General features: G+C 67.6%; 51 protein-coding genes (1 of these 51 only partly in view). 26 read left to right on the top strand and 25 right to left on the bottom strand.

Annotated features, from left to right (window positions below; genetic code table 11):
* On the bottom strand, positions 1–598 hold the 5' portion of the coding sequence (locus ACFQ27_RS10320; RefSeq protein WP_377353522.1) for a hypothetical protein. It extends 206 nt beyond the left edge of the window; 598 of the gene's 804 nt are visible here — the first part of the coding sequence; it begins with the start codon at positions 596–598; the stop codon falls past the left edge of the window.
* A 9-nt stretch (positions 599–607) separates the two neighbouring features.
* The gene (locus ACFQ27_RS10315; RefSeq protein ID WP_377353521.1) at positions 608–2,578 is read right to left on the bottom strand and encodes a pyrroloquinoline quinone-dependent dehydrogenase; all 1,971 of its coding nucleotides are present in this window, start codon (positions 2,576–2,578) and stop codon (positions 608–610) included.
* Positions 2,579–2,898: 320 nt separating this feature from the next.
* Here ACFQ27_RS10315 and ACFQ27_RS10310 point away from each other — a divergent pair, with 320 nt between their 5' ends.
* The 5 genes from ACFQ27_RS10310 (at position 2,899) to ACFQ27_RS10290 (ending at position 9,421) form a co-directional block, all read left to right on the top strand.
* A complete protein-coding gene (locus ACFQ27_RS10310) occupies positions 2,899–4,494 on the top strand; it encodes a methyl-accepting chemotaxis protein (RefSeq protein WP_374347945.1) in 1,596 nt (531 codons plus the stop codon).
* A gap of 317 nt (positions 4,495–4,811) precedes the next feature.
* Complete coding sequence (locus ACFQ27_RS10305; protein ID WP_377353520.1) at positions 4,812–6,665, top strand: phosphoenolpyruvate carboxykinase (GTP); 1,854 nt, start codon at positions 4,812–4,814, stop codon at positions 6,663–6,665.
* 69 nt (positions 6,666–6,734) lie between these two features.
* A complete protein-coding gene (locus ACFQ27_RS10300) occupies positions 6,735–8,024 on the top strand; it encodes a nucleotide sugar dehydrogenase (protein ID WP_374347949.1) in 1,290 nt (429 codons plus the stop codon).
* A gap of 5 nt (positions 8,025–8,029) precedes the next feature.
* Positions 8,030–8,908, top strand: coding sequence for a hypothetical protein (locus ACFQ27_RS10295; protein ID WP_377353519.1), 879 nt, complete (start codon positions 8,030–8,032; stop codon positions 8,906–8,908).
* A 90-nt stretch (positions 8,909–8,998) separates the two neighbouring features.
* Positions 8,999–9,421, top strand: coding sequence for a hypothetical protein (locus tag ACFQ27_RS10290; RefSeq protein WP_374347954.1), 423 nt, complete (start codon positions 8,999–9,001; stop codon positions 9,419–9,421).
* Between the two features lie 185 nt (positions 9,422–9,606).
* Here the strand turns inward: ACFQ27_RS10290 and ACFQ27_RS10285 are convergent, their stop codons facing one another.
* Both ACFQ27_RS10285 and ACFQ27_RS10280 read right to left on the bottom strand, forming a co-directional pair.
* Complete coding sequence (locus ACFQ27_RS10285) at positions 9,607–10,374, bottom strand: SDR family oxidoreductase (protein ID WP_377353518.1); 768 nt, start codon at positions 10,372–10,374, stop codon at positions 9,607–9,609.
* A gap of 107 nt (positions 10,375–10,481) precedes the next feature.
* Positions 10,482–11,699: a M20 metallopeptidase family protein gene (locus ACFQ27_RS10280; protein ID WP_377353517.1), complete on the bottom strand. Its 1,218-nt coding sequence runs from the start codon at positions 11,697–11,699 to the stop codon at positions 10,482–10,484.
* A 202-nt stretch (positions 11,700–11,901) separates the two neighbouring features.
* On the opposite strand from ACFQ27_RS10280, the gene ACFQ27_RS10275 reads away from it, so the two are divergent.
* The gene (locus ACFQ27_RS10275; protein ID WP_377353516.1) at positions 11,902–12,885 is read left to right on the top strand and encodes a class 1 fructose-bisphosphatase; all 984 of its coding nucleotides are present in this window, start codon (positions 11,902–11,904) and stop codon (positions 12,883–12,885) included.
* Between the two features lie 4 nt (positions 12,886–12,889).
* On the opposite strand, the gene ACFQ27_RS10270 is transcribed toward ACFQ27_RS10275, so the two are convergent.
* The 4 genes from ACFQ27_RS10270 to ACFQ27_RS10255 form a co-directional block, all read right to left on the bottom strand.
* A complete protein-coding gene (locus ACFQ27_RS10270) occupies positions 12,890–13,906 on the bottom strand; it encodes an NAD-dependent epimerase (protein ID WP_377353515.1) in 1,017 nt (338 codons plus the stop codon).
* Between the two features lie 29 nt (positions 13,907–13,935).
* Positions 13,936–15,867 carry a polysaccharide biosynthesis protein gene (locus tag ACFQ27_RS10265; protein WP_374347963.1) on the bottom strand — a complete coding sequence of 644 codons (1,932 nt, stop codon included), beginning with the start codon at positions 15,865–15,867 and terminating at the stop codon, positions 13,936–13,938.
* A 233-nt stretch (positions 15,868–16,100) separates the two neighbouring features.
* Positions 16,101–16,787, bottom strand: a complete 687-nt coding sequence (locus tag ACFQ27_RS10260) for a TorF family putative porin (protein ID WP_374347966.1) — start codon at positions 16,785–16,787, stop codon at positions 16,101–16,103.
* 233 nt (positions 16,788–17,020) lie between these two features.
* Positions 17,021–17,824, bottom strand: coding sequence for an SDR family NAD(P)-dependent oxidoreductase (locus tag ACFQ27_RS10255; RefSeq protein WP_374347968.1), 804 nt, complete (start codon positions 17,822–17,824; stop codon positions 17,021–17,023).
* Positions 17,825–17,938: 114 nt separating this feature from the next.
* On the opposite strand from ACFQ27_RS10255, the gene queF reads away from it, so the two are divergent.
* Complete coding sequence (queF, locus tag ACFQ27_RS10250; RefSeq protein WP_377353514.1) at positions 17,939–18,394, top strand: preQ(1) synthase; 456 nt, start codon at positions 17,939–17,941, stop codon at positions 18,392–18,394.
* A gap of 5 nt (positions 18,395–18,399) precedes the next feature.
* On the opposite strand, the gene ACFQ27_RS10245 is transcribed toward queF, so the two are convergent.
* A complete protein-coding gene (locus tag ACFQ27_RS10245) occupies positions 18,400–18,801 on the bottom strand; it encodes an RrF2 family transcriptional regulator (protein WP_377353513.1) in 402 nt (133 codons plus the stop codon).
* A 144-nt stretch (positions 18,802–18,945) separates the two neighbouring features.
* Here ACFQ27_RS10245 and ACFQ27_RS10240 point away from each other — a divergent pair, with 144 nt between their 5' ends.
* Together ACFQ27_RS10240 and ACFQ27_RS10235 are read left to right on the top strand one after the other, a co-directional pair.
* Complete coding sequence (locus ACFQ27_RS10240; RefSeq protein WP_377353512.1) at positions 18,946–19,671, top strand: alternative oxidase; 726 nt, start codon at positions 18,946–18,948, stop codon at positions 19,669–19,671.
* 10 nt (positions 19,672–19,681) lie between these two features.
* Complete coding sequence (locus tag ACFQ27_RS10235; protein ID WP_374347977.1) at positions 19,682–20,122, top strand: group III truncated hemoglobin; 441 nt, start codon at positions 19,682–19,684, stop codon at positions 20,120–20,122.
* Positions 20,123–20,317: 195 nt separating this feature from the next.
* On the opposite strand, the gene ACFQ27_RS10230 is transcribed toward ACFQ27_RS10235, so the two are convergent.
* A complete protein-coding gene (locus tag ACFQ27_RS10230; RefSeq protein WP_377353511.1) occupies positions 20,318–20,929 on the bottom strand; it encodes a nitroreductase family protein in 612 nt (203 codons plus the stop codon).
* Between the two features lie 80 nt (positions 20,930–21,009).
* On the opposite strand from ACFQ27_RS10230, the gene ACFQ27_RS10225 reads away from it, so the two are divergent.
* Both ACFQ27_RS10225 and cysE read left to right on the top strand, forming a co-directional pair.
* Positions 21,010–21,624, top strand: a complete 615-nt coding sequence (locus ACFQ27_RS10225) for an NUDIX domain-containing protein (protein WP_377353510.1) — start codon at positions 21,010–21,012, stop codon at positions 21,622–21,624.
* 29 nt (positions 21,625–21,653) lie between these two features.
* The gene (gene cysE / locus ACFQ27_RS10220) at positions 21,654–22,484 is read left to right on the top strand and encodes a serine O-acetyltransferase (protein ID WP_374347985.1); all 831 of its coding nucleotides are present in this window, start codon (positions 21,654–21,656) and stop codon (positions 22,482–22,484) included.
* 18 nt (positions 22,485–22,502) lie between these two features.
* Here the strand turns inward: cysE and ACFQ27_RS10215 are convergent, their stop codons facing one another.
* From ACFQ27_RS10215 to ACFQ27_RS10205, 3 genes are all read right to left on the bottom strand, one after another.
* Positions 22,503–23,027 (bottom strand): glycine cleavage system protein R, encoded by a 525-nt coding sequence (locus ACFQ27_RS10215; protein WP_377353509.1) that lies wholly within the window; start codon positions 23,025–23,027, stop codon positions 22,503–22,505.
* A 125-nt stretch (positions 23,028–23,152) separates the two neighbouring features.
* On the bottom strand, positions 23,153–25,300 hold the full coding sequence (locus ACFQ27_RS10210) for a TonB-dependent receptor (protein WP_377353508.1): 2,148 nt from the start codon (positions 25,298–25,300) through the stop codon (positions 23,153–23,155).
* A gap of 197 nt (positions 25,301–25,497) precedes the next feature.
* Positions 25,498–25,953, bottom strand: coding sequence for a MarR family winged helix-turn-helix transcriptional regulator (locus tag ACFQ27_RS10205; protein ID WP_374347993.1), 456 nt, complete (start codon positions 25,951–25,953; stop codon positions 25,498–25,500).
* A gap of 173 nt (positions 25,954–26,126) precedes the next feature.
* Between ACFQ27_RS10205 and ACFQ27_RS10200 the strand changes: the two genes are divergently transcribed.
* Positions 26,127–26,648, top strand: coding sequence for a VOC family protein (locus ACFQ27_RS10200; protein ID WP_374347994.1), 522 nt, complete (start codon positions 26,127–26,129; stop codon positions 26,646–26,648).
* A gap of 3 nt (positions 26,649–26,651) precedes the next feature.
* Positions 26,652–27,290, top strand: coding sequence for a carboxymuconolactone decarboxylase family protein (locus ACFQ27_RS10195; protein WP_377353507.1), 639 nt, complete (start codon positions 26,652–26,654; stop codon positions 27,288–27,290).
* Between the two features lie 13 nt (positions 27,291–27,303).
* On the opposite strand, the gene ACFQ27_RS10190 is transcribed toward ACFQ27_RS10195, so the two are convergent.
* Positions 27,304–28,842 (bottom strand): long-chain-fatty-acid--CoA ligase, encoded by a 1,539-nt coding sequence (locus ACFQ27_RS10190; protein WP_377353506.1) that lies wholly within the window; start codon positions 28,840–28,842, stop codon positions 27,304–27,306.
* A gap of 222 nt (positions 28,843–29,064) precedes the next feature.
* Here ACFQ27_RS10190 and ACFQ27_RS10185 point away from each other — a divergent pair, with 222 nt between their 5' ends.
* Complete coding sequence (locus tag ACFQ27_RS10185; protein ID WP_374348002.1) at positions 29,065–29,271, top strand: DUF3126 family protein; 207 nt, start codon at positions 29,065–29,067, stop codon at positions 29,269–29,271.
* A 103-nt stretch (positions 29,272–29,374) separates the two neighbouring features.
* Entirely contained in the window at positions 29,375–30,907 is a 1,533-nt protein-coding gene (locus ACFQ27_RS10180) for a DHA2 family efflux MFS transporter permease subunit (protein ID WP_374348004.1), read from the top strand.
* Between the two features lie 3 nt (positions 30,908–30,910).
* On the opposite strand, the gene ACFQ27_RS10175 is transcribed toward ACFQ27_RS10180, so the two are convergent.
* Complete coding sequence (locus tag ACFQ27_RS10175; protein ID WP_377353505.1) at positions 30,911–32,488, bottom strand: globin-coupled sensor protein; 1,578 nt, start codon at positions 32,486–32,488, stop codon at positions 30,911–30,913.
* 197 nt (positions 32,489–32,685) lie between these two features.
* Complete coding sequence (locus tag ACFQ27_RS10170) at positions 32,686–33,477, bottom strand: PhoH family protein (protein ID WP_374348009.1); 792 nt, start codon at positions 33,475–33,477, stop codon at positions 32,686–32,688.
* A 312-nt stretch (positions 33,478–33,789) separates the two neighbouring features.
* On the opposite strand from ACFQ27_RS10170, the gene ACFQ27_RS10165 reads away from it, so the two are divergent.
* The 7 genes from ACFQ27_RS10165 to ACFQ27_RS10135 all read left to right on the top strand — a co-directional run bounded on the left by ACFQ27_RS10165 (position 33,790) and on the right by ACFQ27_RS10135 (position 41,867).
* Complete coding sequence (locus ACFQ27_RS10165) at positions 33,790–34,317, top strand: gamma carbonic anhydrase family protein (RefSeq protein ID WP_377353504.1); 528 nt, start codon at positions 33,790–33,792, stop codon at positions 34,315–34,317.
* Positions 34,317–34,634, top strand: a complete 318-nt coding sequence (locus tag ACFQ27_RS10160) for a MazG nucleotide pyrophosphohydrolase domain-containing protein (RefSeq protein WP_377353503.1) — start codon at positions 34,317–34,319, stop codon at positions 34,632–34,634. Before ACFQ27_RS10165 ends, ACFQ27_RS10160 begins: the two co-directional genes overlap by 1 nt.
* 53 nt (positions 34,635–34,687) lie before the next feature.
* A complete protein-coding gene (locus ACFQ27_RS10155; RefSeq protein WP_374348014.1) occupies positions 34,688–35,470 on the top strand; it encodes an enoyl-CoA hydratase-related protein in 783 nt (260 codons plus the stop codon).
* Between the two features lie 102 nt (positions 35,471–35,572).
* Positions 35,573–37,603 (top strand): oxidoreductase, encoded by a 2,031-nt coding sequence (locus tag ACFQ27_RS10150; RefSeq protein ID WP_377353502.1) that lies wholly within the window; start codon positions 35,573–35,575, stop codon positions 37,601–37,603.
* A 251-nt stretch (positions 37,604–37,854) separates the two neighbouring features.
* Positions 37,855–39,504, top strand: a complete 1,650-nt coding sequence (locus tag ACFQ27_RS10145) for a choline dehydrogenase (protein ID WP_377353501.1) — start codon at positions 37,855–37,857, stop codon at positions 39,502–39,504.
* Between the two features lie 21 nt (positions 39,505–39,525).
* A complete protein-coding gene (locus ACFQ27_RS10140) occupies positions 39,526–40,482 on the top strand; it encodes an aldo/keto reductase (RefSeq protein ID WP_377353500.1) in 957 nt (318 codons plus the stop codon).
* Positions 40,483–40,745: 263 nt separating this feature from the next.
* Positions 40,746–41,867 (top strand): pentapeptide repeat-containing protein, encoded by a 1,122-nt coding sequence (locus ACFQ27_RS10135; RefSeq protein WP_377353499.1) that lies wholly within the window; start codon positions 40,746–40,748, stop codon positions 41,865–41,867.
* Between the two features lie 6 nt (positions 41,868–41,873).
* Here the strand turns inward: ACFQ27_RS10135 and ACFQ27_RS10130 are convergent, their stop codons facing one another.
* The 4 genes from ACFQ27_RS10130 to ACFQ27_RS10115 are packed head-to-tail and all read right to left on the bottom strand — an operon-like array spanning position 41,874 to position 44,868.
* Positions 41,874–42,578, bottom strand: coding sequence for a hypothetical protein (locus ACFQ27_RS10130; protein WP_377353498.1), 705 nt, complete (start codon positions 42,576–42,578; stop codon positions 41,874–41,876).
* A gap of 27 nt (positions 42,579–42,605) precedes the next feature.
* Complete coding sequence (locus ACFQ27_RS10125) at positions 42,606–43,367, bottom strand: sulfotransferase-like domain-containing protein (RefSeq protein ID WP_377353497.1); 762 nt, start codon at positions 43,365–43,367, stop codon at positions 42,606–42,608.
* Complete coding sequence (locus ACFQ27_RS10120) at positions 43,364–44,275, bottom strand: aminotransferase class IV (protein ID WP_374348783.1); 912 nt, start codon at positions 44,273–44,275, stop codon at positions 43,364–43,366. Before ACFQ27_RS10120 ends, ACFQ27_RS10125 begins: the two co-directional genes overlap by 4 nt.
* A 47-nt stretch (positions 44,276–44,322) precedes the next feature.
* Entirely contained in the window at positions 44,323–44,868 is a 546-nt protein-coding gene (locus tag ACFQ27_RS10115) for a PAS domain-containing protein (RefSeq protein ID WP_374348786.1), read from the bottom strand.
* A 183-nt stretch (positions 44,869–45,051) separates the two neighbouring features.
* Here ACFQ27_RS10115 and ACFQ27_RS10110 point away from each other — a divergent pair, with 183 nt between their 5' ends.
* Together ACFQ27_RS10110 and ACFQ27_RS10105 are read left to right on the top strand one after the other, a co-directional pair.
* Positions 45,052–45,966 carry a hypothetical protein gene (locus ACFQ27_RS10110; protein ID WP_374348789.1) on the top strand — a complete coding sequence of 305 codons (915 nt, stop codon included), beginning with the start codon at positions 45,052–45,054 and terminating at the stop codon, positions 45,964–45,966.
* Positions 45,967–46,015: 49 nt separating this feature from the next.
* Positions 46,016–46,930, top strand: a complete 915-nt coding sequence (locus ACFQ27_RS10105; protein ID WP_377353496.1) for a hypothetical protein — start codon at positions 46,016–46,018, stop codon at positions 46,928–46,930.
* Positions 46,931–46,940: 10 nt separating this feature from the next.
* Here ACFQ27_RS10105 and ACFQ27_RS10100 read toward each other — a convergent pair whose 3' ends face one another.
* From ACFQ27_RS10100 to hfaA, 4 genes are all read right to left on the bottom strand, one after another.
* The gene (locus ACFQ27_RS10100) at positions 46,941–49,931 is read right to left on the bottom strand and encodes a M16 family metallopeptidase (protein ID WP_377353495.1); all 2,991 of its coding nucleotides are present in this window, start codon (positions 49,929–49,931) and stop codon (positions 46,941–46,943) included.
* A gap of 89 nt (positions 49,932–50,020) precedes the next feature.
* Positions 50,021–51,253 carry a holdfast anchor protein HfaD gene (hfaD, locus tag ACFQ27_RS10095; RefSeq protein WP_377353494.1) on the bottom strand — a complete coding sequence of 411 codons (1,233 nt, stop codon included), beginning with the start codon at positions 51,251–51,253 and terminating at the stop codon, positions 50,021–50,023.
* Entirely contained in the window at positions 51,183–52,169 is a 987-nt protein-coding gene (hfaB, locus tag ACFQ27_RS10090; RefSeq protein ID WP_374348798.1) for a holdfast anchoring protein HfaB, read from the bottom strand. Before hfaB ends, hfaD begins: the two co-directional genes overlap by 71 nt.
* Before the next feature lie 10 nt (positions 52,170–52,179).
* Entirely contained in the window at positions 52,180–52,620 is a 441-nt protein-coding gene (hfaA, locus tag ACFQ27_RS10085) for a holdfast anchoring protein HfaA (protein ID WP_374348800.1), read from the bottom strand.
* A 167-nt stretch (positions 52,621–52,787) separates the two neighbouring features.
* Here hfaA and ACFQ27_RS10080 point away from each other — a divergent pair, with 167 nt between their 5' ends.
* Both ACFQ27_RS10080 and ACFQ27_RS10075 read left to right on the top strand, forming a co-directional pair.
* On the top strand, positions 52,788–53,423 hold the full coding sequence (locus ACFQ27_RS10080) for a rhomboid family intramembrane serine protease (protein ID WP_377353493.1): 636 nt from the start codon (positions 52,788–52,790) through the stop codon (positions 53,421–53,423).
* Between the two features lie 57 nt (positions 53,424–53,480).
* Positions 53,481–53,906 (top strand): CBS domain-containing protein, encoded by a 426-nt coding sequence (locus tag ACFQ27_RS10075; protein WP_374348806.1) that lies wholly within the window; start codon positions 53,481–53,483, stop codon positions 53,904–53,906.
* 9 nt (positions 53,907–53,915) lie between these two features.
* Here ACFQ27_RS10075 and ACFQ27_RS10070 read toward each other — a convergent pair whose 3' ends face one another.
* On the bottom strand, positions 53,916–54,347 hold the full coding sequence (locus ACFQ27_RS10070) for an RrF2 family transcriptional regulator (RefSeq protein WP_374348808.1): 432 nt from the start codon (positions 54,345–54,347) through the stop codon (positions 53,916–53,918).
* Positions 54,348–54,837 lie beyond the last annotated feature (490 nt).

Raw genomic sequence — 54,837 nt, 5'->3', positions numbered from 1 at the left:
TATAGAGGGCGTAGCGCTTCACGCCCGGGCGGGCGGCGGCCATCTTGGCGTAGGTGGTCTCATACCAGGCGTCGCCGTCGGCGGCGCTGACGCCGGCTGGATAGCGGAAGAAGACCACCCAGCGCAGATAGGGCGTCTCCTTGGGCGGCGTGTCCTTGGACACAAACACCGTTTGCGGGTTCACCGGAATGCTGGCGGTGGTCGAGGTGAAGGGCGGATTGGCCCAGCCGCCGGGCGGTGGGGTGAAGGAGTTCAGGCCGCCATAGATGTTGTTCGGCCGCGTCTCCTGGAAGTCGGCCAGGCTGTCGAACTGGATCTCGGTCATCCGTCCGTAGAGCAGGGGGTAGGCCGCCTTGGCCTCTTCCGGCGGCAGGTAGGACCGGAAGGAGATGTAGTTGCGCTGCCAGGCCTTGTAGGCGCGGCGCACCTGCGGGGCGTGGAAGGTCATGTACCAGCGGTCCAGCACCAGCTGGTCGGTTCCCGGCTTCAGGTCGACCAGGATGTAGTGCTTCATCGCGCCTACGGCGAAGGCGGGCGTTGCGGCGGCGAGGGTGGCGGCCGCGGTCAGGCCGAGGGCGAGGCGTCGGGTCAGGGACATGGCGGATCCTCAGGCGGGCAGGGCGAGGGCGACGAGGCGGTGCGGCTGTCGGCGGAAGCCCATGCCGCAGACGATGAACTGGCGGCCGCCCTTTTCATAGGTCATGGGCGGCCCCAGGGTGTGGCCGGGCAGCTCGATCTCGGCGACGATCTCGCCGGTCGCCTTGTCATAGGCGCGCAGCACCTTCTTGGCGTAGCGCGGGTCGTGCGGACCCTCGCCCACGAACAGCAGGGTCTTGGTCACCAGCGGGCCGGTGCGCCCGGTGGAGCCGACCCAGCCGAGATTGAACGGCTTCATCGCCGGGCTGTCGGTGGCCCCAGGGCCATTGGGCCGCATCCACAGATGCTCCCCGGTGTTCAGGTCGATGGCGGTGATGCGGCCATAGGGCGGCTTGAGCAGCGGCAGGCCACGCGGGCCGGTGACCACCCGCGAGCTGCCGGCGATCTCTTCGGTCTCATTGGCGCCGGCCACCCGCTTGCCGGTCTCATCCAACGCCATGGAGGCGATGGACGAGGTGGAGGGCACGAACAGCACGCCCGTCTCCGGATCGACGCCCGCGCCGCCCCAGTTGGCGCCGCCGACCCAGGCCGGGGTCTGGATCGTCGGCTTGGTCCCGAACGGCGTGAAGATCGGACCCCACTTGTAGTTGGCCAGGATCGCCTCGGCTTCCGCCCGGATTTCCGGGGTGAAGTCCACCAGCAGGTCGGCGCTCATCCCCGGATGCTCGAAGGGGCGGGGCAGGGTGGGGAAGGGCTGGGTGGGGGAGGTCCTCTCGCCTTTCAGCTCGCTCTGTGGGACGGGGCGCTCCTCGATCGGCCAGACGGGCTGGCCGGTCAGGCGGTCGAAGACGAAGGTGAAGCCGGATTTGGTGACCTGGGCCACGGCCTTGATGCGTCGGCCGCCGACCGTGATGTCCACGAGGTTCGGTGCGCAGGGCAGGTCGTAGTCCCAGATGTCGTGGTGCACGAACTGGAAGTGCCAGCGGCGCAGGCCGGTGCTCGCGTCCACGCAGATCAGCGCATTGCCGAACAGATTGTCGCCCGGACGGTCTCCGCCATAGAAGTTGTTCGTCGGGCAGGTGCCGGGCAGATAGACGAGGCCGGTCTCGTCATCGGCGGTGAAGGGCGCCCAGACGTTGGCGTTGCCGTTGCGGTCGGCCGAGCCGCCCTCCCAGGTGTCGTAGCCGTAGTCGCCTTTGCGCGGCACGGTGCGGAAGGTCCACTTCAGCGCGCCGGTGCGGACATCAAAGCCGCGCACGTCGCCGGGCGGCATCTCAGCGATCACAGGGCGGTCGTGGATGTACTGGCCCACGATGACCACGTCCCTGCAGATGACCGGCGCTGAGGTCGTGCCAAAGAGGTCGACCGGATCGCGGGCCAGGGGGCGGCTCAGGCCGATGGTCCCAAGGTCCACCTCGCCGTTCTGGCCGAAGCTGGGCACGGGCTTGCCCGTAGCGGCGTCGAGGGCGATCAGCCGATTGTCGCCGGTGGCGATGATCACCCGGGCGTCGTCGCCCTCGCGCCAGTAGGCGACGCCGCGGTGGATCAGGCCCTTGCTTGTGAAGGCGCCGTGCTTCCAGGTCCCCGGATCATAGAGCCACAGGGTCGCGCCAGTGACGGGATCGATCGCGGCCACCTGGCAGAAGGCCGTGGAGACGAACAGCTTGCCGTCGACCATGATCGGGGTGGCCTGGAATTCGCCCAGCGGCAGGCCGGGATTGGCGGCGCGCACCGCGTCATCGGGCGAGGCCCAGGTCCAGGCGACCTGCAGATCCTTGGCGTTGCCGCGGTGGATGCGATCCAGGGGCGAATACTTGGTCCCCCGATTGTCGCCGCCATAGACCGGCCATTCACCGGCCTTGCGAGGCGCGCCTCCGCCACCGGTCGCGAGACTGGCGCAGCCGGGCAGGAGGAAAAGGCTGGCCCCGGCCAGAAGCAGTCTGCGGCGGTGCGGCCCTTGCGGCGCGGCGGTCGAACGCATGACGATCCCCCCTTGAGACGTTTGTTCAGGATAGGTCGCAGGCTGGGGGCTCGCGCGCAACAAGATTGTCAGACATTTTTGATGTCCAGGCCGACATATCCTTTCGCAAGCGCGACAATTGTAGACATTGCGCCCTGCTTTTCCAGCTTAACCGCACAACTCGCGCGGGCGGCTCGCATCTCGGCGACAATCCCTTGTGCGGCAAGGGGTCGCGGCGGGTTTCCCTAGGGTAGGTAAACGCTCGTTAAGGCTTCTCGCGCAATCCCTGGTTTGAGGACGCGCTATCTTGAGCCGGCGACGGCCAAACCTGTGGGTGAGTTATGTTCAAGACCATTGCTGAACAGCGGGCGTTCGGTCACCGGCTCATAGGCGGTGTCCTGTGGGGGCTCGTCCTTGCGGTCACCGGCGCCGCCCTGCTTCTGAAGGGACCCTGGCTGGCCTTGGGGCTCGGCGCCGCGGCCCTGGCCGGCGGCGCGACCCTGGCGGGCGCCTCTGACAAGGACGGCGCGGGCGGCCGCATGGCCATCGCCGCGGCGCTCATGGGCCTCGTGTCCCTGCTGGTGGCGGCCTTCAAGGGGCACCCCTGGCAGATCGACCTGCACATGGCCTATTTCGCCGCCCTTGCGGCCCTGGTGATCTATTGTGACTGGCGCGCCATCCTGGCCGGCGCCGCCGTCGTGGCCGTTCACCACCTGACCCTCAGCTTCCTGTTGCCCGCCGCGGTGTTCCCCGGCTCGGCCGGCCTTGGCCGGGTCATGGTCCACGCCGTGATCCTGATCGCGGAGGCGGCCATCCTCATGTGGGTCTGCCAAAGCATCGTCGGCATGTTCGCGGTCTCCAGCGAGGCGGTGTCCCGCGCCGAAGCGTCACTGGACACGGCCCAGAAGGCCATGGCCGAGGCCGAGGCCGCCCATCTCGCCGAGGAGCAGGCCTCCCAGGACCGCGCGCGACTGCAAGCCTCCGTGGATCACGAACGGGCCCAGGTCACCGAAAGCCTGGCCGATGGCCTGGCCCGCCTGGCCGACGGCGACCTGTCGTTCCGCCTGAACAACGCCTTCGCGCCCCAGTTCGAGAAGCTGCGCCACGACTACAACGCCGCGATCTCGCGGCTCGAGCAGACCATCGCCGCCATCAAGGCCTCGACCACCGGCATGCACTCCAGCGTGCGCGAGCTCGACCAGGCGGCCGCCTCGCTGTCCCGGCGCACCGAGAGCCAGGCCGCGAGCCTGGAGGAGACCGCCGCGGCGCTCGACGAGATCACCGAGACCATCAGCCGCTCGGCCGGCAACGCCAAGCGCGCCGCCCAGGTGGTCTCCACCGCCAAGACCGGCGCTCACGAAAGCAACCAGGTTGTCTCCGACGCGGTCGCCGCCGTGGGCGAGATCGAGGCCTCGTCGGCCCAGATTGGCCAGATCATCGGGGTGATCGACGAGATCGCCTTCCAGACCAACCTCCTGGCCCTGAACGCGGGCGTGGAAGCGGCCCGGGCCGGCGACGCCGGCAAGGGCTTCGCCGTCGTGGCCTCGGAAGTCCGGGCGCTTGCTCAGCGCTCCGCAGAAGCCGCCAAGGAGATCAAGTCGCTGATCGAGGCTTCCAGCGAGCAGGTCGGCGCCGGCGTGCGGCTGGTCGGCCTGACCGGCGAGGCCCTGCAGCGGATCGCCACCCAGGTGAACGAGATCGACGGCCTGGTGGGCGAGATCGCGTCCTCGGCTCAGGAGCAGGCCTCGGGCCTGGCCCAGATCAATTCGGCGATCAACCAGATGGACCAGGCGACCCAGCAGAACGCCGCCATGGTCGAAGAGTCCACGGCCGCGACCCGTGCTGTCGCCCACGAGGCCCAGGCCCTGGCGGAGGCGACGGAACGCTTCCGGCTCAGCGCTGGCGCTGGCCGGCCCGCCTTGAAGATGGCGTCCTGAGTTCAGGTTGCGGCGCACAGTTTTAGTGCGCCGCAACATCAGTCCAAGGCCGCCGCAGCCTGAAGTTTGTTGAACAAGGTTCCGCCTAAGCTTCCAGGGCGCCGTAGGGTGAATGTAGATTCGGATGTAACGATCTGAATTCACCATAATCTGCCGCTAGTGCGGGCCGTTGCTGCAGCTTTCCGGAGAATCTTGGGTTAGGTAACCGGTTTCCTAACGAATTTTTCCTTGTGCGGTCTCGCCATTTTGCCGGCGGGTGACTATGGCGTTGCCCATCCGGGTCCGGCCCTGTCCGGCGTCACCAAGGAGTAGCGAGTTTGTCCCAGGCCACGTCGATTCCGGGCCTTGCCCCTGCGCCGACCAAGCACGCCAAGCTGGTCCAGTGGGTCCAAGACATTGCGACCCTGACGCAGCCCGACCGGGTTCACTGGTGCGACGGATCGGACGCCGAGTGGGAGGCCCTGACCGCTGAGCTGGTCAAGAGCGGCACCCTGAAGCCGCTCAATCCGGAAAAGCGCCCCAACTCGTTCCTCGCCGCCTCCGATCCGCGCGATGTGGCCCGAGTAGAAAGCCGCACCTTCATCTGCTCCCAGGACCCGGCTGACGCGGGTCCGACCAACAACTGGCTCGAACCCGGCGAAATGCGCGCCGACCTGCAGGACCTGTTCAAGGGCTGCATGAAGGGCCGCACCATGTACGTGGTGCCCTTCAGCATGGGCCCGCTGGGCTCCAAGATCAGCCAGCTGGGCGTCGAGATCACCGACAGCGCCTATGTCGCCATCTCGATGCGGGTGATGACCCGCATGGGCAAGGGCGCCCTGGACGAGATCGGCGAAGACGGCTTCTTCGTCCCCTGCGTCCACTCGGTCGGCATGCCCCTGGCCACGGGCCAGCAGGACGTTCCGTGGCCGTGCAACGAGATCAAGTACATCGTCCACTTCCCTGAGACCCGCGAGATCTGGTCTTACGGCTCGGGCTACGGCGGCAACGCCCTGCTGGGTAAGAAGTGCTTCGCCCTCCGTATCGCCTCGGTCATGGCCCGCGACGAGGGCTGGTTCGCCGAGCACATGCTGATCCTGAAGCTGACCTCGCCGGAAGGCGCCGTCCGCTACGTGGCCGCGGCCTTCCCGAGCGCCTGCGGCAAGACCAACATGGCCATGCTCCAGCCCACCCTGCCGGGCTGGAAGGCCGAGACCATCGGCGACGACATCTGCTGGATGCGCTTCGGCGACGATGGCCAGCTCTACGCCATCAATCCGGAAGCCGGATTCTTCGGCGTGGCGCCCGGCACTGGCATCGAGACCAACAAGAACGCGGTCGACGCCCTGCACGGCAACAGCGTCTTCACCAATGTGGCCCTGACCCCGGACGGCGACGTGTGGTGGGAGGGCCTGACCAAGGACCCGCCGCCGAACCTCACCGACTGGAAGGGCCGTCCCTGGACGCCGGATAGCGACGAGCCCGCCGCCCACCCGAACGCGCGCTTCACTGTGCCGGCCGCCCAATGCCCGGTCATCGCGCCGGAATGGGAAGACCCCAAGGGCGTGCCGATCTCCGCCATCCTGTTCGGCGGCCGCCGCGCCAGCGCGGTGCCGCTGGTCACCGAGGCCTTCGACTGGGCCCACGGCGTGTTCCTGGCCTCCAACGTGGCCTCGGAAGGCACCGCCGCGGCTGAGAACAAGATCGGCGAGCTGCGCCGCGACCCGTTCGCCATGCTGCCCTTCTGCGGCTACAACATGGGCGACTATTTCGGCCACTGGCTGAAGATGGGCGAGACCGCCGACGCCTCGAAGCTGCCGCGCATCTATTTCGTCAACTGGTTCCGCAAGGACGAGAACGGCAAGTTCGTCTGGCCGGGCTATGGCGAGAACAGCCGCGTGCTGAAGTGGATCTTCGAGCGCCTGGACGGCAAGGCCGAGGCCAAGGACACCCCGATTGGCCGCCTCCCCACGGACGCCGCCCTCGACGTCTCGGGCCTGACCCTCACGCCGGCCCAGTTGGACTTCCTGCTGACCGTCGACCCGACGGTCTGGAAGGAAGAGGCTTCGTTGATCCCGGCGGCCTATGAGAAGTTCGGCGACCATCTGCCCAAGGCCCTCTGGGCCCAGTACGAGGCCCTGGTCAGCCGCCTCGACAAGGCGGCGAAGCCCGCGATGGCGCCGGCCGAGTAGCGGTCTGCGGCCAAAATAGTCTAGTCACAGGACGTGCGCGGTTCCTCGCGCGCGTCCTGCGAGCCCGCGATGTTGTTGAACCCCTTCACCCAGACACCCGCCAAGGTCGCCGTAATCGGCCTGGGCTATGTCGGCCTGCCGCTCGCCGTGGCTCTGGCCGAGGTCTACGACGTGGTGGGCTTCGATATCAGCGAGGCGCGCATCGCCGAGCTCCAGGCCGGCCATGACCGCACCCTGGAGGTCGACGAAGCCGAGCTGAAGGTCGCCCAGCGCCTCACCCTGTCGCGCGACGAAGCCGACCTGAAGGCCTGCAACGTCTTCATCGTCACGGTGCCGACCCCCATCGACGCCCACAATCGTCCCGACCTCGGCGCGCTGCTCAGCGCCAGCCGCACGGTGGGCCGCGCGATCAGTCCCGGCGCCGTGGTGGTCTATGAATCCACCGTCTATCCGGGCGCCACCGAAGAGGATTGCGTGCCGGTGGTGGAGCAGGTCTCGGGCCTCGCCTTCAACCGCGACTTCTACGCCGGCTACAGCCCCGAGCGGGCCAATCCCGGCGACCGAGCGCACCGGCTCTCCAGCATCATCAAGGTGACCGCGGGCTCGACGCCGGAGGCGGCGGCCTTTGTCGACGCCCTCTATGGCGCGGTCGTGAAGGCCGGCACCCACCTGGCCAGCTCCATCCGGGTGGCCGAGGCCGCCAAGGTGATCGAGAACACCCAGCGCGACCTGAACATCGCCCTGATCAACGAATTCTCGATGATTTTCAATCGCCTGGGTGTGGATACTCAGGAGGTCCTGGCCGCCGCCGGCACCAAGTGGAACTTCCTGAAGTTCCAGCCCGGCCTGGTGGGCGGCCACTGTATCGGGGTCGATCCCTACTACCTGACCTTCAAGGCCGAGGCGGTGGGGCATCATCCGCAGGTGATCCTGGCGGGCCGCCGGATCAATGACGGCATGGGCGCCTATGTGGCCGAGGCCATGATCAAGGCCCTGATCCGCCGCGACGTGAAGGTCCGCGGCGCCCGCGTCCTGGTCATGGGGCTGACCTTCAAGGAAAACTGCCCCGACCTGCGCAACACCCGGGTGATCGACATTGTCCGCGAACTGGCGGGCTATGAGATCGCCGTGGATGTCCATGACCCCTGGGTCGATCTCGACGAAGCCGAGGCGGAGTATGGGGTCAGGCCCATCGCTCACCCGGACAAGGGCGCCTATGACGGGGTCATCGTCGCCGTCGCGCACGGCGCCTTTCACGCCATGGGCCTGGACGCCATCAAGGCCTTAGGCAAACCTGGCGTTGTGGTGCAGGATCTGAAGGCGATGTTCCCGAAGGACGAGACCGACTTCCGACTCTGACGCGTATGGATGGGGCAGGGGACATCGACACCGGGTTCAGCCCGCAGGCCATCGCCGCCCTGCAGGCGCATCCACGGTTGACGGAGGCTTGCAATCACCTGGCCCGGGCGAGCCTCGCCCACCATGCCGCCATGGACTCGGTCGGTCGGCTCTTGCTGGACGACCTGGGGCGGAGTTCGCTCTATCTGGCCGCGATCGTCCTGGACAAGAGCCCCGATGGGCTCACCGCCACCAATCTGATCGCGGCGACCCAAGCCAACCGGACCAGCAGCACGGGCCGCGTGACCGAGTTCCTGCGCTTGGCCCAGGACGCCGGTGACCTGGTGGTGCCCAGCGGCGCCGAGCGGTGGACCCGGCGCCGTCTGATCTTAAAGCCGCGCTTTCTTGAGCGCATGCGCCGCAACATGTCGATCCAGATCGAAGGCGCGCGGATCATTGATCCCGCCCTGCCGCCACCGTCAGTTCTGGCGGATGACGCGGCGCTGGCGCAGTTCTGCTTCTGGCTGGGCGCCTTGAGCACCATGCACCGGGACATGGTCGCCGGCCCCTGGACGCCCATCGAGATCTTCCTGTCACGCAAATCCGGCGGCCGCATCCTCGCCCGCCTGATCGCCGACCAGGCTCCTGGGCGCGCGCGGCTGATGGAGGCGGTCACCATCTCCCGGTCCGGGCTCGCCCGGGAATTCGGGGTCAGCCGGGCGCACATCAACAAGATGCTGGCGGACGCCCAGGCCGCCGGCGCCCTGACCTTGTCCGGATCCGACAACGTGGTCTTCACGGAGGCCTTCTCGGACAACGCCACGCAGACATTCGCCCTGGTCATCCAGTTCATGCGCGCCTCCCTGAGGGCCGCCTTTCCCGGGCGCGCCCACGCGGCCCTGTAGATTTTTGGCGAGCTTGGGGCGGGCGACCTTCGGGGCTAGCTAGCTGTAGGCTCGCGACAACGCTGGGCCGCAAAACATCAGGAGAGACATATGAAGATCACCTCCGTGCTCGCGGCGGCCGCCATTCTGTGCGCCGTATCTCCCGTCGCCGCCCAGGCCGCTGACAGCCCCCAGGCGTTATGCCCCAACGGCCAGCTGGTCATCATCCGGACCAGCCAGATCAAGCCCGAGGGCTCCAAGGCCGGCTTCGACAAGGCGGTGGCCGACAACCAGGCCTGGTACGTCGCCCACGGTCAGACCAAGAACAAGCAGGTCGGGGGCAGGGTGCTGACCCGCGACAAGGCGACCGGCTGGTCGGTCTCGCCCGACATGGTGGCCACCGTGCACGTCAATCCGCCCGGTCCGGAAGCTGGGCCCGCCGACGCTGCCTGGAACGCGTTCGTGGCCGAGTACCAGGCCAACACCAACATGGTCAGCCAGACCATGATCTGCCTGGACAAGCCGCTCCAGTAGACGGGGCATGACGATCCGGTCTCAGACCCACCTGTTCCTGTTCATGCCGGCGCCGATATGTCGCCGCCCAGGTCGCCAGCATGCTGTTCCTGATGCTGGCCGTCTGGATGTCGAAGCCCGCGCCGGTGAGTGGCGCGGTCCAGCAGCCTCAGGCGGTCTGATCGCCGCCTGAGGCCTCGCTGGGATCAGACCTCGGCCGAACCGCCGTCGCAGGGCACCACCGCGCCGGTGGTGTAGGCGCTGGCGCGGCTGGCCAGGAAGATCGCAACGCCGGCGATGTCTTCGGGCGTGCCGATCCGGCCGCGGGGATTGGACTTGGCGATCGCGTCGCCGGCTCGGGCCAGGGTCGCGGCCATCATGTGGCTCTGGAAGGGGCCGGGCGCGATGGCGTTGACCAGGATGTCGTCGGCCGCCAGCCGCTTGGCCATGTGCCGCGTCAGCATGATGCAGCCGGCCTTCGAGGTCGAATAGGCGTAGGTCTCAAGCGCCGGCGGCTCGATGCCGTTGACCGAGGCGATGTTGATCACCCGCGACGGATGCTCATGGGTAGCGGCCGCGCGCAGTTGCGGCAGCAGCTTCTGGGTCAGGAAGAAGATCGACTTGGTGTTCAGGTCCATCGTCTTGTCCCAGCCGTCTTCCGGGTACTCGTCGATGGGCGCGCCCCAGGTGGCGCCGGCGTTGTTGACCAGGATGTCGAGCTTGGATTCCCGCTCGGCCACCGCCTTGGCCAGGCCCTCGATGCCGTCCATGTTCGACAGGTCGAAGGGCAGGGAGATGCAGGTCCCGTACTGCGACAGCTCCTCGGCCAGGCCGTCGCAGACCGAGGCCTTGCGCGACGAGATATAGACCTTGGCGCCGTTCTCGACATAACCGCGGGCGATCATCTCGCCGATGCCGCGGCTGCCCCCGGTGACCACCGCCACCTTGCCTTCGATGTTGAACAGGTTCTTCAAAATATCGTCTCCTGAAATGGCGCGAGGTCCCGGCCTGCGCGCGGCCACACCCTAGCTGCCCCTGCGTCACGACGCAGCGGAAATTCGAGAGTTCGGTACGGAAGGCGTCAATCGGCGGGGTCGAACCCGCCGGACAGGAAGGCCTCGGCGATGGCGCAGTGCATGGCCACGCCGCGCGCCATCACCCGTTCGTCCAGCACCATGCGGTTGGAGTGCAGGGCGCAGCAGGACCGCCAGTCGCCGCCTTCCGGGGTTGCGCCCAGGAAGGCCATGGCCCCTGGAACCTTCTGCAGGACATAGGCGAAGTCCTCCGCGCCCATGGCCGGCGAAGGCATGGTGCGCCAAGCGCCTTCGCCGAACAGGGCCTCGGCGGTGCGCTCGAACAGGGCGGTGGCCTCCGAGGCGCAATGGGTCACCGGGAAGCCGGGGATCACCTCGACCTCAGCCTCGGCGGTGTGAGCCTGGGCGATGTGCGGGGCCAGCCGCTTCAGCCCCTCATGCGCCAGCTCGCGAGATCGCTCCGAGAACGAGCGGATGGTGCCTTCGATCACCGCCACCTCGGGAATGACGTTGTTGGTGGTGCCCGCCTGGATGCGGCCCACCGTGATCACCACCGGATCGAAGGCCGGGATACGGCGGGTGACCATCGATTGGATCGCGGTGACGATCTCGCAGGCGACAGGAATCGGGTCGATGGCGTCCTGCGGTTGGGAGGCGTGGCCGCCCCGGCCCTTCACGGTGATTTCGAAACGGTCGGCGGCGGCCAGTAGCGGCCCGGCGCGGCCGGCGAAGACGCCGGTCGGGATGTTCGGCGAGATGTGCAGGGCGAAGGCGGCGTCGGGCAGGGGATTGATCAGGCCGTCGTCCAGCATCCAGCGGGCGCCGTGGTAGCCTTCCTCGCCCGGCTGAAACATGAACATCACCGTGCCGGCCAGCTGGTCGCGCTTGGCGCACAGCGCCCGGGCGGCCCCGGCCAGCATGGCGACATGGGTGTCATGGCCGCAGGCGTGCATGGCGCCGGGCGTGCGGGACGAGAAGTCGAGGCCGGTGTCCTCGTCCAGCGGCAGGGCGTCCATATCGCCGCGCAGCAGCACCGTGCGGCCATTGGCCGGGCCGCGGAGCACGGCTACGAATCCCGTGGTGGACGGCCCTTCATAGATCTCCAGCGGCAGGCCTTCGAGCGCGGCCTTGGCCTTGGCGGTGGTCTTGGGCAGGTGCAGGCCCAGCTCCGGCTCCTCGTGGATCGAGCGGCGCAGGGTGATCATCTCCTGAAGGAGGTCATCTCCGGCTTCGACCCAGAATCGCGAGGGGGTGAAGGTGTTCATGCCGGGGCTCCAAGGACGTGCGCTTTGCCACACCATAGGCGGTGGACGGCCGCGAACAAGCCGTGCCCTGAGACACGCAAGAGGGTTTGCATGAAGCTCCTCCCTCGTGCCATTTCACACCCATCTGAACCGCTGCGGCGCGCCCTTGGCCAGCCCAGGATCACCCGCTGAACGCGCCGGCTTCGCCGGCCATGAGAGCCCGATGTCCGCCAAAGACCTTTCCGCCTTTCTCGCCAACGCCCAGACGGCCTCCGGCCCGGCGCCCGTCGCCCTGCAGGGGCTGATCGCCCAGGTCGCTGAGGTCTGCGCGTCCATCGCCACCCTGGTGGCCGGCGGCGCGCTCAGCGGGGCGCTCGGCTCGCGCGGCACCGAGAATGTGCAGGGCGAGGTCCAGAAGGAGCTGGACGTCATTTCCAACGACCTGCTGCTCAACGGCCTTCACGGCTCGCCGAACCTGTCGGGCATGGCGTCTGAAGAGATGGACGACATCCATCCGACGGCGGAGCAGGGCCCCTACCTGCTGCTGTTCGATCCGCTCGACGGGTCCAGCAACATCGACGTCAATGTCTCTATCGGCACCATCTTCTCGGTGCTGCCGGCCAAGGGCGGTGCGCCCAAGACCGAGCACTTCCTGCAGCCGGGCTCGGCCCAGGTGGCGGCCGGCTATGTGGTCTATGGCCCGCAAACGACCCTGGTCCTGACCCTGGGCGCCGGCGTCTTCGTCTTCACCCTGGATCCGGCCAGCAAGGCCTGGCTCCAGGTCGCCGAAAATGTGCGCATTGCGGCGGACACCAAGGAGTTCGCCATCAACATGTCGAACATGCGCCACTGGGCCCAGCCGGTCCGCGCCTATATCGACGACTGCCTGGCTGGCAAGGAAGGCCCGCGGGGCAAGGATTTCAATATGCGCTGGGTCGCCTCCATGGTGGCTGACGTCCATCGCATCGTAAGCCGCGGCGGCGTCTTCATGTACCCTTGGGACAAGCGCGAGCCGGGTAAGCCGGGCAAGCTGCGGCTGATGTACGAGGGCAATCCCATGAGCTTCGTCGTCGAGCAGGCCGGCGGCCGCTCCATCGCCGGCGATGCCGGCCGGATGCTGGATGTCCAGCCCACCCAGCTGCATCAGCGCGTGGCCGTCATCCTCGGCTCGGCCAACGAGGTGACGGCGATCGAGGGCTACGCCTGATCGATCAGCGCGCCTTGTAGTAGTCGAGATACCAGTCGACGAACTTGCCGACACCGACCTCGACAGGTGTGGTGGGGGCGTAGTCCAGGGCCGCGCGCGTGGCCTCGACATCGGCTTCGGTGCGGGCGACGTCGCCGGGCTGCATGGGCATGAGGTTCAGCTTGGCCTTTCGGCCGAGCTTCTCTTCCAGAACCTCGATGTAGCGCATCAGCTCGACACGCTGGCTGTTGCCGAGGTTCAGCACCCGCCAGGGGGCGACACCGCTGGTGGCGGGGTCAGGAGCTTGCGGGTTCCAGGCGGGATTGACGGCCGCCGGGCGGTCGAGGGCGGCCATGACGCCCAGGACGATATCCTCCACGAAGGTGAAGTCCCGCTGCATCTTGCCCTGACCATACACGTCGATGGCCTGGTCCTTCAGAATTGCGTCGGTGAACTTGAACAGCGCCATGTCCGGGCGGCCCCAGGGGCCGTAGACGGTAAAGAAGCGCAGGCCCGTGCAGGGAAAGCCGAACAGGTGGGCATAGGAATGCGCCATCGCCTCATTGGCCAGCTTGGTGGCGGCGTAGAGGGTGATGGGGTGGTTGGCCCCGTCATGGACGGAAAACGGCAGCTTGCCATTGGCGCCGTAGACCGAGCTGGTTGAGGCGTAGACCAGATGGGCCGGTTGAACGGCGCGGCAGCCTTCCAGGATGTTGAGGAAGCCGACGAGGTTGGAGTCCACATAGGTGCGGGGCTGCTCAAGGCTGTAGCGGACCCCGGCCTGGGCGGCCAGGTTGACCACGCCGTCGGGCTTGGTCTCAGCGAACAGGGCGGCGACCGCGGCCTGATCCTCGAGGTTGATCTTGGCATGGCGATAGCCGTCGCGGGCCTCGAGCCTGGCCAGCCGGTCGGCCTTCAGCTTCGGGTCGTAGTAGGCGTTGAGGTTGTCCAGCCCGATCACCTCGTCGCCGCGGTCGAGCAGCTTGTGCGACAGGTGCGAGCCGATGAAGCCGGCCGAGCCGGTGACGAGAATGCGAGCCATGGCGTCTTATGCCCGGCTGAGCGCCGGGATCAACCGCCAGCGACCACGCGCAGGCTTGGAGCCGGACCGGGCCGCTCGCCGCGGATCTGGGCGACCAGCTCGAACAGGGCCCGGCGCACGTCCTCGATGTCGCCGGTTTCCGCCAAACGCTGCAGGTCGCGCAGGTGGTTCGCGGTGACCCGCAGGGCGGAGGAGGACACGACCTCCATCACCTTGGGCGCGCAGGGAATGGACCGCTCGGTCTCGTCCAGCAGGGCCTCGGTGAGCTTTTCGCCCGGGCGCAGGCCGGTGATTTCGATCTCGATGTCCTTGCCCAAGGTGCGCCCGGACAGGGCGATCATCTGGCGCGCCAGGTCCATGATCCGAACGGGTTCACCCATCTCCAGCAGGAACAGGCGGGCGTTGTTGGAGTCTACGTCCTCGGCGCAGGCCGCCGTGGCGTGCAGCACGAGCTGCGCCGCCTCGGGGATGGTCATGAAGAACCGGCTCATCTCTTCGTGGGTGACGGTGACCGGGCCGCCGCGTTCGATCTGCGACCGGAAGATCGGCACCACCGAGCCGGCCGAGCCCAGCACATTGCCGAACCGCACGGCGGAGAAGCGGGCGCCCTGGCCGAATTGCTGGGCCTGGATCACAGCCTCGGCCAGGCGCTTGGTGGCGCCCATGACGTTGGACGGATCCACCGCCTTGTCGGTGGAGATCAGCACCATCTGGGCGGCGCCGCAGGCCCGGGCGGCCTCGGCCACGTTCCAGGTCCCGACGACGTTGGTCAGGATCCCCTCGCACGGGTGACGCTCGACCATCGACACGTGTTTGAGCGCCGCGGCGTGGAACACCAGGTCCGGCTTTTCCGCCAGGAAGCATCCTCGGACGCGGTCGGCGTTGCGGACGTCCACCAGGGCGGCGTGGCGCGACTGGTTCGGATAGACCTCGCCCATCTCCCGGTCGATTTCGAACAGGGAGGTCTCGGAGAAGTCCAGCAGGGTGATGTGGGCCGCCTGGAAGGCCGCCACCTGGCGGCAGAGCTCCGCGCCGATGGAGCCCCCGGCGCCGGTGATCAACACGCGACGGCCGCGGATCAAGGCGCCGACGGCGGCGCGGTCGAGTTCGATGGGCTCGCGGGCCAGCAGTTCCTCGACGCTGATTTCGCGCATCGGCAGCAGGGACACGCCGTCGTGCTGCGACAGTTCAACGATAGAGGGCAGGCGCAGCAGGCGGATGCCGTCGTTCTTCAAACGGCCGAGCAGGTCGGCGGTCAGGCCCTTCAGGCGGCCCGGCTCGTCGAGGAACAGGATGGCGCGCGGATAGCGGTTCCAGCGGCGCAGGTCGGCCAGGGCGGCGTCCAGGTTCTGGATGCACTCGATCACGCAGACGCTGCGGACCTGCTGGCCGATGTCGCGGCTGTCCGGGCTGACGATGCCCACCGGGGTCCAGGCATGGTCGTGGCGGCGGGCCACGTCGCGCAGATAGGTGTCGGCCAGGGCGGTCGGCCCGATCAGCAGCAGGGACGGGGCCTGGGCGGCGCGGTCCCGCACCGGCTTCATCGGCGCGAAGCTGTCCAAGGCGTGCTCATGCAGGGCGCGGCGGGCGATGCGCGCGCCCATGGAGCCGACCATCTGCAGGATCGGCGCTAGCGCGAGGACCGAGCGGGCCAGGCCGCTGGCGCGGTCGATGACGAAGACGGCCAGCAGGAAGACGCCGGCGGTCAGCATGGCGGTGCGCGCCAGCACCAGGGTGTCCGGCACCGAGACATAGCGCCAGGGCGACAGCTCGCGCCGGAACATGGTCGAGAACACGGCCGCAAGCGTGGCGTAGATCGCGGTCAGCTGAGCGAGGTTCAGCCCCGACAGCCCGCTGGAATCCAGACCAAGCGCACGGGTGGCGGACAGGAGGTAGGCGATGAGAAACGCGCCGGCGGCGATCAGCGTATCCGCAATGACCGTCTGCGCACGGTTGGTCATCTGCTCCATAGATACGCGCTCCGATGTGCACGGACCCAACGCGCCGCAACGGCGCGAGGCGTCCAATGAAACCCCGTGTCCTTGAGCGGACGCGGTTTGCTTCCTTCCCGACCCTGGGGGCGCCGGAACGCATGAAGCCGGTGGACCCTAGTCCAGGCGGCGCGTCCTGAAAACAGAAAAGCCGCCTCCCAAGGCGGAAGGCGGCTTTCCGAAAGACGAATAACTAAAAGATCTTAGTAGGTCGCCTTCAGGGCGAGCGCGACGCGACCGTCATAGATCTTGCCGAAGCCATGTTCGTCGGTGTCGAAGTAGCGCAGGTCCAGACCGATGTGGTCGGTCAGCGCATAGCCGACGCCCAGGTTCCAGGTGTTGTAGTCGCCGTTGTAGTCGACATCCTGGTGGCCGATGGCGCCCGACAGGGTCCACTTGTCGTCGACCGGCACGGAGCCGTTCAGTTCGACATAGGTGGCCACGCCGGTCTCACCGAAGAACTCCGGCGAGTAGTAGACGGCGCCGCCGATGGAGCCCTTGCCGACCGGAACCGAGCCGGCGACCTTGATTTCGTAGAAGTCCTGATCCGGACCCGACGGGGAGTTGGTGTAGCCGTAGCGCAGGACGCCCAGGTCCATGGCCACCGGGCCGACCTGCGGCTTGTAGCCGACGTACAGGTCGTACTCCATGTTGGTGCCGTTATTGAAGTCGACGTTCGACAGCCAGGTACCAGCGTAGAACGAGCCGGCGGTCAGGTCGGCGCCGCCGAACACCTGGGCTTGGCCGTCCGTCTGGCTCACGCCGCGGAACACGTAGTCGGTGGAAGCGCCGAGGTTGAACGACACCGAGGGCGCGTCGGCGGCGAGGGCGGCGCCGCCCATGGCGACCGTGGCGGTCGCGGCGAGCAGAGCAATCTTGAGAGCATTCATCGTTTTATCCCCTTGTCTCGACCGGGCAGGCTCCGCCCGATCTGTAAAAGCATCGTCATTTGACCCAGAGTCGGGCAACGCATGGACGCTGCGCGCCCGGCGACAGGCCTAGGCTGGCACTATTTTGAGCGCCTCATGCTGTGGGCGCCCAAAATTCGCGCAACTGACCTCGGGTGAACCTGAGCCGTACGCCCTTCGCAAATGTGTCGTGCGGCCTAAACGCGACGTTAAATTTAACGCATGCCCAGCGGCGCGTAGCCGAGGTGTGTCCCGGCGTCCACAATCAGGGTCTCGCCCGTGACATGGCGCGAGGCCGGGGAGGCCAGGAACACGGCCGAGGCGGCGATATCCTCGGCGGTGGAGGCGGCCTTGAGCGGGGTGGAGGCGATGGTGGCCTCGCGCATACGGTCGATGCGCTCCTGGGGCATGCCCTTGCCGAACCACGGGGTGTCGATGAAGCCCGGGCAGATGGCGTTGACCCGGATCCGCGGCGCGAGCCCGCGGGCGAGGGAGATGGTCATGGTGGTCAAGGCGCCCTTCGAGGCCGCATAGGGGACCGAGGAGCCCACGCCCATGACGCCGGCGATGGAAGAGGTGTTGACCACCGCGCCCGGACGCGGGCCGGCCTCCAGCAGGGCGCGGGCGGCGCGGATCATCTGGAAGGCGCCGACGACATTGACGGCATAGAGGTTCTGGAAATCCTCGGCGGAGACCGCGTCCAGGTCGCCATGGTTCGGGGCGAACTTGGTGACGCCGGCGTTGTTGAACAGGGCGTCGATCCGTCCGAACGGCTCGGCCGCGGCGGCGATCTTGCGGCAGTCGTCGTCATTGGCCACGTCGCCCTGCACCAGGACCGCCTTGGCGCCCTTGGCCTCGACGAGGGCGGCGGTCTCCTGGGCCTCTTCGGCGCTGCGCGCGTAGTTGATGATCACGGCCGCGGCGCCCTGGTCCGCCACCTCGACGGCGATGGCCCGGCCAAGCCCGGTGGAGGCGCCGGTCACCAGCACCACAAAATCCTCGAACTGCCCCTTGGCCATGGTCTCGTCTCCCTGATCTGTTCTTACCTATCGCACTAAGCCTTTCGGCGACGCGCCGAAAGCCCTGTCGCGGGGCGCGGTTGCCGCTCCTGGGCGCGGGCGGTAAACGGCGGCATGCAAGACACCCATCTCACCCAGCTCGGCCGCGAGGTTCGCGGCTTCGACAGCCCCGAGGTCGCCGTCCTCGAACGGGTTCCGAACCCGCAGAAGGATGTGCTGTACCTGGCCCGGTTCACGGCTCCGGAGTTCACCTCCTTGTGCCCGGTCACCGGCCAGCCGGACTTCGCGCATCTGGTGATCGACTATGCGCCGGGCGACTGGCTGATCGAATCCAAGTCGCTGAAGCTCTATCTGGGCGCCTTTCGCAACCACGGGGCCTTCCACGAGGACTGCACCGTGGCGATCGGCCGGCGCATCGTCGAGACCGCCCAGCCGCGCTGGCTGAGGATCGGCGGCTACTGGTATCCGCGCGGCGGCATCCCCATCGACGTGTTCTGGCAGACGGGCGCTGTTCCGGAAGGCCTGTGGGTTCCCGATCAGGGCGTCCCCACCTATCGCGGCCGCGGCTGAGCCGCTTAGGCGGTAGGGTTGGGCAGGCGGATCAGGTCGGCCAGGGTCTGGCGGCTTAGATCGTCATAGAAGGCTTGGGTCGCGCGGTTGAGCAGGCCTGAGAGCGTGCAGCGCCTCGCCAGGATGCAGGACGAGCAGTCCACAGGGCAGTCATCGCCCTCCAGCTTACGCACCACCTCACCCAGATTGATGGCCTCCGGGCTGGCGGACAAGGACAGTCCGCCGCCGCGTCCGCGTGCGGTTGAAAGATAGCCCAGCTGGCCCAGGCGGTGCGCCACCTTGACCAGATGATGTTCCGAGATGCTGTGCGCCGCGGCGATCTCGGGCACCGAGCATCGCCGGCCGGGGGTCTCGGCGACATAGATCAGGACGCGCAGGGCGTAATCGGTCAGCCGGCGAAGCTTCATCGCCGCCACCCTCAAGGCCCGACCGGTCTTGGGACATGATCTGGATCAAGGTGCGGCCGGGACCCCGTCGATAAAGCTGCATATGCGTTACAGCTTTAGAACCCGAGCCCGTGGCCCGGGGGGCTGACGCAGGAGTTCAGGACGATGTCCGCCGCTGCTTACGACGCCGCCAACCCCCAAGCCCAAGGTCCCGCCACCGCGCTCGGCGTGCACTTCCCCGCGACCAACGGCTCTGACCGTTTCGCCCTTGGCGTCACCAAGTTCCTGCGCCTGTTCGCCGACACCTTCTTCGCCAAGCGCTACGGCCACCGCGCGGTGGTGCTGGAGACCGTCGCGGCGGTGCCGGGCATGGTCGGGGCGACCTTGAACCACCTGAAGTGCCTGCGCCGGATGGAGGATGACCGCGGCTGGATCCGCACCTTGATGGACGAGGCCGAGAACGAGCGGATGCACCTGATGACCTTCATCGAGGTCTGCAAGCCGACCGCCTTCGAACGCTTCATGGTGATCGCCGCCCAGTGGCTGTTCTACGTCTTCTTCTTCGGGCTCTACTTGCTGGCGCCCAAGACCGCGCACCGGCTGGTGGGCTATTTCGAGGAGGAGGCGGTGATCAGCTACACCCACTACCTCGCTGAAATCGACGAGGGCCGGTCCGAGAACGTGCCGGCGCCGCAGATCGCCATCCGCTACTGGAACCTGCCGGCGACCGCGACCCTGCGCGACGTGGTGCTGGTGGTGCGCGCCGACGAGGCCCATCACCGCGACGTCAATCACGGCTTCGCCAACGCTCTGGCCGGCCTGCCGCAAGGCCCCATCGCCGCCTGCCCGACCCATGTGGAGCTGGTCCCGAACTGGAAGGCGGCGGCCTGAGGGCGGCGTGATGACCACACCCGTATCTGATCGACGCCAGCGCCTGGCGCCAGGCGCGAGCGTCGGGGTCACCGAAGCCATGTGCCGCCAGGTGGTGGACGCCTTCTACGCCCGGGTCCGCGCGGACCCTGAACTTGGCCCGATCTTCAATGGCGCCATCGGGGATCACTGGGACGCTCACCTGGCCAAGCTCGCGGACTTCTGGTCCTCGGTCCTGCTGATGACCGGACGGTTCAAGGGCACGCCCATGACGGTTCACGTCGCCCTGCCGCGGGCCGAACCCGAACATTTCCAGATCTGGCTCGGCCTGTTCCGGCAGACGGTGACGGAGATCTGCCCGCCGCCCGCGGCGGCTCTGTTCGTCGAGAAGGCGGAGATGATCGCCCGGAGCCTGCAGTTCGGCATAGCCGCCAGCCGCGGCGAACTGCCGGGCGGGCGACGCGCCGGCTAGGTCCGTGGCCAAGCTTGTGGTGGCCGTGGGGGGGGGGGGGGAAGAGACCTGCGCCCGAGAGTCGCGCCTGCGGAGGTGTCGACTAGCCGACCTCTATGAAATGGGCTAAGGTCTCAAGGCCCAACTCTCCTCGGGCGTGTCACTATTAGGCCGGGCGGCGGCGACGCTGTCCGGCCTTCGTGTGTCTGGCGCCGCTCAAGGCGTCCAGTCGGAGACTAGCGGGGCCAGGGCAGGGCGCTCCCGCTCCAACGGGGCCTCGCGCGCCGTTCCCAGGAAAATGTAGCCGGCGACCCGCTCCTGCGGCGACAGGCCGAGCAGGGCGCAGGCCTCCGGATCATAGGCGTACCAGTCGGTGATCCAGTTGGCGCCATAGCCCAGGGCCTGGGCCGCGTAGAGCAGGGTGGTGCACACCGCGCCGGCTGACAGCAGCTGTTCCCACTCAGGAATCTCGCCCGCCACCGGGCTCGCCACCACGGCTACACCCAGGGGAGGGCTCTTCAGCTTGCCCAGCTTGGCCGCCGCGCGGGTGTCGCCGCGGGCTTGGGCCAGGGCCTCCAGCCGCGCCGCAAGGGCGGCCTTGGGGCCGCTTTCCAGCACCACGAAACGCCAGGGGGCCAGCTTGCCGTGGTCCGGAACCCGGGCGGCGAGCGCCAACAGCGCCTCAAGGGTCGCCCGGTCGGGCGCCGGCTCAACGAGGGTCAGGGCCGAGGCCGAGCGGCGCCGGGCGAGAAAGGCCAGAACCTCCGGCCACGCCGCGATCTCCAACGGCTCACCAAAGGCGGGCGCAGGCGGCAGGTTGGGAATCATGGCGGCGTCTCGCTATCAGGACTGGTGCGCTGTTCTCTTGGGGCCCGGCCGCGGCTTCCGCAAGGCGAAGGGATTTGCAGATGTCGACAAAACCGGCCTGGCTCACCCGGCATGGCCAGCCCTGGACGCGGGGGGAGCCTCGCGCGATCTACGACAATCCCTGGATCTCGGTGACCGAGTTCGACGCCGTGGCGCCGACCGGGCGGCCCGCCCTCTATGGGCTTGTGGGCTTCAAGAACCGGGCGATGGCGATCCTGCCGCTGCATGAGGATGGAACCACGGTGCTGGTGGGCCAGAACCGGCTGCCCTTCGGCGACTACAGCTGGGAGATCCCGGAAGGCGGCTGCCCGCTGGACGAGGACCTGCTGGTCGGCGCCCAGCGCGAACTGCTGGAGGAAACCGGGCTGGCCGCCGCCGACTGGCAGGAGATCCTGCGGGTCCAGCTGTCCAATTCCGTCACCGACGAACTGGCCATCGGCTATCTCGCCACCGGGCTCAGCCAGGTAGAGGAGGCGCCGGAGGGCGATGGGACCGAGGACATCGCCCGTGTCCGGGTTCCGTTTCGCGAGGCGCTGGACGCCGCCATGGCCGGTTGGATTTCTGACATGCTGACGGTGGCGATGCTGCTCAAGGCCTACCATATGGCCAGGGAAGGCGGTTTGCCGCGCAACCTGGCCAAGGCCATGCTAGGGTAGGAGGGATTGTGATGGGACGGGAGGAGCTCGTGAGCCAGCGCCTGGAAGTCATCGACCCGAGCACGCCGCCGCCGGTTTGGGCGGCTCTGCGCAATGAGGCCGAGCGCGCCGCCAAGACCGAGCCCGGTCTCGGCTCCCTGTTGAACGCTGTCGTCCTGGCGCACGAGCATCTGGGCGCGGCCCTGTCCTATCAGCTGGCGCGCAAGCTGGGCGACCAGGAGCTGCGGGCCATGAGCCTGCGCGAGATCGCTGAACAGGCCTATCGCGCCAATCCGAACCTGGTCGCTATCGCCGAGGCCGACCTGAAGGCGGTGTTTGAGCGCGACCCCGCCTGCAAGGGCTATGTCCAGCCCTTCCTGTTCTTCAAGGGCTTCCTGGCCCTCCAGGCCCAGCGCGTGGCCCACTGGCTGTGGGGCGAGGGCCGCGAGACCATGGCCTTCTATCTGCAGAGCCGAGTCTCTGAAGTCTTCCAGGTGGATATCCACCCGGCCACCCGCATCGGCTCGGGCGTTTTCATCGACCACGGCACCGGCATCGTCATCGGCGAGACCGCGGTGATCGGCGATGACTGCTCCCTGCTGCAGGGCGTGACCCTGGGCGGCACGGGCGCGGAGCGCGGCGACCGCCACCCCAAGATCGGCAAGGGCGTCCTGCTGGGCGCCGGCGCCAAGGTGCTCGGCAATATCCATATCGGCGACAACGCCAAGGTGGCCTCGGGCTCGGTGGTGCTGAAGCCGGTGCCCGCCGGCTGCACCGCCGCGGGCGTGCCGGCGCGCATCGTCAACTGCCCCACCTGCGACGAGCCGGCCCGCAGCATGGACCACACCCTGTCGGAAGCCGACTTCGACTACGTGATCTGAGGTCTGCGCTAACGCCGCTCAGGCGGCGTCGAGCGGCGACAGGGCCACGTCGACCATGATCTCGCCGGAGATCGCTTCCAGCTCAGCCTGAACCGCCGCCGAGCTCATGCCCGCGGGCAGGCGCAGGCGCGCGTCGATGTGGAACAGCTGGGCGCCCGAGTGGGGCTCAGGGGTCAGGAACGACTTGAAGGTCTCGATATTGACGCCCAGGCGCGCCAAGGTCGCCGTGACCTGGTGGACGATGCCCGGCCGGTCCTGACCCACCAGATTGAAGCCCACCGCGTCCCCCAGGCCTCCGGCCCGCTGGGACGCCGGCGCGATCCGCACGTCCAGACCCTCGGCGTCGACGGCGCGGACAGCTTCCAGCAAGGCCTCGACCTTGGCCTCGTCGATCTCGACCAGGGTCGAGCCGACATAGAGACCGGCCAGCTGGCTCAGGTGACTTTCAAGCCAGTTGCCGCCCGCGGAGAGCACCGCGCTGGACAGCGCCTGGGTGAGGCCGGGGCGATCACTGCCCATGACCGTGAGAACGAGATTTGCCATGGGCTAGCCTGTTTCCCAGGCCAGGCCTGACGTCAATTGAGATTTGCGCTTCGGCGGTCGCCCCGAAGAAAAACCCCCGGCGCGGACGCCGGGGGTGTTCCTCGCTCTCCAGGCCAAGGCCTCGGCTAGAATTTGTAGCCGAACTCCACGCCGTAGGTGCGCGGCGGCTGATAGATCCGCAGCTCGCCCAGGGCGCCCAGGCCGAAGGTGTTGTTGATCACATCCTCGTCGGTCAGGTTCTTGCCCCACACCGCGATCCGCCAGCCGGCGTCATTGCTGAGGCTGAGGGTGGCGTCATAGAGGGTGTTGGCCGGACGGACCTGGACGTTCGAGGTCCGGTTGATGACCCCGCCGCTGGTGTACATGTCGTCAGTGTAGACGGCGTTGGCGTTGGCGGTGAGCTGGCCGTACGGGGTTTCAGTTTCGTAGGTGACCCCGAAGCTCCCCGACCATTCCGGCGCATAGATCATCGGCAGGTCAGCGTTGTTGGTCGGGTTGTTGATCCCGTCGCTGGTCAGGTCGGTGAAGTTCTTGTCGAACCGCGCGTCCAGGTAGGCCAGGTTCGCATTGACCCGCCAGCCGCCGCCCAGGGCCAAGATGGCCTCAGCCTCGGCGCCGTCGATCTTGGCCTTGCCGGCGTTGGTCACGATGGATTCGTAGACGCCGCTGCTGGTCAGGCCCTGCGCCCCGGTCTGCATGTTCTTGTAGGTGGCCGAGAACACCGCCCCGTTCAGGCGCACGCGCCGCTCCAGCAGGTCGATCTTCAGGCCGGCCTCGATGCTGTCGACGGTCTCTGCGCCGTACGGGCCGGCGGAGGTGTAGGAGGCCGCGCGGCCGTTATAGCCGCCGCTGCGGAAGCCCTTCGACCAGGAGGCGTAGGCCATCAGGTCGTCGCTGAACTTGTAGTTCGCGCCCAGCTTCGGGGAGAAGTTGTCCCAGTCGCTACTGTAGGTCCGCGAGGCCGGGAAGAACAGGGGCCGGTTGCGGAACTCCTTTTCCTCAAAGCTGTAGCGGCCGCCGGCGGTCAGGGTCAGCTTCTCGGTCGCGGCCCAGTCGAACTGGCCGAACAGCGCCCAGCCGGCGTTTTCCTGGCTCGCCACCTGGGCCACCCGCGCGCCGCTGTAGATCAGGCCGCTCTGGGTGTTGGTGATGTCATAGCTCTGATTGAGGTAGTAGGCGCCGACCACATAGGTGACCTTGCCGACCTCGCCGCCCAGCCGCAGTTCCTGGCTGAACTGCTGGTGGGTCTGCTCGCGCAAGGCCAGGAAGAAGTTCACCGCGGTGCCGTCATAGTCGCTCTGCACCGTGTCCTCGAACTCACGGTAGCCGGTGACCGAGGTCAGGGTCCCGAGCGCGGTGTCGTAGTTCATGGTCAGGGCCAGGCCCCAGGTGTTGATCTTGGCCACCACCGGGGTGTTGCCATAGACATTGCGGACGTCCGAGGCCTTGGCGCGCTGGGCGGCGCTGAACACCGGTGAGCCGGTGTCCGGGCTCAGGTTGTAGTAGACCTGGCCGGGCAGGGAGGCGTTGCGGAACGAGGCGCCGGAGCCCTTCTCGTGGTCGAAGTCGGCGACCAGGGTGGCGTCGAACTGGTCATTGGGCTCAAAGCTCAGGGTCGCGCGACCGGACAGCACCTCATTGTCGCCTTCCCGGCGGCCGGTGGTCAGGTTGTGGTTATAGCCCTTGTAGGACTTGTAGAGCCCCGACAGGCGCAGGCCGACCGTCTCGTGCACCGGAAGATCCAGGCCGACCCGGGCTTCCTGGCGTCCATTGTCGCCTAGCGTGCCCTGGACCTGGCCACCGAACGCCTGGCCCGGCGCGGCGCGCTTGGTCTTGACGCTGACCACGCCGCCGATGGTGTTGCGGCCATAGAGGGTGCCTTGCGGCCCGCGCAGGATTTCAACCGAGGCGATGTCGAACATGTCCTGCAAGGCGCCGCTGTTGCGGGCCAGGTAGACGCCGTTCAACTCGACCCCGACCGAGGGCTCGAAGGTGGATTCCACGTCGGCGAAGCCTAGGCCGCGGATGTAGAAGGCCGAGGCGTAGGGGTAGGCGCCCACCGGGGCCAGCACCACATTCGGCGACTTGGCCGACAGGTCGGTCAGGCTGCCGACCGACTGGGCCTGGAGCTGGCTCTCGCCAAAGGCCGAGACCGCGGCCGGCACGTCCTGCAGGTTCTGTTCGCGCTTCTGGGCGGTGACCACCACCTCGCCGACGGTGGTGTCCGTATCCGCAGCGGCCCAGGCCGGTGCGGCGGTGGCTGCAAGGATCAATGCCCCCGCAGACGCAAGCAGTCGATGTTTCGCCGAAAGGCGCATGGCAGTCCCTCCCCGAGTGTGTCCTTCAGCCCTGGGGCTGTTGTCTCAAGGATGGCGGGAGGTTGATCTATGTCAATTTAAATGACGATGTTCGCGGAAAATTATGTCAATTTCCATGACGGTCGTGGCGACGTCGCCGCAGTCATGGCCCATCAGTCCGCGTCGCCTTTGGCGGGCCAGTGGGTCATCGGCGTTCCCCAGTCCTGGGCGAAGGCCTTGATCAGATTATCGACATTTCGCGACCCGATCCGGCGGCGCAGCTCGGCGCTCATCGCCGCCATGGCCAGGTCGGCGTCCCGACCCATGGCGCGGCCCTTCTCGCTGACCACCACCACCTTGGCCCGCTGGTCGTGCTTGTCGTCGCGCAGTTCGAGCATGCCCATGGCGATCATCTGGTTGATCGTGGTGTGCACCGCTTGGCGGCTGATCCCCAGATTGCGGGCGATGTCCGAGGGCTTGTGCACGCCGATCACCACATTGGCCATGATCATCGACTGGGAGCGGGTCACCTCATCCCAGCCGCGCGATTGCAGAAATGTCTGCAGCCCGTCATCGAACCAGAAGAAGGCCTGGAGCAAAGGAACGATAAGGCTTTCAGCGCCTTGCATGCGGGAACGTCCCTGGAATCGGAAAAGCGGCAAATCATAGTTTCGCCCGCGCCGACAATGGCGCCAAGATTGGTGTCCGTAGGGGTAATTTTATCAGTTTAGTTGACGAAAATGGGCGAGGCCGTAATTTGCCGCCCACAGCTGATCGCCCGGCTGCCGGCCATGAGGACACGATGCGCACCACCGGAATCAATCATATCGCCCTGGTCTGTCGGGACATGCAGGAGACGGTGAAGTTCTACACCGAGGTGCTCGACATGCCCCTCATCAAGACCATCGCCCTGCCGGACGGCGGCCAGCACTTCTTCTTTGACGCCGGCGGCGCCGCCGTCGCCTTCTTCTGGTGGCCGGAGACCCCGGCCGCGGCGCCGGGCATCGCGTCGGTGCGCAAGTTCCCGCAGGACTCCAAGAGCGCGGTCGGCTCGATGAACCACCTGGCCTTCGATGTGCCGGAGGGTGAGCTTTCGGCCTGCCTGAAGCGCCTGGAGGCGGCGGGGGTCGACCATATGCCTATCGTGGTCAATCATGACGATAGCGCCTCCGGCGTCGCCGCCGAGATGCACAACGGCGTCTTCGTCCGCTCGGTCTATTTCACCGACCCCAACGGCATCATGCTGGAGTTCGCCGCCAACACCCGCGAGCTGGGTCCGGCGGACGTCAAGCACGCGCCGATGGGCGCGACGGTGGAGGTCTGAACCATGCCGCGCCTTCGCCAGATCCCCCGCGCCGAGGTCGACCAGGGCACCGGCCTGCGGATGTACAACCTGCTGTTCGGCGACCGTGATCCGGTGGCCGAGCCGGGCACCGCCACGGGCACGCCGGGGAACTGGTGGACGGTGTTCGCGGGCTCCCCCGACGCCCTGCACCACGCCGTCCAGGGCTTCGCTTACTACCGCGATCCCAAGCGCAAGTTGGACCCGGTGCTGCGCGAACTCGGCCAGACCCGGGTCAGCTGGACCATGGAGACCCAGTTCGGCTACTCGCAGCACTGCAAGTCCCTGCGCGGCCTGGGCGTGTCCGAAGAGCGGATCGCCGCCATTCCCCACTGGCAGGTGGCCGACTGCTACACCGAGAACGAGCGGGCGGTGCTGGCCTATGCCGACTGCCTGAGCAGCCAGCATGGCCGCACGCCCCAGCCGGTGATGGACAAGCTCAAGACCTTCCTCAGCGACGAGGAGATCCTGGAGCTGACCTACATCACCACCCTCTATGTGATGCACGCGATCATGAACCGGGCGCTCGGCCTGGAGTTTGACGACATCGAGGACCGCATCGTCGAGATCGCGGCGCCCGACAACGGCGCGGTGGGGCGCGACTTCCTCGACACGGGCCGCTGACGAGCGGGGCCGTTCAGACCCTGCGGGCCTGGCCCTCCCACCAGGGCGCCCGCAGGTCGGTCTTCAGCACCTTGCCGGCCGCGCTGCGGGGCAAGGGCGTCTCCAGGATCTGAAGGCTGCGCGGGGTCTTGTAGCCGGCGATCTCCGCCCGGCAGTGGACGGACAGGTCCTCCAGTGTCAGGGTCTGGCCGGCCGCCAGCACCACGACCGCATGCACCCGCTCACCCCATTTCTCATCGGGCACCCCGATGATCGCGCACTCGGCGACGGAGGGATGGCGTGAGACCACGTTCTCGACCTCGATCGAATAGACGTTCTCGCCGCCGCTCACGATCATGTCCTTGAAGCGGTCGGTGATATAGACGAACCCCGTCTCATCCATGAAGCCGGCGTCCCCAGACCACATCCAGCCGCCCTTCAGGGCCGCCTGCGTCTCCTCCGGGCGGTTCCAGTAGCCCAGCATCATGTTGTCGCCTCGGCCTATGATCTCGCCCAGGGTGCGGCGGGGAACCTCGACGCCGTTCGGATCGACGACCTTGATCTCGTAGCCATAGGCCGGCTGGCCCACCGACTTCATCTTCTCTGGGTCTGCCCCAGGGCGATGGTGCTCGGCCTCCAGGAAGGTATGGGCGCCCATCTCGGTCATCCCGAAGCCCTGGACGAAATCGAGGTCGGGGAAGCGGGCGCGGGCGGCGTCATAGGTCCCAAGCGGCATGGGCGCGCCGCCATAGCCCAGGACCTTCAGCGCACGGGCGATCTCGCCGCGGGGATGGCGCGCCAGCCGGTCGATCACCGCCGGCACCGTGAAGATGTGGGTCACGCCCCAGCGCTCGATCATGTCCAGCATGACCTCTTCGTCCAGCCGGCGGACGAAGACGTGGGTCCCGCCCACCATGGTGGCCATGAAGGTGCCGATGTCGGCCAGGTGGAACATGGGCGCGGAGTGCAGGTTGACGATGCTGTGGTCGACCTTCAGCGACATGGTCAGGTTGACCGCCATGGCCGCCAGCGCCCGGTGCGGCAGCATCACCCCCTTGGGCAGGCCGGTGGTGCCGCCGGTGTAGAAGATCCCCGCCAGGTCTTCTGGCTTGCGCTCGATCTCGGGCGCGGGCTCGCCCTCGGTGGCCAGGGCCTCAAGCGCCAGATCGGCGCTGGCGTCCGGCGTGTCCATGGCGATCCAAGCGCGAATCTGGGGCAGGGCGGGCTTCAGGCCAGCGATCACCCCGGCGAACTCCTCGCCGTACAGCATGACGCAGGCCCCAGCGTCGGCCAACTGGAACTGGGTCTCGGCCGGCGCGAGGCGAGTGTTCAAGGGCACGATCACCGCGCCGCTCCACAGGATGGCGAAATAGGCCTCGAAATAGGCGTCGCAGTTGTTGGCCAGCACTGCGACCCGGTCGCCCGGCTGGACGCCCAGTCCGCGCAGGCCGGCGGACATGCGGCCAACCCGCTCATGCACCTGGCGCCAGGTCCGCACCCGGTCGCCATCAATGGTCGCCACCGCGTCCGGGCGGACCAGCACGGCGCGGCCAAGGGTCTGGGTGAGGCGCATGGTTCAACTCCCTAAGACCAACGGTCCCGGCGTCATCGCCGTGGTTCGCGGTTCATTGTTGTCAATTAAATTGATGTTTAGAGGCGATTGCAACGGGCGCCTTCGCGGGTCCAGGCGCGCGGCCTGGGCGCCGCGTCCCCAGCTTTTCGTGCGCGGCGCCGTTCCTCGGTTTCCGAAAGCGATGTAGGGTCCGCGCCTGTTGAATCGCCGAGGAGCGCGACCGTGGACGAAAAGACCATCCGCAAGATCGAAGGCCACCTGCGGGGCACCTTCGCCAACGCGCGGATCACCCTTGTCCCGCGTCCCAAGCAAAAGGACTCCGCTGAGGTCTATATCAGCGAAGAGTTCATCGGCGTCGTCTTCGAGGACGAGGACGAAGACGGCTCCTTCATGTTCGAGATGGCCATCCTCGCCGAGGATCTGCCCTGATCCGGGCCGGCCGGGACCAAGTTGCGGCTTGGTCCTGACCGGCTTTAGGCGCTAGAGCGGTTCCCAAGCTCTTGGGGAGGAGCTGCTCTGGGGAGGGGCTCGCATGGCGTCGGCGAAGGATATCGCCAACCGGATTCCGATCACCGGGGCCCTGATGCTGGCCACGTTGATGAACACGTTGGACTCCACCATCGCCAACGTGGCCCTGCCGCATATCCAAGGCAGCGTGTCGGCCGCCGCCGACCAGATCACCTGGGTGCTGACCTCCTACATCATCGCCTCGGCGATCATGACGCCCCTGTCGGGCTGGCTGTCGATGAAGATCGGCCGCAAGAAGCTGTTCCTGATCTCCATCGGCGGCTTCACCCTGACCTCGGTCCTGTGCGGCATCGCGACCAGCCTGCCGGAGATCGTGCTGTTCCGCCTGCTGCAGGGGATCGCCGGGGCCTCGCTCATGCCCCTGTCCCAGGCCGTGATGCTGGACCTCTATCCGCCGCAGATGGTGCCCCGGGTGATGAGCCTGTGGAGTTCGGCGGTGATCCTGGGGCCGATCCTTGGCCCCTCGCTGGGCGGGTGGCTGACCGAGAGCCTGTCCTGGCGCTGGGTGTTCTACATCAACCTGCCCATCGGCATCCTGGCCTATCTGGGCATCCAGACCTTCATGGACGACGACGGAGGGGGCAAGGAGAGACCCTTCGACTTTGTGGGCTTCGGGGGGCTGGCGCTGTTCATCGGCGCCTTCCAGCTGATGATTGACCGGGGACCCAGTCAGGACTGGTTCGAGTCCGTCGAGATCTGGACCGAGGCCGCCTTCGCCGCGGCGGGCTTGTGGGTGTTCGTCACTCAGACCATCACCGCCGAGCATCCCTTCTTCCACCGGGACCTGGCCAAGGACGGCAACTTCCTGGGCACCACCATGTTCGGCTTCTTCGTCGGCATGCTGCTGTTCTCGACCAGCGCCCTCATCCCGTCCTTCATGCAGAACCTGCTCGGCTACTCGGCCCTGCAGAGCGGGGTCGCCAGCATGAGCCGCGGGGTGGGCTCCCTCATCGCCTTCCTGGCCATCCCCTTCCTGGTGCGAAAGGCGGGGCCTAAGCGGGTGCTGGTCGCCGGCGTGGCCATATCGGTTATGGCGCTCGCGATGATGGCCAGGTTCGACCTGACCATGACCGACACGCCGATCATCATCGCCGGCTTCTATCAGGGGATCGGCACCGGCCTGCTGTTCGCGCCTTTGAACACCCTGGCCTATGCGACCCTCTCGCCGATCCACCGGGTGGAAGGCACCATCGTGGCCACCATGATGCGCAGCCTGGGCTCGAGCCTGGGGATCTCGCTGATGCAGGCGGCCCTGATCAACCGGGCCGGGGTGGCGCACGCCAACATCGCCGCGCGGGTCGACGCCTCAGATCCGGTGGTGCAGGGCCTGCCGGCCCTGGCCAATCCTTCGACCCCTGCGGGCATGGCGATGCTGAACGCCGAGGCGACGCGGCAGGGCACGATGGCGGCCTATGACGCCGTCTTCGCCTGGATGGCCCTGGGCACCACCCTGCTGATCCTGCTGATCCTATTCCTGAAGCCCGCGCCGCCCTTGCCACCTATGGCCTCGCCCCAGGCGGCGGCGTCTCATGATTAAGGCTTAGAACTCTTCCCAGGTGTCCGCCGATGGCGCGGGCGCCGGACGAGCCCCGCCGACGGCCATGCGGGCCGCGGGGCGGGCTTGCGGGCGCGGCGCCGGGCGGGCCGGAGCTCGGCTGCCGCCGCCCAGGGAGAAGCGGCCCAACTGGCCCTCAAGCTCGCCGGACTGGGTTTCCAGCGAATGGGTCGCCGCGGTCGCTTCCTCCACCATGGCGGCGTTCTGCTGGGTGACCTGGTCGAGCTGGTTGATGGCGGTGTTGATCTCGGTAAGGCCGGTGGCCTGTTCGTCGGTCGAGCGCGAGATGTCGGTCATCAGGCCGTCGATCTCGCCGATCCGCTCCACGATCTGCGACAGCGCCTTGCCGGTGTCGCCCACCAGCCCCACGCCCTCCGACACACGCTGGCCGCTCTCTGAGATCAGGTCCTTGATCTCCTTGGCGGCTTCGGCGGAGCGCTGGGCAAGCGCCCGCACTTCCGAAGCCACGACCGCGAAGCCCTTGCCGGCGTCGCCGGCCCGGGCCGCTTCCACGCCGGCGTTCAAGGCCAGCAGGTTGGTCTGGAAGGCGATCTCGTCGATCACCCCGATGATCTGGCCGATCTGGCCGGAAGATTCCTCGATCTGCTCCATGGCCTTGACCGCGCTCTCGACGATCTCGCCGGAGTGGCGAGCCTCGTTGCGGGCGCTGGCCACCACGGTCGCCGCTTGGCGCGCACCGTCGGAAGACCGCTTCACCGCCGTGGTCAGCAGGTCGAGCGCCGCAGCGGTCTCCTCCAGGCTGGCGGCCTGGGTCTCCGTGCGCCGGGACAGGTCGTCCGAGGCGTGACTGATGTCCGACGTGCCAGCGCGAATCTCGCTAGTGGCTTGGGAAATGGCGCTCAGGGCGTCCTGCAGAGTGTCCAGGGCGCCGTTGTAGTCGTTGCGCAGCTTGTCGAACTGGCCAGGCATGTCCCGAATGCGGTGGGTGAGGTCGCCTTGGCGCAGGCTGTCCAGCGCCTTGGCCATGGCGTCCATGGCTTGGGCCTGGGACTCCTCAAGCGCCCGTCGCTCGGCTTCTTCCTTCTGCCGCTGGGCTTCCAGGGTGTCGATGTAGATCGAAATGGCCAGGTCCATGTCCAGCAGGACCGCCTTCATCATGCCGGTCAGCTTGCGGGCGGCCTTGGCGCCCTGGCCTGGCTTGACCATCTGCAGGCCGGCCTTGGGGAAGGCCTCGGCGACCACCGCCTCCATCAGCTTTTCCGCCACCAGGGCGTAGCCGCCGATGTACCAGCGCGGCTCCAGGCCCAGCCGGGCGTGGGTCTCGCCGATGGCGCGGACCCCGCGCGCATAGGTTTCGCCATAGTTCGCCTCGGCGATGATCCCCCAGTGGGAAGCCTGCCGCGACTTGGCGCTGTCCATATGATTGGGGTTGCTGAAGAAGCGCGAGACCTCGGGCGTCTGTCGGACGCGGGCGTAGAAGTCGTCAAGCGCGGGGCCGATCGCCTTCTGGATCAGGGGCCTGAGACTGCGGATCGTGTCCTGGGTCTCATTGTCCAGGCGCATGAAATCCAGGCGCTGAGCCAGAGCGTAGTCGTCAGCCATAGTGCGTTCCCCGCGTGTCCGTGGCCCGGGCGGCCACCTCGACCCGGAGCGACTCTGGTGGACGGCGGGTCAACTCCTGCAAGGTGAACCCAAGGTTTCCGCGAGTGGTTAACATCCGTTAGGGTGCGACGCTCCGTCACACTTAATAGTTGCAACCAGTTTGGGGTGGCCCCAAGGTGGGGCCACCCCGCCAGGACTTAGAGAACTCCCAGCATTTCGGCGACCAGCGGATGGCGGACGATGTCGCGCTCGGCCAGCCGCACGACGGCGATATTGCCCACCGCCTCCAGCTTCTCGGCCACCGGCCCCAGGCCGGACAATTCCGGCAGCAGGTCCGACTGGTTCGGGTCGCCCGTCACCACCATGGTCGAGTGCCAGCCCAGCCGGGTCAGCAGCATCTTCAGCTGGGTGTAGGTGCAGTTCTGCGCTTCATCGATCACCACGAAGGCGTTGTTGAGGGTGCGACCGCGCATGAAGCCGACCGGCGCGATCTCGATGGCGCCCTCGGCCATCAGGGCCCGAACCCGCTTCATGGACAGCCGGTCCGACAGGGCGTCGTAGAGCGGCCGCAGATAGGGGGCGAGCTTGTCCTCCATTTCGCCGGGCAGGAAGCCGATGGATTCGCCCGCCTCGACCGCGGGGCGCGACAGGACGATGCGCCCGACCCGGCCGGCCTCCAGGGCCTCCACCGCCTTGGCGATGGCCAAGTAGGTCTTGCCGGTGCCGGCCGGGCCGAGGGCCATGACCAGGTTCTTGGCGTCGATGGCCTCGATCAGCGCCTGCTGGCCGGGGGACTTGGCCTTGATGGTCTTCAGATAGCCCTGGTCCCGCTCATCGTTGTGATGGTGTGGGCCGCTGTGGCCCAAGGGCGACCAGACCCGGTCGACCGGAAGGCGACGGATTTTACCGTCATCCTCGAACTGGCTCGCATCGAAAGCGCCTTCGCGCAGATGCCGCTTCATCGCTCGCTTGGTCATCAGGGCCTCCATTGGGGCATGAAAAAAGGGCGTATCCGCGGGGGATCGCCCTTCAAGGTCGACAGGTGGAATGAACGGCGGCGGCGTCGCGCGCGGCCCGGGGGCTCGCCTGCGGTCACGGGGCCCGGTGGCGGGCCTGGCGGGAGGACCCGCCGGAACACAAAACGCGACAACGTCGTCTCCGTCCTGCGTGGGCGCCGCCGGTGATCGGCGGCGATCCGACCCGAAGGCCCTAGGACCGTTCGAATCGCCTCACTAAGATGATCCTAACGGGGTTAATGCCGGATTAAGCAAGCGGGTTCCGGCAAGAATAGGATTGTCACAATGGCTGTATATTCTCTGGGCGGCGTCGCTCCGGTTGTTCCGAACGAGGACGAATACTGGATCGCCCCGAACGCCGCTGTGATGGGCCGGGTCATTCTGAAGAAGAATGCGTCCGTCTGGTTTGGCGCGACCTTGCGCGGGGACAATGATCCCATCGAGATCGGCGAAAACTCCAACGTCCAGGACGGTTCTGTACTTCACACCGACACGGGCTTCCCCCTGACCATCGGGGCGAACGTGACCATCGGTCACATGGTGATGCTCCACGGCTGCACGATTGGCGACAACTCGCTGGTGGGCATTGGCTCGATCGTGCTGAACGGCGCGAAAATCGGGAAGAACTGCCTGATCGGCGCCAATTGCCTGATCACCGAAGGCAAGGAGATCCCCGACAACTCCGTGGTCATGGGCGCGCCGGGCAAGGTGGTCCGCGAACTCACCGACGAGCATGCGGCGCGGATGTCCTTCGGCGCGCTGCACTATGTGGAGAACTGGAAGCGCTACAAGGCGGGGCTGGCGCCGGTCTGATGGAGTTCCAGGCCCTTCAGCGCCGGGCGGCCGAGGTCCGCGAGCTGTACGCCCAGCACGAGACCGGGCGCTACGGCCGGGCATGGACCCGCGAGGAACTTATGCTGGGCTTCGTCGGCGACATGGGCGACCTGGCGAAGCTGGCCCTTGCCGCAGAGGGGGTTCGGGCGATTCCCGACGCCCAGGGCAAGCTCGCGCATGAGCTGGCGGACTGCCTCTGGAGCCTGATGACTCTGGCCCGAATGCACGAGGTTGATCTGGAGGCGAGCTTCCTTTCGGTCATGGACGAACTGGAAGCGCGGCTCAGGCCCGCTTGACGGACGCAACGGCGCCCCGCGAACTGTCGCCCAACAGAAAAAGGGAGACCGCCATGGCGTACGAATTCATCAAGGTCGAGCGCGAAGGTCCGGTGACGATCTTCACCCTCAACCGGCCGGACGTGATGAACGCCCTGCATTCGCCGGCGCACTTCGAGCTGCACGAGGCGTTCAATGAATTCGCCGCCGACGCGGACCAGTGGGTCGGCATCGTCACCGGCGCGGGCGACCGGGCGTTCTCGGCCGGCAACGACCTGAAGCACCAGGCGGGCGGTGGCGGCATGGCCAACCCGCCGTCGGGCTTCGCCGGCCTGACCTCGCGGTTTGACCTGAACAAGCCGCTGATCGCGGCGGTGAACGGCATCGCCATGGGCGGCGGCTTCGAGATCGCCCTGGCCTGCGACCTGATCGTCGCCTCGGACAACGCCGTGTTCGCCCTGCCGGAGCCGCGCGTCGGCCTGGCGGCCCTGGCCGGCGGTCTGCACCGTCTGCCGCGGATGATCGGCCAGAAGCAGGCCATGGGCATGATCCTGACCGGCCGCCGGGTCTCGGCCGCCGAGGGCCAGGCCCTGGGCTTCGTCAACGAGGTGGTCCCACAGGCCGAACTGCTGGCGGCGGCCAAGCGTTGGGCCGCCCAGATCTGCGAGCTGTCGCCCATGTCGATCCGCGCCTCCAAGGAAGCGGTCTACAAGGGCCTGAACGAGCCGACCCTGGAAGCCGCCATCACCGGCCAGATGAAGTACCCGGCCATCGGCGCCCTGTTCCGCTCCGAGGACTTCAAGGAAGGCCCGATGGCGTTTGCGCAAAAGCGCGCGCCGCAGTGGAAGGGCCGCTAGGCCTGAATTCGGGCCGCTGGGAGACCGGCGGCCCAACCATCCAGACGATATGACTTCAAGGGCCGGGCGGCGCGCCGGACATCGGCCAATTCGGGGGACTCCATGACCGCGACGACCAAGTATCCGCACGTCTTCTCGCCCCTGGACCTCGGGTTCACCAAGCTGAAGAACCGCGTGATCATGGGCTCCATGCACACCGGCCTGGAGGACATTCCCGGCGGGTTCGAGCGCCAGGCGGCCTATTTCGCCGAACGCGCCCGCGGCGGCGTCGGCATGATCATCACCGGCGGCATCGGTCCCAACCGTGAGGCGGGTGGCGGGGCCAAGCTCTCGACCCCGGAAGAGGCCGCTCAACATCGTATCGTCACTGAAGCCGTCCACGCCGCCGACCCGGACGTGAAGATCTGCATGCAGATCCTGCACGCTGGCTCGCTGGCCCGTACGGCGTCGGCTGTGGCGCCGTCCGCGATCCGCGCCCGCATCGCCCCCAATGTGCCGAACGAACTCGACGCCGACGGGATCGAGAAGCAACTGGCCGACTTCGCCAACTGCGCGGCCCTGGCCAAGCAGGCCGGCTATGACGGCGTCGAGATCATCGGCTCGGCCGGCTATCTGCTGTCGACCTTCCTGGTGGAGCGCACCAACCAGCGCACCGACGACTGGGGCGGGACCTGGGAAAAGCGCATGCGCTTCCCGGTCGAAGTGGTGCGCCGGGTGCGCGAGGCTGTCGGCCCTGACTTCATCGTCATCTTCCGCATCTCGGCCATGGACATGCTGCAGGGTGGTCTCGCCTGGGACGAGGTCGTCAGCCTGGGCAAGGCGGTGGTCGAGGCCGGGACCACCATCGTCTCCACCCACTTCTGCTGGCACGAAGCCCAGGTGCCGACCATCGCGACCATGGTGCCGCGCGCGGCCTTCGCCCAGGTGACGGGCCGCCTGCGCAAGGAACTGACCGTTCCGATGATCACCAGCAACCGCATCAACATGCCCCATGTGGCCGAAGAGGTGCTGGCCAGGGGCGACGCGGATCTTGTCTCCATGGCCCGGCCGATGCTGGCCGACGCCGATCTGGTGAAGAAGACGCTGGAAGGCCGTGAGGACGAGATCAACACCTGCATCGGCTGCAACCAGGCCTGCCTGGACCACACCTTCACCGGCCAGCTGACCAGCTGCCTGGTCAACCCGCGGGCCTGCCGCGAGACCGAGCTCAACTATCCGGCCACGACCACGGCCAAGCGGATCGCGGTGGTGGGGGCGGGGCCCTCAGGCCTGGCCTATGCGACGGTCGCGGCTGAGCGGGGCCACAAGGTCACCCTGTTCGACGCCGCCTCCGAGATCGGCGGCCAGTTCAACCTGGCCCGGCGGATCCCCGGCAAGGAGGAGTTCGACGAGACCCTGCGCTACTACAACAAGCGCCTGGAGGTGCTGGAGGTCGAGGTCCGCCTGAACACCCGTGTCTCGGCCCAGGACCTGGCGGCCGGCTTTGATGAGGTGATCCTGGCCACCGGCATCGAGCCGCGCACCCCGGACCTGCCCGGCATCGATCACCCCAAGGTCGCCAGCTATATCGATGTCATCCAGGGCAAGGCGCAGGTCGGCCAGAAGGTGGCGATCATCGGCGCCGGCGGCATCGGCTTCGACGTGGCGGAACTGATCACCCACAAGGGTGTCTCGGCCTCCCTCGATATCGACGTTTTCGCCAAGGAATGGGGCATCGACTTCAAGAACCACCCGCGCGGCGGCGTCACCGGCGTCACGCCGGAGGTCGCGACGTCGGGCCGGGAGGTCACCCTTATGCAGCGCAAGTCCGACGCTGTCGGCAAGACCCTAGGCAAGACCACCGGCTGGACCCACCGCCTGACCCTGCAGCGCCGGGGTGTGAAGATGTTGAATGGGGTCGAGTACCTGAAGATCGACGACGCCGGCCTGCACGCCCGGGTGGGCGACCAGCCGACCCTGTTCGACGTCGACACGGTGATCATCTGCGCCGGCCAGACGCCCAAGCGTGATCTCTACGACGCCCTCACCCAGGCCGGCGTGAAGGCCACCCTGGTCGGCGGCGCCTACGAGGCGGCTGAACTCGACGCCAAGGCGGCCATCAAGCAGGCCTCCGAGCTGGCGGCGGTGGTTTGAACCCTCGCCCCCTTGGGGGAGAGGGCAGGGTGAGGGGAGCGGTGTTTCAACCGGCAGGGCATGTGGGGGTGACCTTCAGCGCCCCCTCACCCCAACCCTCTCCCCGCAAGCGGGGCGAGGGGGTCTTAAGGCGGTTGGCTGGGTCGAATTTTCGTGACGCCGGCGTCAGGTTTCTCGGTTGGGCGGCTTGCCCTGGGCCGCGGGCTCTGTAAGTTCGCCACCAACTAAACGTTGTTAAGGGGAGGCCAGCCTTGGACGCCTACGACTACATCATCATCGGCGCCGGTTCGGCCGGCTGCGTTCTGGCGAACCGGCTGACCGAAGACGCCAATGTGAAGGTCCTGCTGCTGGAAGCCGGGACCAAGGACAATTCCATCCTGGTCAAGATGCCGGCCGGCGTCGGCGCCCTGCTGCCCAACAAGGGCACCTACAACTGGGGCTTCTGGACCGAGCCGGAGCCGAACCTGAACAACCGCAAGCTCTGGTGGCCGCGCGGCAAGGGCTGGGGCGGGTCGTCCTCGATCAACGGGATGATCTACATCCGCGGCCACGCCCGCGACTACGATCAGTGGCGCCAGATGGGCCTGGAAGGCTGGGCCTACAAGGACGTGCTGCCCTACTTCAAGCGCTCGGAAAGCCTGGAAGGCGGCGGCGACGACTATCACGGCGGCGACGGCCCGCTGGCGGTGTCCAAGGCCTCCACCCCCAACCCGATCTACAAGGCCACCATCGAGGCCGGCGTCCAGGCGGGTCACCCGGCCACTGACGACTTCAACGGCTTCAAGCAGGAGGGCTGGGGCCCGTATCAGATGACCATCAAGGACGGGGAGCGCTGGAGCGCGGCCCGCGGTTATCTGCATCCGATCCTGAACCGTCCGAACCTGACCTGCATCACCGGCGCGCGGACCAGCAAGATCATCGTTGAGAACGGCGTCGCCACGGGCGTCGAGTACATCGACGAAAAGACCAAGGAAAAGAAGGTTGTAAAGGCCAAGCGTGAGGTTCTGCTCTGCGCCGGCGCGGTGCAGTCGCCCCAGATCCTCCAGCTGTCCGGCATCGGCGATCCGGAAGAGCTCGGCAAGCACGGCATCCCGGTGGTGCACGCGCTGAAGGGCGTCGGCCAGAACCTGCAGGACCACCTGGACTGCTGCCTGTCCTGGGAATGCCCCAAGCCGATCACGATCTATTCGGCGCGCAAGGGCATCAAGACCCTGTTCGTCGGTCTGAACTGGCTGCTGTTCCGCAAGGGCGTCGGCCGTCAGAACGCGCTGGAAAGCGGCGCCTTCCTGAAGTCGCGTCCCGACCTCGACCGCCCCGACCTGCAAATCCACGTGGTCATCGCGGTCATGCAGGACCACGGCAAGGTCGCCGTCGAAAAGGACGGCTTCACCTTCCACGTCTGCCAGCTGCGCCCGGAAAGCCGTGGCCGCGTCGGCCTGCGCTCGGCCGACCCGTTCGACGATCCGGCGATCTTCGCCAACTACCTGTCGGCCGAGGAAGACCGCCGCGCCCTGCGCGAAGGCGTCAAGATGATGCGTAAGGTCGCGGAACAATCGGCGCTGGATCCCTATCGCACCACCGAGCTGTTCCCGGGCAAGGATGTCCAGACCGACGAGCAGATCGACGCCTGGATCAAGACCGCCGCCGAGACCATCTATCACCCGGTCGGCACCTGCCGCATGGGCGTGAAGGGCGATCCGATGGCGGTGGTCGACGCCGAGCTGAAGGTCCAGGGCCTGCAGGGCCTGCGCGTCGTCGACGCCTCGGTCATGCCGACCCTTGTGGGCGGCAACACCAACGCCCCTACCATCATGGTCGCCGAGAAGGCCGCCGACATGATCCGCGGCAAGGCGGCTTTGCCCGCCGCCGACGTGCCGGTGTATGAAGGCGAGGCTGCATAACAACACACGGGAGAGACCAGGATGGAGCTGCGCCGGCTAGGGAAGTCTGATCTCAAGATCGCGCCGCTCGTCCTCGGCGGGAACGTGTTCGGCTGGACGGCGGACGAGGCGACCTCGTTCCGCGTCCTGGACGCCTTTGTCGACGGCGGCTTCAACGCCGTCGATACGGCCGACGTCTATTCCCGCTGGTCGCCGGCCGGCGGCGGGGCCTCTGAAACCGTCATTGGCAATTGGTTCAAGGCCCACGGCAAGCGCGACAAGGTCGTGCTGATGACCAAGCTCGGTTCTGAGATGGGCGAGGGGATGAAGGGGCTGTCGGCCAAGTACATGGTCGAGGCCGTGGAAGCCTCCCTCACGCGCCTGCAGACGGATGTCATCGATCTTTACCAATCGCACCGCGACGATCCCGAGACGCCGCAGGAAGAGACCGCCGAGGCCTATGAGCGCCTGGTCAAGGCCGGCAAGGTGCGGGCGATCGGCGCCTCCAACTTCGAGCCGGCCCGGCTGAAGTCGGCCCTTGACATCAGCGCCGCCCACGGCTGGGCGCGCTACAACTCGGAACAACCTCTCTACAATCTCTATGACCGCGCCGGGTTCGAGGCGGGTTTGCAGCAGGTCTGCATCGAGAACGACGTCGGCGTGATCCCCTATTACGGCCTGGCCTCCGGCTTCCTGACCGGCAAGTACCGGTCGGAGGCGGACCTGGCCAAGAGCCCGCGCGGGCGCGGAGTGAAGCGCTATCTCGACGAACGTGGCCTGCGCATCCTGGCGGTGCTGGACGAGGTGGGGGCGAACCTGAAGGCCACGCCGGCCCAGGTGGCGCTGGCCTGGGTGATGGCCCAGCCCGGCCTGACCGCGCCCATCGCCTCGGCCACCAGCGTTGAGCAGCTGACGGAGCTGATGGGATCCGCGGCGCTCAAGCTGACGGATCAGGACCTGGCTCGTCTCGACTGGGCGAGCTCGACGGAGCTCGCCTAGGTTCAGGATTATAGCTCCGCGTCACACCCAAGAATTGTATTGCGACGCCCGTGTGTCATCTCTGGAAGTAACGTCCTACCCATAGCGGGGGAGGCGTGTTGGATAACCTTGCCTGAGTGCCCAAATCATCGCGGAGATGCATTGGGGCGCGCGCGGTCATTAGTAACGACTGCGCAAATTGGGGGTATCTGGCGTTGGTGCTGCGGTTATATGCTCAAACTCGTCATGATGGCCCGTTCCGTCGCGGGGCGGGGGCCTAGCGCATGCGTGGTCCCGGATCCGGCTTCTATTCGCGCCTGAGCCCCGTCCAGCCGGCGGGCTTCGAGGAAATGATCGCGGCGCATGAATCCTTCGCCGCGGGCCGCCCGGTGGGCGCGCGCAAGCTGCCGCGCTTCATCATGGCCCGCCGCATGAAGGCCGACCGCCGGATCCTGCCGGACATCGACTTCACCGGCTCGGACCTCGACGGCAGCACCTTTGTCGAGACTGATCTCAGCCGGGCGGTGTTCTGCGGGGCGATCCTCAGCCGCTGTGACTTCACCCGGGCGGTGCTCACCCGCGCCGACCTGCGCGGCGCGGCCTTCGAGGGCGCGCGGCTGAACTGGGCCAGGCTGGACGGCGCCGACCTGCGATCGGCCGTCCTGGTGCACAAGGACGCCCTGGTCAGCTCCAGCCTGAGCGACCAGGCTTCGGCCCGCGGCGCCTCCTTCGACGCCACCCGGATGGACGAGGTCCAGGCCCAGTCGGTGGACTTCACCAACAGCTCCATGCGCGGCGCGGTGTTCCGCAATGCGAACCTGAAGGGTGCGAAGTTCGCCAACTGCAATCTCGACGGCGCCGAGTTTGGCGGCGCGCGGGTTGGCGAGGCGGATTTCCGCGGCGCGATCCTGACCAATGTCGACCTGGCCGGCCTGGGCCTGTCCCGCGAGGTCCTGGCCAGCTGCCTGGTCAGTCCGTCCGCGGAAGCCATCGACCAGGCCGAGCGCCTGAAAACCATCCTGGCTGAAGCTGAGGCCTGGGCCAGGACCGGCGGCAAGGATGGCCGGCCCGGCGACATCGTGGGCGCCGACCTGCGGCCCGTGGCGAGCGCCCTGAAGGGGCGGACGCTGCCCGCCCTGAGCGCGCGGGGTGTCTGCGCTGTCGGCCTGGACTTCTCGAAAGCGCTGCTGGTGGCGGCCAATTTTGAGGGCGCGGACCTGCGCGGGGCCAACTTCTCTGGCGCGGACCTGCGGGGCGCGAGCTTCCGCGGCGCCAACCTCGCCCACGCCAATTTCGCCGGGGCGAATCTGGCCGCGCTGGACCTTGCCTCCGGCGGCGCGCGGGCGGTGGACTTCAACGAGGCGGTGCTGGACGGCGCCCAGGTCGCCCAGGTGATGGTGATCTGACGCCGATCAGCGCTCCGGCCGGCCCGGATCCTTGAACAGGAACAGAATCATGGCGGTGATCGCCGCCGCATCACGATCGGCCGAGGGCTGCGGCGGCAGGTAGAAGCTGGGCTGGAAGCCGGCCAGCTGGATGCCGCCCACCTCCTCGTCCCCCTTGGTGAACAGATAGCCGACGGGCCCGCCGCCGCCGATGGGAAGGCCGCCCAGTACGCGGGTCTGGGCCCGCAGGTTCACCGATCCGTACTGCAGCTCCGCCGCCCGCTGCGGCTGAGCCAGCTTCTGCAGGAAGGAGCCGTCGGCCAGGGCGAGGCTGAAGGCGGCGTTGGCCGGCGCCGAGCCGCCAAAGGTGCAGGTGACCTGCAGATTGTCGCGCTTGAAGGTGATCCAGCCCAGGCCGAGCCGCCCCTGGCCGCCGCCGCAGGCCACCGTGACCGGTGCGCTCCAGCCCGGACGGGTGATGGTGAAATCAAAGGCGGTCTTGGTCTTCGCCCAGATGCCCAGGCTGTCCGAGCCCTGGAAGGTCGAGGCGCTGAAGACGCCTGAGTACTCGGCCAGCTCATAGCCGGGACGGGTGAGCTTCTCGCCCTTGCGTCCCTTCAGCTTCACCTTTTCAGACTTGGCGATCATGGCCGCGGGGTCGGCGAGCGCGGCCGGGGCCGCCGCCAGGATCGCCGCGGCGAGGACTGTGGCGAGGATCTGAGCAGGCTTCATGGATAGATCTCCAGCGTGCCGCCAATCCTAGGGTTGTGCGCTTCCGCTTGAAAGCCCGATCCTGAAGGCGGCGAGCCGCTCATAGGAGGGCCGGGCCGCATCAGCGATCCGCTGCAGCTCGTCGGACAGGGCCGGCGGGGCGGCTTCATCCGGCGGCGGGCCAAAGCCTGTCGACCGCTCCACCGCGTCATACCAGGCCGGGGCCCAGACCCCGTCGGTGTCCCTGCGTCCCGCCGGCCAGGCCAGCATCGCCGGATCGAAAGCGATCCCCAGGGCCGCGCACAGGGCGGTGAGCGCCCTTGGCGGATCAATCAGAATGTCGCGGCCCTCAATCACCGGGGGGGCGTGACCCAGGCGGTCGGCCTCACGCTCGAACAGCTCGCCCTGCCGCTCGACCCCGATATCGGCCAGGGTGACCTCGCCCCGCTTGGCGCTGTAGCTGGCCAGCACCCGGGCCGGATCGCGGATCAGGAAGGCGTTGCGGCACTGGGCGGTCCAGGACAGGTCGACGCCGGGCAGCATGTGTTGGGTCATGTGCTTCTGATAGAAGACCGCGGCCCCATCTGGCGCCTGGCCGGTCAGGTCCGCGATCACCTGGCTCCAGTCGGTGGACTGTGACGCCAGCACCTCGTCCCGCATGGGATGGTCCAGGCCGGTGGCCGCGAGGTAGGCGGCGTAGAAGGGCTCGTCGACCACGGCCGTGTCGGCGCGGTTCTCAAAGGACCGCATCATCGCCGTGGAGATGTTCCGCGGCCCCGACCACATGGCGATCCGGACAGGCGGGCTCACCGCGCCGCCTCGGCGTCCTTGAGGGCGTCATACAGGCCGCGCAGGCGCGCGGTCAGCGGGCCGGGCAGGGCGTCGGAGAGTTCGCGACCATCAATGCTGCGGACAGGCGTCAGGCCGCCAAAGGTGCCGGTGACAAAGGCCTCGTCGGCGCCCTGGGCGTCTTCCACCGGGAAATCGGCCAGGCGCAGGGGGATGTCGTTCTCGCGGGCGAGCGCGATGACATTGGCCCGGGTGACCCCATTGAAGCAGTACTCGCCGCTCGAGGTCCGCAGCTCGCCGTCCCGCACCCAGAAGAAGTTGGTGGCGTTGCAGCTGGCGACGTGGCCGTGCGGGTCCAGCATCAGGGCCTCGTCGGCGCCGGCCCGGATCGCCTCCTGCAGGGCCAGGATCAGGTTCAGGCGGCTGTGCGAGTTCAGGCGCATGTCGAACATCTCCTTGGGCGTGCAGCGCACGGAGACTGTGGCCAGGGATAGGCCGCGGGTGACGATGGTCGGGCTGGGGGTTTTCCACTCGGCGACGATGACGACGGTGGGCTTGCCCAAGGCGTTGCGCGGGTCCTGGTTGGCTGCGGCCTTCTCGCCGCGGGTGACCATCAGCCGGATGTGGACGCCGTCGCTCATGTCGTTGGCGGCGAACAGCTGGTTCAGGGCCTCGATCACGCCCTGGCGCGTCAGGCCGATGTCCAGCTCGATGGCGGCCGCGCCCTCGAACAGCCGGTCCAGGTGAGCGTCCAGGAACATCAGCCGGCCCTTGTGCAGCCGAAGCCCTTCCCAGACCCCGTCGCCCAAGACAAAGCCGGCGTCGAAGATCGAGACCCGCGCCTGGGACTTGGGAACAAGCTCGCCGTTCAGCCAGACCAGGGCGTTGGCGTTACGGGGATCCGCGGCGAAGTCCTGACTGCCGGCCAAGGTGATGCTCCCGTCTCTGGATTCGAGCGGCAGCTTAGCGGGTCGGCTCAGGCGATGCGACGGCCGTCCAGGGTGGCGAGGCGCAGGCGCGGCGTTTCCTGGTTGGCGGGGCTCATGCCGACCAGGTTGCGAACCGCGAACTCCTGGGCTGGCAGGCCGCGCAGGCGCGAGACCATGTTCAGCGGCTGATAGAGACCGAGGAACCGCTCGGGAGAGGTCTCGGTGCCGGCCAGGGGCGCGAACAGGATCTCCATGTTCATGGAGGGGCCGTCGGTGGGAACCTCGACGGTGACCACCAGGGGCTCAGGCCGACGGCGGGAGGCTTCCAGCGCCGCCTTCACCTCCAGCTTGTCGCGCTCGCGGAACAGGCTGAGCGCATTCTGCTGGCGCAGGTCGCGCTGGTGAAGCTCGCCCAGGAAGGCGCCGGCCAGGCGGATCGGATAGATGCCCGTCGCCACCCGTCCCAGGATGAAGGTCTGGGCCACAATGTCGGAGAAATCGGCTGGGTCGACGGCCATGCGGGTCGGCAGGCGCGCCTCGCCGCGGCGGCTACGCCAATAGTCTATCAACCGTTCCGTATTTGAATGGAACATCGACATCGCCAAACAAGCCCCTGCGCGGCCAAAGGCGACCGCATGGGGCTTGCAGGCGACAAACGGGCCAAACCCGGATGTTCCGGATCGGGACAGGCGGGCGCGGCGTAGAGGCGAGGGCGCGTCTGCACGGCGCGGTTCTTGCATGCTTAACGGCCAGGCCCGACGAGGAGGGGCCGCCCCATGACCAAGCGACCCTTGATCAAGCGAACCAGTTTCCTTGGCGTCCTGCTGGGCCTCACCCTCCTGTTCCTCGGCGGCTCGGTTCCGGCCGCGGCGGGCGACTGCAACAGCTGCGTGACGCCCACGCCGCCCTGCTGCACTGCGCCGACCCCACCCTGCTGCACGGCGCCCACGCCGCCTTGCTGCACGCCGCCGTCGCCGCCGCCCACCTGCTGCGACACGACGAACAATTTCCGCAACAATATCAACATCAATGTCTCGAGCGTCAGCGTGGCCATCGCCAACGCTAACGCCGCCTCGAACGCGGGCTCCTCGGCCGGTGCGGGCTCCGGCTCGGGTAGCACGGTCTATTACGGCGGCGGGGGGGGCGGTGGCGGCTACATGCCGCCCATGGCCAGCGGCGTGATCCAGGGCCTGAACGTCGATACCGGCCGGCGCCTGAAGCGCACGGCCTATGAAGCGACCCGCACCCGCACCAAGCGCGTGGTGATCCAGGCGGTGTGTATCGACGACCGGACCATTCCCCACCCGGCCTCTCAGGTGACGCCCGACCGCGACATCGACGATGTCTATGACGGCGAGCTCTATCGCTGCATAGCCGGGACGTGGCTGCAGGCCACCATCGCCGAGTACAAGGGCCAGGCTGACTTCTCCGGCGGCCAGACCCTGACCTGCCGGAAGAACGACGCCCTGTACCATGGCGCCGGCGGCAAGGTGGAATGCCGGCCCCAGAAGCCGGCGCGCGACTGCAACGAGCGCTCCCTGCTTCGCCGGTTCGGCGCCGGGATCAAGATTCTCACCATGACCCTGACCGAGACCTACACCGCCTACCGCGAAGAGGAGGATCGTACGGAGTCGAGCACGATTGCGACGACGATGAGCCTCGACGGCGGGGTGGGTGGCACGGTCTATTAGACACCGAGAGCACAAAGGCCGAATCGGCCAGCCCTCGGGGGAGTGAAGCGTGACGACGGAGACCGGAGACGGGGACCAGAGACGCCGCATTTCGCGCCTGGTGTTCCGGTGTGTCAGCCGGTTCCTGGTCGAAGAGGCGGCGCGGCTGATTGCGGTGCATGACCGCGACTTCGTGCGCGCCATGATCTTCCTGGCCGTTCGCCAGGCGACCCGCGCCGGCCAGGCGGCGCGTTCCGTCAGCGTGCGGGCCATCGCCCAGTCGCTGATGCTTCCCTACGAGACCACCCGCCGGAAGATCCTGGAGCTCGAGGACCGGGGCTATGTGGTCCGGGTCAGCGCCCAGGGCGTGGCCGCCGCGCCCCATGTGCTGGACGGTCCGGACGTCCGCGACGCCTGCCGGGCCACCGCCCAGGCCGTGGTCGTCACCATCGCCGAGTTGAAGGCGCTGGGGGTGGATCTGGTCGCCAACGTGCCGGCCCCGACCCACGTGTCCGTTGACGCCTCCAGGCTGGACCTCGAGGTCGGCCAACTGGTCGAAGACTTCATCCTGCGCGTCCTGGAGGCGGGCGTGGAGCCGCATGGCTCGATGCTGGACGCCCTGGTCTATACGGCGATGATGATCGCCAACGCCGATCCCATCGTCCGCGATCCCGAAATCGCCTGGCGCTATTCCAGCGCCGACACGCCGCCGCCGGATACCGTCCGCCGGCCGGTCACCATCGCCGAACTGTCCCAGCGCCTGTCGATCCCCAGAGAGACCATGCGGCGGCGGGTGACGCGGATGTTGGAACTCGACCGCTGCGAGTCCGTGCGCGGGGGCTATCTGTCCTCCATGACCTACATGCAGTCGGAGGCCCTGTTGAGCGCCGGCGTGAAGATCAACCAGCGCTTCGGCCAGCTGGTCCAAAGCCTGCGCCAGGTCGGCTTCGACGTGGATGGCGGCGCGGCCAAGCCGCCGGCCTAGTCTCGGCCGTCTACTTCGCCTCGGGTTTCACCTGCAGCATCCACATGCGGTCGTCCTTGAGGATCCGCTGGGCGGCCTTTTGGACGTCCTGGGCCGTGACCCGCTCCGTGCCGGGAATAATGGCGCGCAGGGCGGTCAGCTTACGCGGGTCGCCTTGCGCACCCGACAGCTCGCCCAGCCAGTAGCCGTTGGTGGCCTGGGCCTTCTCGATCTGGTCCAGGCGGGGCTTCTTCGCGCGTTCCAGTTCATCGGCGGTGGGCGGCGCGGTCCGCAGGGCGGCGGCGATCTTGCGGACATCGGCGAAGAAGGCCGGCAGCTTCTCCGGCGGGATCTCCACATTGACCGAGACATAGCCCCAGTTCGGCCAGACCTGGCTGTGGTTGTAGGTGACCTGGGGCGAGTAGGTGGCGCCCTGGCTCTCGCGCAGCTCGTCGATCAGCCGCAGCTCCAGGACCTCACCCATCACCGCGGCATCGCGAGCCCCTTGCGGGTCGGCCCAGAAGTCGGTGCTGGGCCAGGCGAGGTAGCCGATCGCCTGATCGGCGCGGCCCTTGTGCGTCAGGGTCAGGGGCTCCGGCGTCGCCGCCGGGAACCCGACCGCCAACTGGTCGGAGGCCGCGGCGGGCCGCTCCGGGCGTGCGGGCAGGGCGCCGAAGGTCCGGGCGACCAGGTCGACAGCCTTCTCCGCAGTGATGTCGCCCACGATCACCACCTCGATGGGGCCGGTAGCGAGGTCGGGGGCCACCTGGTTGCGGAAGTCGTCCAGCTTGGCCTGGGCGATCTGGTCCCGGGTCGGGAAGGCCCAGCGGGCGTCCCCGCCGTGGATCAGGACCGCCAGGTCGCGGGACAGCACCCCGCCGTCGGTGGCTTCGAACTGATCGTGGATGGTCTTGCCGCGGCTCTTCACCTGCTGGAACGCCTCTGGCCGCCAGCCGGGCTCGGCGACATAGGCGGTCAGGATCTGCAGCTGGGTTTCCAGGTCGTCGGTGCGGGTTTCCCCGGACAAAACAAGGGCTTCGTCGGCGACGCTGAAGCGCGCGCCGTACATCTTGGCGGCCAGGACACGCTCCATATCCTCGGCGCTGATCTGCTTCAGCCCGCCCTCGATGAAGGCCCCGGAGGCCCAGCTCAGGCTTGGCCGGTCCTTGGGCAAGCTGACGCGGCCACCGCCGACATTGACCCGCACCAGAACCTCATCGTCCTGGAAGTGGGTCGGCTTCACCGTCAGGCGCACGCCGTTCTCGAAGCGGACAAAGGTGGTGTCCAGGTCGGCGACATCGCGGGTTTCAGCCACCTTGCCCGGCGCGCCGAAGCTCTCGTAAGGCCAGGCGATGGTCACCGGCGCGCTGGGCGCCGACACCTCCGCTGCGGAGGCAGCCTTGTAGGCGGCCAGAAGCGCAGCCTCGCCGCCCTCGACGGGCTTGGGCGAGGTCATGAAGATCAGCGGGCCGTCACCCTTGAAGGCGGCCTTCAGGGCGGCGGACACCTGCTCAGCGGTCAGGCCCTTCACCACGGTCTCGAACTCGGCCAGGTCCTGGGCGGGGCTGGTGACCACCTCGTCGTCATCGAGGCTGGAGATCACCTCACCGGCCAGCTCCGACGGCGTGCGGGTCGAGGCGCCTGCCGCGTCGGCCTTGAGACCGGCGCGCAGTTCATCGATCTCGCGGTCGAGTTCGTCCTGGCGCACCCCGTATTGCAGGGCGCGCCGCTGTTCCTGCTCGGCGGCGTTCAACGCCTCGCGCCAGCGTGTCGGATCGGCGTTGACCGTCAGCAGGGTCAGCTCGGCCGCGTCATACTGGTCGCTCTTGAAGGCGCCCGCGCCCTGGAAGGGCGGTTGCGGGCTGCGGGCGATGCTGGACAGCCGGCGGTTCAAGACCGAAAAGCCAAGTCGTTCAATCAGATCGCGCCGACGCTTCGCCTGGCTGTCGAGGGCCAGATCCGGCGGCGCGATCCAGGCGATCTGCATGGACAGCGGCGCGCCGGGTTCGACCACCAGCCGGGCCTCCGGGCCGCGCCTGGCGACGACGCCCAGGTTCGGCTCGGGCAGCGCGGGGCCTTGCGCCTTCCAGTCGCCGAACTTCGCCTTGATGCGCGCCTCCATCTCGGCGGGATCAAAGTCGCCCACCGCCACCAGCACGGCGCGCTCGGGCCGGTACCAGGCGTGATAGAAGCTGGCGATACGGCTGGCCGGTGCGGTTTGCAGCACCTCCACCTTGCCGATCGGCAGGCGCTGGGGCGGACGCTGACCCTTCAACCAGAAATCCAGGCGCGACTTGAACACGCGATAGGCCGGCGTATCCCGGGCGCGTTCCTCGGACAGCACCACCCCGCGCTCGCGGTCCACCGCGCCGGGGTCGATCGTCAGCTCGCCGGCGGCCTCGCGCAGCAGCATCAGCGAGGTGTCGACCGTGTCGGCGTCGGTGCGCGGCAGGTCCAGCTTGTAGATCGTCTGGTTGAAGTCGGTGGAGGCGTTGGTGTCGGCGCCGAAGGCCAGGCCCAGCCGCTCCAGGATCTTGACCATATCGCCTTCCGGAACGGCCTTGGAACCGTTGAAAGCCATGTGCTCCAGGAAGTGCGCCAGGCCCGCCTGGTCGTCCGACTCCATCAGCGAGCCCGCGTCGAACCGCAGGCGTAGGGCCGCCTGGCCCGGCGGGATCGATTGCTTGCGGATGGCGTAGCGCATGCCGTTCGGCAGGGATCCGAAGCGGAAATCCGGGTCGGCGGCGATGTCGGAGCGCGCCTGAGCCCATTCCCCAGGCTTGAGGCGGGCCGCGGTTTCAGACGGGCCGGCCGGCGACGTCTTGCCGAACAGGTGGGGCAGGGCGGGCAGCTTGAAGGCCTTGCGCGCCGGCTTGGCCGCCGGTTCAGGCTTGGCGGGGGCTTCGGCGGCGGGACGGTGACCGAAGCTGGGGAGCTTGGGCAGGGAAAGATGCGGGACCGCGCAGGCGGAAAGCGAGAAGGTCGCGGCCAGGGCCAGCGCCGTACGCAGCGGTCGGAGCATCCGGAATTCCGTTCAGGTCACTACAAGGGCGCGCACCCTGCACCGCGCGCCGTGACCGGCGCAAGGCAGGAACAAGGCGGCCGCAGGACCTACTGGCCGGAGGGCTTGCTCAGATAATAGGTGGCGGTGTTGCCCACCGCCGTCGCGATCCCCGTCGCTGAGCGGACGGAGCCGTTCATGGTGGTGGTGGCTGTCGCGCCCACGTCGGCGCCGTTCACCTGGCTGGAATTGGCGGTCAAGCGGCCATTGCAGTCGGCGCAGGCATAGCCGGTGATCGCGTTGCCGGTGGCGACGGCCGTGGCCTGGCCGTCATAGCCGTCCTGGCCGGTGGTGGAGGCGACCGCATCGATCCCGCCGACGTCGTTGATCTGACTGGCGTCGATGATGATCTCGCCGCCGATATCGCCCAAGAGGGCCGTGTTGCCGACCCCGCTCGCGGTCGCGGCGACCGCGCCGAAATTATAGGCCGAGGTCTCGGCCTGGGCGCGCTGATAGGCGGAGTTGTACTGCTGGACATTGGCGTTCAGCACGAAGCCATTGTTGACCGCGCTGACATTGTTGCCGGCGATGGTGGCCGTGGTCTGGCCGTCCTGGACCTGCCCAAAGGCGGTGAACTGGGTGGCCTGGCCCAGCACGGCGGTGTTGTTCTGCGAGGTGGCGATCGCCGCGCCCGAGCCGGACGCGCCCGCATAGCTGACATTGTTGCCCACGGTGGCGGCGTCATACTTGGCCGTGCCCCAGACCACGCCATAGACCCCGCCGCCGTCCGAGGTGACCTGGGCCTCATTGGACTGGTTCACCCGCACGCCGGCGGTTCCGTAATTGACCGCCAAGGACTGGGTGTTGCCCTGGGCCTGGCTCGAGGCCGTGACATCGCCGCCCTCGGCGTCGGGCGCTTCGATGTGGCTGACGCTGGAGATCGGCTGGGCCGAGGTGAACTGGCTGTAGACGCCGGTCAGGGTCGCGCCGGTGACTTCGGCGTGGCCGGAGTTGCCGGTGGAGCCCGTGCTGAGGTTGGTGGCCGCACCGGAATAGGCGCCCACGTTCAGCAGGGTGTTCGAGGCCACGCCGCCATTGGCGTACTGGTTCGAGCGCATGTCCACGTTCGAGCCGTTGCTGGCGGCTTCGAAGCTGTTGGCGGTGGCGCCGGTGGTGGCCGAGGTCTGCTGGTCTACCGTGACGACATTCAGCGTCTGGTCGGCGAACACGTCGCCGAGCTGGACCTGGTTGTTCAGGACCGTGCTGGTCTGACTAGTAGCGGTCCCGCACGGCAGAATCCCGGCGAGCGTTCCAGCGAGAAGGATCAGCCCGCGTTTCGCCATTGTTGGTCCCCAGGTTGTTGTAGGCCGGCACATAGCCGCCAGTGATCCCGACCGTGCCGTCGCCCAGCGGGTCGGTGGCCAGGCAGGCCCGGGGACCGGGCATGCCGTAGAGATTGGCGGTCATCTCGACCACGGCGCGCTCCACCAGGGAGCGGACCGCCAGCTGCATCGGCTCCAGGGCGCCGGCGCCGGTCGAGACGTCGAACACGTTGCCGCCCAGGAAATCGAAGATGCCGGCGCCGACTTCGCGGCCCACCACCTGCTTCTGGTAGGAGATGACGTCCACCACCTCGAGGGTGCGGGTGTTGATCAGGCGTAGGTCCAGGCCGATGTTCATGATGAACATGCGCCCGCGGAACGTGCCCTTCAGGTCCGTGGCGTCCGGATCGCCGCCGGCGACATCGAAGCCTGACGAGCGGATGTTGAAGTTCAGCTCGGTGACGCCGCCCGCCACATAGAAGTCCGAGCCCGGCACTTGGCCCGCCAGGATCTTGCGATAGTCCGCGGGCTGGTCCGGCTTCGGGTTCGGCGCGTCCGAAATCAGCTTGTTATTCGCGTACTTCAGCTCGAGTTCGGAGACCGAGGTGTCGAAGCGCTCCACCAGCGGCATGCCCGCCTTGGCGAAGGCCGACATGGCCATCAGCGAGGCGCCCTGGGTGATCTTGCGGCCCGACCCGTCGCTTTCCGACTTGCCGGTGTAGTCCGCGATGCGGCCGACGGCGATGCGCGGCGCCACCAGATGGGTCTGGCGCGCATAGCCCGCCATGCAGACCAGGGCGGCCGAGTAGGGGGTCGGGTTGGCGGTCACCGGCGCGGTGCCGATGGCGTGGGCGTACTGGCCGCTGGGGCCGGCGACCGGGGTCGCGCAGCCGGCCAGGGCGAGGGCGCTGGCGGTCAGCAGCGCCGTGACCTTCATGAGTCGGGACTTATTGACCATTGCCGACGCCGCCGCTCGAGGCCGTGGCGCTGGCGCTCACATTGCCGGTGTTGGTCTGGGTCGAGTTGACGATGACCGTGTTGTAGTTGCCCTGGGTCACCACCACGAGGCTGTTGCCGATCGCGGTCGCGCCTCCCTGGGCGCCCACGCCGGTGTAGGAATCGAACACGCCGGTGGTGCGCGAGAAGGTCGACTGGTCCTCGCCGGTGAGGATCAGGCCGTCAACGATGACGCGGTTGCCATTGCCGTCACGGGTCGAGACATCCACCGGTCGGTTCTCCGACCCGGCCACCCGGCCGTAGCCGGCGTTGTAGTCGGCGGAATTGCTGCCCATCTGCTGGCCGTGGGCCTGAGCACAGAAGGCGAAGCCGAGGGCGAGCCCACAGGCCATGCGGCGAAGGACGGGCGCGGCGGGGGATGCGACGGCCATGGTGACTTCTATAACTCCGCGCGGACGTGAGGCCCCAGGTCCTGGGGCGCCGATAGCGTTCAGCGGGCACTAAACGTTAAAGGTCCTGGCTTTTTGGTTAAGAGCGAGCCCGGCGGGGCCAAGTTTTGCGGCCCAGAGTGGGCAATGGTGAGCGTGGGAAACAGGCAATGAGCGACGAGCGGCAGCCCATCTTCAACGCCCCTTGGCCGGCGGTCCTGCTGGCAGCGGTGATTCTGGGCGGCTACGCGGCGCAAGGGTTCGCGGGGCCTGAGGTGATCAGCCGGTTCGCCTTTTCGCCCGCGGCCCTGGACGCGGGGCGCTTTGAGACCTTGTTCACAGCGCTCTTTCTGTCGGGAAGCTGGACCCACGCCATCGTCAACGCCGCCATGGCCCTGGCGTTCGGAACCCCCGTCGCCCGCGCCTTCGGGTTGAGAGGCGAGGGCGTGGCGGCGCTGGCGCTCTTTTATCTTTGCTGCGGCGCGCTCTCGAGCCTGGGCTTCGCCCTGGTGCATCCGGGCCAGGAGGTGTTGCTGGTCGGCGCCTCGGGGGCGGTGTCAGGCCTGATGGCGGCCGGCGCGCGGATCATCGGCGGCCAGGGGCGGATGGGGCCGATTCTCAGTCCGCCGGTCATCGGCATGAGCCTGGCCTGGATTGTGGTGAACCTGGTGGTGGCGGTGCTGGGATTTGCGCCCGGCATGGGCTCGGCGCCGGTGGCCTGGGAAGCGCACCTCTTCGGCTACGCCGCGGGCCTGGTCCTGGCCGGCCCGTTCGCCTGGCTGGCGGCCCGCCATATAACTGATTGATTTGCCGGGCGGGCTGAGCGACGCTCCCTTCAAAGAGGATAAGGGAGGAAGCGTTCGATGCTGGTATCTCAGATCCTGAAGTCCAAGGGCGACCTGGTCTTCACGGCGGTCCCGAGCGAGACCCTGGGCGCGGTTTGCGCCTTGCTGCATTCGCGGCGGGTCGGGGCCATGGTGGTTCTTGAAAATGATGCGGTGGCCGGGATCGTGTCCGAGCGCGACATCGTTCGTGGCGTGGCCGAGCTGGGGGCAGGGGCCCTGTCCCAACCGGTGGCCAATTTCATGACCCGCGAGGTTCAGTTCGCCAGTCCGGGCGAGACGGTGGACGCGCTCTTGTCGCGCATGACCGATCGGCGGATCCGTCACCTGCCGGTTGTGGAAGGGACGCGCCTGCTGGGCATCGTCTCCATCGGCGACCTGGTGAAGAGCAAGATCTCCGAGGTCGAGGCCGAGGCCGACAACCTCAAGGCCTATATCAACGGCTGACGCCGGGGTTCAGGCGAAGACTTCGGCGCCCTGGCCGACGGCGGCGTCGGCCAGGCTGTAGCCCTCCAGCACGGACGCCGTGGCGTCGCGGGCCCGCAAGAGGGCCTCGCGCAGGGAACAGGTCGCCAGGTCCGGGCAGTCATCGCACTTTCGGAACGCCGTGCGGCTGACACAGGGCGCAAGCGCCAGCGGGCCGTCGACGATGCGGATCACCTCGGCGAAGGAGATCTCCGAGGGCTGGCGGGCCAGGATATAGCCGCCGAACTTGCCGCGCCGGCTGACCACAATGCGATTGCGGGCAAGCTCCAGAAGAATGGCTTCAAGAAACTTGCGGGGGGCGTCGGCGCGCAGGGCCAGTTCCGCCGAGGTCAGCTGGGCGCCGTCCGCCCGCGCCAGTTCGACAAGGGCGCGCAGTCCGTAACGGGCCTTTTGAGACAGCATCTTACGGCCTTCCTTCCCCAACCGACGCGCTGGTCATCTCTACGGCCTCGCGCGCTTCATCCACAAGTGCGACGGCCCTCGCGCAGATGAAAGGTTGACGCAGGGGGCTCCGACACCCAGATACACCGCCGCGGCCGGGACCTTCGAGTCTCGGGGGCGCGGGGAGGCAGGGCCTAGTAGATTGGGTCTTGATTTTTCCGGGTCTGCCCTTTAGGTTCCGCAGCCTCAATCGAATCGTAACGGACTGATGAGGGAAGCCCCTCGGCGGCCCCCGGAGCGGTTTTTGCCAAGTGTTCGGGTCTCCTGAGCGGCGGTGAAAAAAGTCCGAAAGGACCGATTGACAGGGAAGGGTGGCCCCAATAGATAGCCGCCTCCGCCGGCCACCGGCGCTAAACAGTGGGGCGGACGAAAGTCGGTCACGGTCTTTGACATCGTTGAATTGGAAAGAGAAACGCAGGCGGCGGCGCTCTAGCAGATAGTCCTAACCAGA

This window comes from Phenylobacterium conjunctum, from assembly GCF_042679085.1.
Taxonomy (GTDB): Bacteria; Pseudomonadota; Alphaproteobacteria; order Caulobacterales; family Caulobacteraceae; genus Phenylobacterium; species Phenylobacterium conjunctum.
The sequence above is the reverse complement of the archived record's forward strand: the minus strand, read 5'-3'. Positions and strand labels throughout refer to the sequence as shown.

Excerpts from the sequence above, each read along its gene's own strand:
- ACFQ27_RS10315 (WP_377353521.1), bottom strand. The coding sequence starts at position 2,578 with ATGCGTTCGACCGCCGCGCCGCAAGGGCCGCACCGCCGCAGACTGCTT.
- ACFQ27_RS10310 (WP_374347945.1), top strand. The coding sequence starts at position 2,899 with ATGTTCAAGACCATTGCTGAACAGCGGGCGTTCGGTCACCGGCTCATA.
- ACFQ27_RS10300 (WP_374347949.1), top strand. The coding sequence starts at position 6,735 with ATGTTGTTGAACCCCTTCACCCAGACACCCGCCAAGGTCGCCGTAATC.
- ACFQ27_RS10295 (WP_377353519.1), top strand. The coding sequence starts at position 8,030 with ATGGATGGGGCAGGGGACATCGACACCGGGTTCAGCCCGCAGGCCATC.
- ACFQ27_RS10290 (WP_374347954.1), top strand. The coding sequence starts at position 8,999 with ATGAAGATCACCTCCGTGCTCGCGGCGGCCGCCATTCTGTGCGCCGTA.
- ACFQ27_RS10280 (WP_377353517.1), bottom strand. The coding sequence starts at position 11,699 with ATGAACACCTTCACCCCCTCGCGATTCTGGGTCGAAGCCGGAGATGAC.
- ACFQ27_RS10275 (WP_377353516.1), top strand. The coding sequence starts at position 11,902 with ATGTCCGCCAAAGACCTTTCCGCCTTTCTCGCCAACGCCCAGACGGCC.
- ACFQ27_RS10270 (WP_377353515.1), bottom strand. The coding sequence starts at position 13,906 with ATGGCTCGCATTCTCGTCACCGGCTCGGCCGGCTTCATCGGCTCGCAC.
- ACFQ27_RS10265 (WP_374347963.1), bottom strand. The coding sequence starts at position 15,867 with ATGACCAACCGTGCGCAGACGGTCATTGCGGATACGCTGATCGCCGCC.
- ACFQ27_RS10260 (WP_374347966.1), bottom strand. The coding sequence starts at position 16,787 with ATGAATGCTCTCAAGATTGCTCTGCTCGCCGCGACCGCCACGGTCGCC.
- ACFQ27_RS10255 (WP_374347968.1), bottom strand. The coding sequence starts at position 17,824 with ATGGCCAAGGGGCAGTTCGAGGATTTTGTGGTGCTGGTGACCGGCGCC.
- queF (WP_377353514.1), top strand. The coding sequence starts at position 17,939 with ATGCAAGACACCCATCTCACCCAGCTCGGCCGCGAGGTTCGCGGCTTC.
- ACFQ27_RS10245 (WP_377353513.1), bottom strand. The coding sequence starts at position 18,801 with ATGAAGCTTCGCCGGCTGACCGATTACGCCCTGCGCGTCCTGATCTAT.
- ACFQ27_RS10240 (WP_377353512.1), top strand. The coding sequence starts at position 18,946 with ATGTCCGCCGCTGCTTACGACGCCGCCAACCCCCAAGCCCAAGGTCCC.
- ACFQ27_RS10235 (WP_374347977.1), top strand. The coding sequence starts at position 19,682 with ATGACCACACCCGTATCTGATCGACGCCAGCGCCTGGCGCCAGGCGCG.
- ACFQ27_RS10230 (WP_377353511.1), bottom strand. The coding sequence starts at position 20,929 with ATGATTCCCAACCTGCCGCCTGCGCCCGCCTTTGGTGAGCCGTTGGAG.
- ACFQ27_RS10225 (WP_377353510.1), top strand. The coding sequence starts at position 21,010 with ATGTCGACAAAACCGGCCTGGCTCACCCGGCATGGCCAGCCCTGGACG.
- ACFQ27_RS10215 (WP_377353509.1), bottom strand. The coding sequence starts at position 23,027 with ATGGCAAATCTCGTTCTCACGGTCATGGGCAGTGATCGCCCCGGCCTC.
- ACFQ27_RS10205 (WP_374347993.1), bottom strand. The coding sequence starts at position 25,953 with ATGCAAGGCGCTGAAAGCCTTATCGTTCCTTTGCTCCAGGCCTTCTTC.
- ACFQ27_RS10200 (WP_374347994.1), top strand. The coding sequence starts at position 26,127 with ATGCGCACCACCGGAATCAATCATATCGCCCTGGTCTGTCGGGACATG.
- ACFQ27_RS10195 (WP_377353507.1), top strand. The coding sequence starts at position 26,652 with ATGCCGCGCCTTCGCCAGATCCCCCGCGCCGAGGTCGACCAGGGCACC.
- ACFQ27_RS10190 (WP_377353506.1), bottom strand. The coding sequence starts at position 28,842 with ATGCGCCTCACCCAGACCCTTGGCCGCGCCGTGCTGGTCCGCCCGGAC.
- ACFQ27_RS10180 (WP_374348004.1), top strand. The coding sequence starts at position 29,375 with ATGGCGTCGGCGAAGGATATCGCCAACCGGATTCCGATCACCGGGGCC.
- ACFQ27_RS10175 (WP_377353505.1), bottom strand. The coding sequence starts at position 32,488 with ATGGCTGACGACTACGCTCTGGCTCAGCGCCTGGATTTCATGCGCCTG.
- ACFQ27_RS10170 (WP_374348009.1), bottom strand. The coding sequence starts at position 33,477 with ATGGAGGCCCTGATGACCAAGCGAGCGATGAAGCGGCATCTGCGCGAA.
- ACFQ27_RS10165 (WP_377353504.1), top strand. The coding sequence starts at position 33,790 with ATGGCTGTATATTCTCTGGGCGGCGTCGCTCCGGTTGTTCCGAACGAG.
- ACFQ27_RS10160 (WP_377353503.1), top strand. The coding sequence starts at position 34,317 with ATGGAGTTCCAGGCCCTTCAGCGCCGGGCGGCCGAGGTCCGCGAGCTG.
- ACFQ27_RS10155 (WP_374348014.1), top strand. The coding sequence starts at position 34,688 with ATGGCGTACGAATTCATCAAGGTCGAGCGCGAAGGTCCGGTGACGATC.
- ACFQ27_RS10150 (WP_377353502.1), top strand. The coding sequence starts at position 35,573 with ATGACCGCGACGACCAAGTATCCGCACGTCTTCTCGCCCCTGGACCTC.
- ACFQ27_RS10140 (WP_377353500.1), top strand. The coding sequence starts at position 39,526 with ATGGAGCTGCGCCGGCTAGGGAAGTCTGATCTCAAGATCGCGCCGCTC.
- ACFQ27_RS10135 (WP_377353499.1), top strand. The coding sequence starts at position 40,746 with ATGCGTGGTCCCGGATCCGGCTTCTATTCGCGCCTGAGCCCCGTCCAG.
- ACFQ27_RS10130 (WP_377353498.1), bottom strand. The coding sequence starts at position 42,578 with ATGAAGCCTGCTCAGATCCTCGCCACAGTCCTCGCCGCGGCGATCCTG.
- ACFQ27_RS10115 (WP_374348786.1), bottom strand. The coding sequence starts at position 44,868 with ATGTTCCATTCAAATACGGAACGGTTGATAGACTATTGGCGTAGCCGC.
- ACFQ27_RS10110 (WP_374348789.1), top strand. The coding sequence starts at position 45,052 with ATGACCAAGCGACCCTTGATCAAGCGAACCAGTTTCCTTGGCGTCCTG.
- ACFQ27_RS10100 (WP_377353495.1), bottom strand. The coding sequence starts at position 49,931 with ATGCTCCGACCGCTGCGTACGGCGCTGGCCCTGGCCGCGACCTTCTCG.
- hfaD (WP_377353494.1), bottom strand. The coding sequence starts at position 51,253 with ATGGCGAAACGCGGGCTGATCCTTCTCGCTGGAACGCTCGCCGGGATT.
- hfaB (WP_374348798.1), bottom strand. The coding sequence starts at position 52,169 with ATGAAGGTCACGGCGCTGCTGACCGCCAGCGCCCTCGCCCTGGCCGGC.
- hfaA (WP_374348800.1), bottom strand. The coding sequence starts at position 52,620 with ATGGCCGTCGCATCCCCCGCCGCGCCCGTCCTTCGCCGCATGGCCTGT.
- ACFQ27_RS10080 (WP_377353493.1), top strand. The coding sequence starts at position 52,788 with ATGAGCGACGAGCGGCAGCCCATCTTCAACGCCCCTTGGCCGGCGGTC.
- ACFQ27_RS10075 (WP_374348806.1), top strand. The coding sequence starts at position 53,481 with ATGCTGGTATCTCAGATCCTGAAGTCCAAGGGCGACCTGGTCTTCACG.
- ACFQ27_RS10070 (WP_374348808.1), bottom strand. The coding sequence starts at position 54,347 with ATGCTGTCTCAAAAGGCCCGTTACGGACTGCGCGCCCTTGTCGAACTG.